The organism is Paraburkholderia oxyphila NBRC 105797, from assembly GCF_000685075.1.
GTDB lineage: Bacteria > Pseudomonadota > Gammaproteobacteria > Burkholderiales > Burkholderiaceae > Paraburkholderia > Paraburkholderia oxyphila.
The window spans coordinates 1-57,671 of the sequence record NZ_BAYD01000051.1 but is presented as its reverse complement, the minus strand read 5'-3'; the positions used below and the strand labels follow the sequence as shown (position 1 = coordinate 57,671).

At 64.6% G+C, this 57,671-nt stretch carries 48 protein-coding genes (1 of these 48 running past the window's edge); 18 read left to right on the top strand and 30 right to left on the bottom strand.

Annotated elements, in window-relative coordinates; translation table 11 throughout:
- Positions 1-70, top strand: partial view of an MFS transporter gene (locus BO1_RS27890; RefSeq protein WP_028220372.1) — the 3' end only. 1,265 nt of this gene lie to the left of the window's left edge; the window shows 70 of its 1,335 coding nt (coding positions 1,266-1,335); its start codon lies beyond the left edge, outside the window; its stop codon occupies positions 68-70.
- 134 nt (positions 71-204) lie between these two features.
- Here the strand turns inward: BO1_RS27890 and BO1_RS27885 are convergent, their stop codons facing one another.
- The 5 genes from BO1_RS27885 to BO1_RS27865 form a co-directional block, all read right to left on the bottom strand.
- A complete protein-coding gene (locus BO1_RS27885; RefSeq protein ID WP_028220371.1) occupies positions 205-2,025 on the bottom strand; it encodes a chloride channel protein in 1,821 nt (606 codons plus the stop codon).
- 127 nt (positions 2,026-2,152) lie between these two features.
- Positions 2,153-2,872 (bottom strand): L-fuculose-phosphate aldolase, encoded by a 720-nt coding sequence (locus tag BO1_RS27880; protein ID WP_084688226.1) that lies wholly within the window; start codon positions 2,870-2,872, stop codon positions 2,153-2,155.
- On the bottom strand, positions 2,869-3,945 hold the full coding sequence (gene mtnA, locus BO1_RS27875) for an S-methyl-5-thioribose-1-phosphate isomerase (protein WP_028220369.1): 1,077 nt from the start codon (positions 3,943-3,945) through the stop codon (positions 2,869-2,871). The genes BO1_RS27880 and mtnA overlap by 4 nt, the downstream gene beginning before the upstream one ends.
- A 94-nt stretch (positions 3,946-4,039) precedes the next feature.
- Entirely contained in the window at positions 4,040-5,305 is a 1,266-nt protein-coding gene (gene mtnK / locus BO1_RS27870) for an S-methyl-5-thioribose kinase (RefSeq protein WP_028220368.1), read from the bottom strand.
- Between the two features lie 323 nt (positions 5,306-5,628).
- Positions 5,629-9,201, bottom strand: a complete 3,573-nt coding sequence (locus BO1_RS27865; RefSeq protein WP_028220367.1) for an indolepyruvate ferredoxin oxidoreductase family protein — start codon at positions 9,199-9,201, stop codon at positions 5,629-5,631.
- Between the two features lie 99 nt (positions 9,202-9,300).
- Between BO1_RS27865 and BO1_RS27860 the strand changes: the two genes are divergently transcribed.
- Complete coding sequence (locus tag BO1_RS27860; RefSeq protein ID WP_028220366.1) at positions 9,301-10,206, top strand: LysR family transcriptional regulator; 906 nt, start codon at positions 9,301-9,303, stop codon at positions 10,204-10,206.
- A gap of 32 nt (positions 10,207-10,238) precedes the next feature.
- On the opposite strand, the gene BO1_RS27855 is transcribed toward BO1_RS27860, so the two are convergent.
- From BO1_RS27855 to BO1_RS27830, 6 genes are all read right to left on the bottom strand, one after another.
- The gene (locus tag BO1_RS27855) at positions 10,239-11,681 is read right to left on the bottom strand and encodes an MFS transporter (RefSeq protein WP_028220365.1); all 1,443 of its coding nucleotides are present in this window, start codon (positions 11,679-11,681) and stop codon (positions 10,239-10,241) included.
- A 50-nt stretch (positions 11,682-11,731) separates the two neighbouring features.
- Positions 11,732-13,720 (bottom strand): aconitase family protein, encoded by a 1,989-nt coding sequence (locus BO1_RS27850; protein WP_028220364.1) that lies wholly within the window; start codon positions 13,718-13,720, stop codon positions 11,732-11,734.
- Between the two features lie 93 nt (positions 13,721-13,813).
- Positions 13,814-14,707: a LysR family transcriptional regulator gene (locus tag BO1_RS27845; protein WP_028220363.1), complete on the bottom strand. Its 894-nt coding sequence runs from the start codon at positions 14,705-14,707 to the stop codon at positions 13,814-13,816.
- A 56-nt stretch (positions 14,708-14,763) separates the two neighbouring features.
- The gene (locus BO1_RS27840) at positions 14,764-15,012 is read right to left on the bottom strand and encodes a hypothetical protein (RefSeq protein ID WP_028220362.1); all 249 of its coding nucleotides are present in this window, start codon (positions 15,010-15,012) and stop codon (positions 14,764-14,766) included.
- A 117-nt stretch (positions 15,013-15,129) separates the two neighbouring features.
- Complete coding sequence (locus BO1_RS60310) at positions 15,130-15,294, bottom strand: hypothetical protein (protein WP_167338397.1); 165 nt, start codon at positions 15,292-15,294, stop codon at positions 15,130-15,132.
- A 117-nt stretch (positions 15,295-15,411) separates the two neighbouring features.
- Positions 15,412-15,609 carry a hypothetical protein gene (locus tag BO1_RS27830; protein ID WP_028220360.1) on the bottom strand — a complete coding sequence of 66 codons (198 nt, stop codon included), beginning with the start codon at positions 15,607-15,609 and terminating at the stop codon, positions 15,412-15,414.
- Between the two features lie 1,065 nt (positions 15,610-16,674).
- Between BO1_RS27830 and BO1_RS27825 the strand changes: the two genes are divergently transcribed.
- The gene (locus BO1_RS27825) at positions 16,675-17,829 is read left to right on the top strand and encodes a branched-chain amino acid ABC transporter substrate-binding protein (protein ID WP_043286798.1); all 1,155 of its coding nucleotides are present in this window, start codon (positions 16,675-16,677) and stop codon (positions 17,827-17,829) included.
- 101 nt (positions 17,830-17,930) lie between these two features.
- Here BO1_RS27825 and BO1_RS27820 read toward each other — a convergent pair whose 3' ends face one another.
- The 5 genes from BO1_RS27820 to BO1_RS52990 all read right to left on the bottom strand — a co-directional run bounded on the left by BO1_RS27820 (position 17,931) and on the right by BO1_RS52990 (position 22,844).
- On the bottom strand, positions 17,931-19,250 hold the full coding sequence (locus BO1_RS27820; protein ID WP_043286795.1) for an MFS transporter: 1,320 nt from the start codon (positions 19,248-19,250) through the stop codon (positions 17,931-17,933).
- 31 nt (positions 19,251-19,281) lie between these two features.
- Positions 19,282-20,289: a fumarylacetoacetate hydrolase family protein gene (locus tag BO1_RS27815; RefSeq protein WP_028220357.1), complete on the bottom strand. Its 1,008-nt coding sequence runs from the start codon at positions 20,287-20,289 to the stop codon at positions 19,282-19,284.
- Positions 20,286-20,813, bottom strand: a complete 528-nt coding sequence (locus BO1_RS27810; RefSeq protein ID WP_043286822.1) for a VOC family protein — start codon at positions 20,811-20,813, stop codon at positions 20,286-20,288. The genes BO1_RS27815 and BO1_RS27810 overlap by 4 nt, the downstream gene beginning before the upstream one ends.
- 112 nt (positions 20,814-20,925) lie before the next feature.
- Positions 20,926-21,129, bottom strand: coding sequence for a hypothetical protein (locus BO1_RS57975; protein ID WP_084688229.1), 204 nt, complete (start codon positions 21,127-21,129; stop codon positions 20,926-20,928).
- Complete coding sequence (locus tag BO1_RS52990; RefSeq protein WP_043286793.1) at positions 21,117-22,844, bottom strand: FAD-dependent monooxygenase; 1,728 nt, start codon at positions 22,842-22,844, stop codon at positions 21,117-21,119. The genes BO1_RS57975 and BO1_RS52990 overlap by 13 nt, the downstream gene beginning before the upstream one ends.
- A gap of 139 nt (positions 22,845-22,983) precedes the next feature.
- Here BO1_RS52990 and BO1_RS52985 point away from each other — a divergent pair, with 139 nt between their 5' ends.
- The 3 genes from BO1_RS52985 (at position 22,984) to BO1_RS27790 (ending at position 27,349) form a co-directional block, all read left to right on the top strand.
- On the top strand, positions 22,984-23,802 hold the full coding sequence (locus tag BO1_RS52985) for a response regulator transcription factor (protein WP_052409615.1): 819 nt from the start codon (positions 22,984-22,986) through the stop codon (positions 23,800-23,802).
- A gap of 402 nt (positions 23,803-24,204) precedes the next feature.
- A complete protein-coding gene (locus BO1_RS27795) occupies positions 24,205-26,268 on the top strand; it encodes a hypothetical protein (protein WP_028220355.1) in 2,064 nt (687 codons plus the stop codon).
- A gap of 142 nt (positions 26,269-26,410) precedes the next feature.
- Positions 26,411-27,349: a hypothetical protein gene (locus tag BO1_RS27790; RefSeq protein ID WP_028220354.1), complete on the top strand. Its 939-nt coding sequence runs from the start codon at positions 26,411-26,413 to the stop codon at positions 27,347-27,349.
- Between the two features lie 225 nt (positions 27,350-27,574).
- Here BO1_RS27790 and BO1_RS27780 read toward each other — a convergent pair whose 3' ends face one another.
- Positions 27,575-29,749 carry a serine/threonine-protein kinase gene (locus BO1_RS27780; RefSeq protein ID WP_028220353.1) on the bottom strand — a complete coding sequence of 725 codons (2,175 nt, stop codon included), beginning with the start codon at positions 29,747-29,749 and terminating at the stop codon, positions 27,575-27,577.
- Positions 29,750-30,195: 446 nt separating this feature from the next.
- Here BO1_RS27780 and BO1_RS27775 point away from each other — a divergent pair, with 446 nt between their 5' ends.
- The 3 genes from BO1_RS27775 to BO1_RS57970 all read left to right on the top strand — a co-directional run bounded on the left by BO1_RS27775 (position 30,196) and on the right by BO1_RS57970 (position 31,213).
- On the top strand, positions 30,196-30,465 hold the full coding sequence (locus BO1_RS27775; protein WP_028220352.1) for a hypothetical protein: 270 nt from the start codon (positions 30,196-30,198) through the stop codon (positions 30,463-30,465).
- 82 nt (positions 30,466-30,547) lie between these two features.
- Positions 30,548-30,820: a hypothetical protein gene (locus BO1_RS27770; protein WP_028220351.1), complete on the top strand. Its 273-nt coding sequence runs from the start codon at positions 30,548-30,550 to the stop codon at positions 30,818-30,820.
- 177 nt (positions 30,821-30,997) lie between these two features.
- A complete protein-coding gene (locus BO1_RS57970; protein WP_043286790.1) occupies positions 30,998-31,213 on the top strand; it encodes a hypothetical protein in 216 nt (71 codons plus the stop codon).
- 65 nt (positions 31,214-31,278) lie between these two features.
- On the opposite strand, the gene BO1_RS27760 is transcribed toward BO1_RS57970, so the two are convergent.
- Both BO1_RS27760 and BO1_RS27755 read right to left on the bottom strand, forming a co-directional pair.
- Positions 31,279-31,524: a hypothetical protein gene (locus BO1_RS27760; RefSeq protein ID WP_028220350.1), complete on the bottom strand. Its 246-nt coding sequence runs from the start codon at positions 31,522-31,524 to the stop codon at positions 31,279-31,281.
- 46 nt (positions 31,525-31,570) lie between these two features.
- Complete coding sequence (locus tag BO1_RS27755) at positions 31,571-32,101, bottom strand: lecithin retinol acyltransferase family protein (protein ID WP_028220349.1); 531 nt, start codon at positions 32,099-32,101, stop codon at positions 31,571-31,573.
- 464 nt (positions 32,102-32,565) lie between these two features.
- Between BO1_RS27755 and BO1_RS27750 the strand changes: the two genes are divergently transcribed.
- The gene (locus BO1_RS27750; RefSeq protein ID WP_028220348.1) at positions 32,566-32,853 is read left to right on the top strand and encodes a hypothetical protein; all 288 of its coding nucleotides are present in this window, start codon (positions 32,566-32,568) and stop codon (positions 32,851-32,853) included.
- A gap of 60 nt (positions 32,854-32,913) precedes the next feature.
- Complete coding sequence (locus tag BO1_RS27745) at positions 32,914-33,708, top strand: PP2C family protein-serine/threonine phosphatase (RefSeq protein ID WP_028220347.1); 795 nt, start codon at positions 32,914-32,916, stop codon at positions 33,706-33,708.
- Between the two features lie 8 nt (positions 33,709-33,716).
- Here BO1_RS27745 and BO1_RS27740 read toward each other — a convergent pair whose 3' ends face one another.
- From BO1_RS27740 to BO1_RS27705, 8 genes are all read right to left on the bottom strand, one after another.
- The gene (locus BO1_RS27740) at positions 33,717-35,045 is read right to left on the bottom strand and encodes a sigma-54 interaction domain-containing protein (protein ID WP_028220346.1); all 1,329 of its coding nucleotides are present in this window, start codon (positions 35,043-35,045) and stop codon (positions 33,717-33,719) included.
- Positions 35,042-38,113: a peptidase domain-containing ABC transporter gene (locus BO1_RS27735; RefSeq protein WP_028220345.1), complete on the bottom strand. Its 3,072-nt coding sequence runs from the start codon at positions 38,111-38,113 to the stop codon at positions 35,042-35,044. The genes BO1_RS27740 and BO1_RS27735 overlap by 4 nt, the downstream gene beginning before the upstream one ends.
- Before the next feature lie 18 nt (positions 38,114-38,131).
- Positions 38,132-38,884 carry a peptidylprolyl isomerase gene (locus tag BO1_RS27730; RefSeq protein ID WP_028220344.1) on the bottom strand — a complete coding sequence of 251 codons (753 nt, stop codon included), beginning with the start codon at positions 38,882-38,884 and terminating at the stop codon, positions 38,132-38,134.
- A gap of 43 nt (positions 38,885-38,927) precedes the next feature.
- On the bottom strand, positions 38,928-40,313 hold the full coding sequence (locus BO1_RS27725) for an HlyD family efflux transporter periplasmic adaptor subunit (RefSeq protein WP_028220343.1): 1,386 nt from the start codon (positions 40,311-40,313) through the stop codon (positions 38,928-38,930).
- Positions 40,314-40,329: 16 nt separating this feature from the next.
- On the bottom strand, positions 40,330-42,261 hold the full coding sequence (locus tag BO1_RS52975; RefSeq protein ID WP_245643914.1) for an FHA domain-containing protein: 1,932 nt from the start codon (positions 42,259-42,261) through the stop codon (positions 40,330-40,332).
- Positions 42,262-42,375: 114 nt separating this feature from the next.
- Positions 42,376-43,812 (bottom strand): efflux transporter outer membrane subunit, encoded by a 1,437-nt coding sequence (locus tag BO1_RS52970; protein ID WP_043286811.1) that lies wholly within the window; start codon positions 43,810-43,812, stop codon positions 42,376-42,378.
- Positions 43,813-43,977: 165 nt separating this feature from the next.
- The gene (locus BO1_RS27710) at positions 43,978-44,253 is read right to left on the bottom strand and encodes a hypothetical protein (protein WP_028220342.1); all 276 of its coding nucleotides are present in this window, start codon (positions 44,251-44,253) and stop codon (positions 43,978-43,980) included.
- A 215-nt stretch (positions 44,254-44,468) separates the two neighbouring features.
- Positions 44,469-44,867: a hypothetical protein gene (locus tag BO1_RS27705; protein WP_028220341.1), complete on the bottom strand. Its 399-nt coding sequence runs from the start codon at positions 44,865-44,867 to the stop codon at positions 44,469-44,471.
- 25 nt (positions 44,868-44,892) lie between these two features.
- On the opposite strand from BO1_RS27705, the gene BO1_RS27700 reads away from it, so the two are divergent.
- The 3 genes from BO1_RS27700 (at position 44,893) to BO1_RS60305 (ending at position 48,034) form a co-directional block, all read left to right on the top strand.
- Complete coding sequence (locus BO1_RS27700) at positions 44,893-45,399, top strand: ATP-grasp domain-containing protein (RefSeq protein WP_028220340.1); 507 nt, start codon at positions 44,893-44,895, stop codon at positions 45,397-45,399.
- A gap of 142 nt (positions 45,400-45,541) precedes the next feature.
- Complete coding sequence (locus BO1_RS27695) at positions 45,542-46,540, top strand: porin family protein (protein WP_028220339.1); 999 nt, start codon at positions 45,542-45,544, stop codon at positions 46,538-46,540.
- A 381-nt stretch (positions 46,541-46,921) separates the two neighbouring features.
- Entirely contained in the window at positions 46,922-48,034 is a 1,113-nt protein-coding gene (locus BO1_RS60305; RefSeq protein ID WP_245643913.1) for a dipeptidase, read from the top strand.
- A gap of 94 nt (positions 48,035-48,128) precedes the next feature.
- Here BO1_RS60305 and BO1_RS27685 read toward each other — a convergent pair whose 3' ends face one another.
- A complete protein-coding gene (locus tag BO1_RS27685) occupies positions 48,129-48,578 on the bottom strand; it encodes a DUF4399 domain-containing protein (RefSeq protein WP_084688223.1) in 450 nt (149 codons plus the stop codon).
- 49 nt (positions 48,579-48,627) lie between these two features.
- Complete coding sequence (locus BO1_RS27680) at positions 48,628-49,053, bottom strand: DUF4399 domain-containing protein (RefSeq protein WP_028220336.1); 426 nt, start codon at positions 49,051-49,053, stop codon at positions 48,628-48,630.
- 313 nt (positions 49,054-49,366) lie between these two features.
- Between BO1_RS27680 and BO1_RS27670 the strand changes: the two genes are divergently transcribed.
- The 4 genes from BO1_RS27670 to BO1_RS27655 all read left to right on the top strand — a co-directional run bounded on the left by BO1_RS27670 (position 49,367) and on the right by BO1_RS27655 (position 56,760).
- The gene (locus BO1_RS27670; protein WP_084688222.1) at positions 49,367-50,680 is read left to right on the top strand and encodes a formylglycine-generating enzyme family protein; all 1,314 of its coding nucleotides are present in this window, start codon (positions 49,367-49,369) and stop codon (positions 50,678-50,680) included.
- A 316-nt stretch (positions 50,681-50,996) separates the two neighbouring features.
- The gene (locus BO1_RS27665; RefSeq protein WP_156992421.1) at positions 50,997-53,138 is read left to right on the top strand and encodes a penicillin-binding protein 1A; all 2,142 of its coding nucleotides are present in this window, start codon (positions 50,997-50,999) and stop codon (positions 53,136-53,138) included.
- A 479-nt stretch (positions 53,139-53,617) separates the two neighbouring features.
- Complete coding sequence (gene hutH, locus BO1_RS27660; protein WP_043286783.1) at positions 53,618-55,180, top strand: histidine ammonia-lyase; 1,563 nt, start codon at positions 53,618-53,620, stop codon at positions 55,178-55,180.
- A 182-nt stretch (positions 55,181-55,362) separates the two neighbouring features.
- Entirely contained in the window at positions 55,363-56,760 is a 1,398-nt protein-coding gene (locus BO1_RS27655) for an amino acid permease (RefSeq protein ID WP_043286779.1), read from the top strand.
- 95 nt (positions 56,761-56,855) lie between these two features.
- Here BO1_RS27655 and BO1_RS27650 read toward each other — a convergent pair whose 3' ends face one another.
- On the bottom strand, positions 56,856-57,365 hold the full coding sequence (locus BO1_RS27650) for a hypothetical protein (RefSeq protein WP_043286776.1): 510 nt from the start codon (positions 57,363-57,365) through the stop codon (positions 56,856-56,858).
- Between the last annotated feature and the right edge of the window lie 306 nt (positions 57,366-57,671).

Below are 57,671 nucleotides of genomic sequence, written 5' to 3'. Positions count from 1 at the left end.
GCTGTTGTGCACCGTCCCCGCGCCACGAAGCGAAGCGAGGCAGGCAGCGCCACAAGCAGCCGTCAAATGAGGCCGTCTGAGGCGTAATTCATACGGTCAATTATTCCCGGGCAGGATCGGGCGCGGTCGAGCCGGGCAAGCGTGCACCCCACAGCGCAGGGCACGGCAACACGATGGCCCGCCTGCCCGCTCCCCAATTGGCGTTCATCGGCCCACATCGGCGTGCTCGTCGGGTCCGTCCTGGCGCTTGAGGGTGGGTGCGAAAAGGGTGCTGCGAGGAATCCAGACCTGGCGGAACTGCTCGAGCTCGCGCTCCTCCGCGAAGACCTGCATCGACGGCTTGACGAGATCGTGCCGCGAGACCACGCCGAGCAGGCGCAGGGTCTTTTCATCGTCCACGACAGGCACGCGCTCGAGGCCTGAGATAGCGAGCCGCGCCGCCACGTTCCTGCACGTCTCGCCAGGCAAGGCGATCTCGGGCCGGGTCTTCGCGAAAGCCGAGCCGATCGGCATCCCGGCTTTGCCGAGTGGAATCGGGTCGAGCAGCGCGCGGTCCACCATGCCCAGCAGCACGCCATCCCTCAGCACCGGATAGGCACGAAACTTCTGGTCCTTGCCGAAATAGTCGTTCAACACGCTGGTGATCGTTGTGTCCGCATCGATCGTCACGACCGTACGCGTCATGACCTCCTCCACATAATGGCGCTCGAGCGGATCGATGCTGTATTCGCGGAAAATATGATAACCGCGCCGGGCGATCTTCTCGGTCAGGATCGAGCGGCGCATGAACATGACAGTGAAGCCGTAGGCCACGGCGGCGGCCGCGAGCAGCGGCAGCAAGGCATTGACATCGTCGGTCAGCTCGAAGGCGAATACCGCGGCCATCACGGGCGCGCGCATCATGCCGCCGAGCGCGGCCGCCATGAAGACGAGCGGCCACAGCGCAGGGTCGCCGCCGGGCATGTACGGGCCGACGATTGCGCCCACGCCCGCGCCCATCATCAGCAACGGCGCGAGCACGCCGCCCGAAGTCCCCGAGGCCAGCGCGATGACCCAGATGATGGCCTTGACGACCACGATGCCAATCACGACGTGCAAGACGAGGTGGTTCTGCAGCAGGTCGCCGATCACGTCGTAGCCCACCCCGAGCGTGCGCGGCTGGAAATAGCCGCCGATGCCCACGGCAATGGCGCCCAGCGCGGGCCACCACATCCAGTGAATGGGGAGCTTGCCGAACAGGTCCTCCACCTTATAGAGCGAGGTGGACAGGCCCCACGACAACGCGCCGGCAATCAGCCCGGCAATGGCCGCCGCCACGATGCCGATCGGGCCGATGGGCAACGTCTGCAGCGGAAACAGCGGGCCGCTGCCGAGAAACAGCGGCCGCGTGAAGCCCGCCACGACGCAGGCGATGGCCACCGGCAGCAGGCTGCGGGGACGCAGCTCGAACAGCAGCAGCTCGATGGCGAGCAGCACGGCGGCCACGGGCGTGCCGAACACGGCGGTCATGCCGGCCACGGCGCCCGCCACCAGCAGCGCCTTTCTTTCGGCGCTCGAGAGATGGAAGAACTGCGCGATGAGCGAGCCGATCGCGCCGCCCGTCATGATGATCGGACCTTCGGCCCCGAACGGCCCGCCGCTGCCAATGGCGATGGCCGAGGCGAGCGGCTTGAGCACGGCCACCTTCGGCGACATCTTGCTCTTGCCGAACAGAATCGCCTCGATGGCTTCGGGAATGCCGTGGCCGCGAATCTGCTCCGAGCCGAAGCGCGCGATCAGGCCCACCAGCAGCCCGCCAATCACGGGGGCGGCCACCACGAGCCAGCCGAGCGTGTTCTGGGCCGGAGAATGATTCGCCGTGGAGAGCGTCTGGAAGAAAAACAGGTTCGTGAAGAAGCGGATGAGGTGCAGCAGAAAGTCCGCGGCGACGGTGCTCAGTGCGCCGCCCACGGCAGCGATGGCGCTGATGCGCAGAAGCCGGACATCGGTTGCGAAATCGCCCTTGTGCTCGCTGTGCTCGCTCATGATCCCCCCTGGCGGGCACCGGGTGGTCGGCGGTGCTCACGCGACATTTATATCACAACGTGATGCAACGAGCCGGATTCATCCGCTGAATTCACCGGCCGTCAATGCGCGCTCGTCACCCCGCCGCTCACTTGCGCGGGCCGTAGCCCTTGAACTTCTCGATGACTTCGTCCATCTGCGCGTCCGACAACAGCGGCGGCTCGCCAATCTGGCACGCGAGCAGATATTGCTTCGCCAGCACCTCGACCTCGTTGGCGAGCCACAGCGCCCGCTCCAGATCGCGCCCCAGCGCGATGACACCGTGATGCGCGAGCAGGCAGGCGAGCCGCTCGTGCAGCGCTTCGAGCGCGTGATCCGAGAGCGCCTGACTGCCGAAGGTCGCGTAAGGCGCGCAGCGAATGGAGTTTCCGCCGGCCGCGGCCACCATGTAGTGATGTGCGGGAATGCCGCGGCCGTGGATTGCAAGCGCCGTCGCCGCATTCGAATGCGTATGGACGACAGCGTTCACGTCGGGCCGCGCATGCAGGATGTCGCGATGAAAGCGCCACTCCGAAGAAGGACGCCGCGCCTCGAAGAGCGGGTCGTCCTCGCGCACGTCGAGCGGCATCCAGACGATGCGCTCGCGCGTGAGCGCCGCGCATGGCACGCCGCTCGGTGTAATCAGGAGTCCGTCATGCCAGCGCGCGCTCACGTTGCCCGAGGTGCCCTGATTGATGCCGAGGCGCTCCATGTCGCGCGCGGTATCGACGATCTGCTGCCGCAGCCCGGCCTCGGCGCGGGCATCGCGTGCGCGCGCCGCGGTCTCACCCGCGCGGCGCTCTGCGCCCTCTCCACTCGCGCCGCTCATACGGCCGCTCCCGCGGCGAACAGCGCCGCCAGATTGTCTTCGAACGGCGCGCGCACGATACCCAACTCCGTCACGATGCCCGTGACGAGCGCGTGCGGCGTCACGTCGAAGGCCGGATTGCGCACCTTGATGCCCTCGGGTGCGGTGCGCCGGCCCGCGAACTGCGCGACCTCGTCGGCGCCGCGCTCCTCGATCACGATGTCCGCGCCGCGCGCGGTGCGCAGATCGAGCGTGGACGATGGGCACGCCACGTAGAACGGGATGCAGAAATGCTTCGCCGCGATCGCCACGCCGAGCGTGCCGATCTTGTTCGCGACGTCGCCGTTCGCGGCCACGCGGTCGGTGCCCACGATCACGAGATCGATGAGCCCCTGCGCCATGAGCGTGGGCGCCATGCTGTCCGTGATCAGCGTGACGTCGAGCCCGGCCTGCTGCAGCTCGTATGCCGTCAGCCGCGCGCCTTGCAGGAGCGGCCGCGTCTCGTCGGCATAGACACGAAACGGCACGCCATCGCGATGCGCGCAATAAAGCGGTGCGGTAGCGGTGCCGATGCCCGTTGTCGCGAGCGCGCCAGCGTTGCAGTGCGTGAGCACGCCGCTGCCCGCCTTGATCAGCGCACGTCCGTGTTCGCCGATCCTCGCGCATAGTTCGACATCCTCACGATGAATGCGCGTTGCCTCGGCCACCAGTGCCTCGTAGATCTCCGCACCCGTGCGGGCCCCGATGCCACGCGCGTGCGCGAGCATGCGCTCGAGCGCCCAGCGCAAATTCACCGCCGTCGGCCGCGCGCTGTCCAGATGCGCGGCGTGCTGCTCGAGGCGCGCGAGGAATGCGTCGCGCGGCGCCTGCCGCTCGGGCTGCATCGCCACGCACAGCCCATAGGCCGCTGCGACGCCAATCGCCGGCGCGCCGCGCACGCGCAGCTCGTGTATCGCACGCCAGACCGCCTCGACGCTATCGGTCGCCTCGATCACGCACTCGAGCGGCAGGCGCGTCTGGTCGAGCAGATAAAGGGTCTCGTCGCGCCACTCGAGAGTGGGCGGAAGATTCGATGTGTGCGGCTGCAACGCCATACGTTCTCCGTGAATGCCGGTACGCCGGACCATGCCGCATGTGCGGCGAATTGTTCGTGCCTGTCTCGTGATCGTGTCGTTCACGCCGGCCGGCTCACGCTTCCACCGGTTGCGCGAGCACCTGAGCCGCCAGCGCCGTGACAGCCCCGATCGAAGCCAGTTCGCGCCGCTGCACGAGCAGCGCCTCGGCAAGCCGCAGGCAGCGCACTTCCACTAGTGCGCGCACGGTTTCGTCCTTGATGCCGGTGATCTCCGCGACCTTCGCCATGCCGACGATGCGACGGATCATCTTGCAGCCCGCGAAGCCGAGCGTGTCCGCCAGCAGCCGCCGCACGAAGTCTTCGCGAAACGCCTCGGCGGCGCGCGTGTCGGCCGGGCCCCCGATATACGCGCGGCCCGTCTCACGCTCGTGCATGCGCCACAGCCCCGCGAACTTCTCCGCAAAGCCGTGCCATACCTGCGCGACCTGCTCGAGCAGCCAGCGCTGATAGACGGCGGGATCACGGCCCGCCACGCGGTCGTGCCAGTCTCGCGCATAGCAGGCCAGCAGCAGGTTCGCGATGAACGCGCCCGGGTCGAATCCCATCGGCCCATAGAACGCGAACTCGGGATCGATCACATAGGTCTCGCGCTCGTTCGCCATGATCGAGCCCGTATGCAGATCGCCGTGCACGAGCGTTTCCGCATGGTTCATGAAGGCCCACTTCATCTCGCCCACGGCGCGGCGCAGCGGCTCGTGCGTGCGCAGCCGCTCGACCGCCGCGGCCGGCAGCGCAGGACTATACACGTTCGAAGGGTCGTCTTCGAACGGAAACGTGAAGACGAGATCCTCGGTGATCCGGCACAACTCGCTGTTGATGTCGCCGCCCACGGCCGCCTTCTTCGCGTCGGGCGCGAGATACAGGTCGGAGCCATGAAACAGCGTGCGCGCGAGAAACGTGGAGACGTGATCGGCCAGATGCGGATAGACGATGCCGTCGATGAGCCCCTGGCGCAGCACGCGATGCGAGTCGAGACGCTGCATCACGATGAGGAACTTCTCGCTGTCGGCGTGATAGACGCGCGGCACATGCTGCGGGCACAGCGCGCCGAAGCGGCGCAACGCGGCCACTTCACGCTCCATGCGCTCGCGCGGCAAGGGCCAGCCCTCGCCCACGAGCCGCAGGAACGGCGGCGCCTGCTTGACGACCACGCTGCGCTGCGGGTCGCGCGCGCTGCTCACGTAATAGACATAGTTCAAGTTGCCGTCGCCCACTTCGACGACCTGCAATTCGCTGTCGTCGCCTAGCCGTGCGTGGACGGCTGGAATACCCCTCAGGTATGCCGCCAGTTCGGAAGAGCTGAAAGCCTCGAAGCGCATGGGTTTTCCTGTGCGGAAAGGGGACGCTGGGAATGGGGTCGCCTGGGCTTGAGCGCTCGCTCGCGCGAGCGTTGCCAAAAGCCAATGCTGGATGCGCCCGCTCATCGACTGATCGACGCCCAGACGCATGGGCTCCCTGGGTAGCCGCGTTGGGTATCAACCGCGTTGGGCGTCAATTTACATCAGACGTCTGATGTTAACGACCAATGGTTTTCCCTTGAAGGCGGGGCCACATCGAGGATTTTCAATCTGTCCCTCTCGCCGGCGGAACGTCTTGCGGCGAGAGGGACATCGCACGGCGTATGCGTGCTGCTTACACAACCTTAGGCGCTGGCGGCCATGCGCACCGGCGAGCGGTACGCGCGCAGCAGTTGCTCGCGCTTGCTGGCCGCGGCCCGGACGTTGTTCTCCTTGACGTGGCCGAAACCGCGAATGTCGTCGGGAATGCCTGCCAGCTTGAGCGCCGTGGGGAGGCGATCGGCATCGAGCGTCGCGCAGAACTCGTCGACGAGCGCGACGTAGTCGGCAATCAACTGGCGCTCGCCGCGCCGCTCGGCCGTGCGGCCGAACACGTCCAGCGCCGTGCCGCGCAGTCCCTTCATGCGGGCGAGCGCACGCAGAGCCGGGAGCACCCAGGGACCGAACCGGCGCTTCTGCATGTGGCCTTGTTCATCGCGTTTTGCGAGCAACGGCGGCGCGAGGTAGAAGCTCAGCTTGTAATCGCGGCCCGGTTCGCCCTCGAACTGCTCGCGCAGCTTCGCGAGGTAGGCGGGATCGGCGTACAGGCGGGCGACTTCGTACTCGTCCTTGTAGGCCATGAGCTTCGCGAGATTCACGGCGACCGAGCGCGTGAGCGGCAGCTTCGCATTGCTGGTGGCCAGCATTTCCTTCTCGCGGATACGGTCGATCACGCCGCGATAGCGTTGCGCATAGGCCGCGTTCTGGTACGCGGTCAACAAGGCTTCGCGCGAGGCGATCACGGCGTCGAGCGACTCGGGCATGCGCATCACGATCGCCTGTGCCGCCGGCTTGGCGTGCGCCTTCACAGCGGCATCGCCGTGCTGCGCCACATGACGGCCCCAGTTGAACGCGAGGCGATTCTTCTCGACCGCCACGCCGTTCAGCTCGATCGCCCGCAGCAGGCTCGTGAGCTGCAGCGGCAGCCAGCCCTTCTGCCATGCAAAGCCCAGCAGCAGCGGGTTGCTGTAAATCGTGTCGCCGAGCAGCGTCAGCGCGAGCGCGTTGGCGTCGATAAACTCGCAGCCGTCGCCGATGCTATCGCGCAGGCCCGCTTCCGTTTGCGCGCCGGGGAACGCCCATTTCGGATTTCGCACGAAGTCCGCAGTGGGCGTCGCGCCGCTATTGACCGCGGCCACCGTCACGCCGTGCTGCGTACGCGAGAGCACGTCGTTCGATGCCGTCACCACCACGTCGCAGCCGATCACGAGGCGCGCCTCGCCCGTGGCGATGCGCGTTGCATGCAGCGCGCTGGGCGCGGATGCGATCTGCACGTGGCTGAGCACGGCGCCGCCCTTCTGCGCGAGGCCCGCCATGTCGAGCACGGTCACGCCCTTGCGCTCGATATGCGCGGCCATGCCGATCAGCCCGCCGATGGTCACCACACCCGTGCCGCCCACGCCCGTGACGAGAATGCCATAGGGGCGAGCGAGCGCAGGCAGCGTGGGCGCCGGCAGCGCGTCGAAATCGGGCGCGGCGGCACTACGTGCGGCCTGCGGCTTGCGCAGTTGCGCGCCTTCGGCCGTCACGAAGCTCGGGCAAAAGCCCTTCACGCACGAGAAGTCCTTGTTGCACGACGACTGATTGATCTTGCGCTTGGTGCCGAGCGGCGTCTCGAGCGGCTCGACGGACAGGCAGTTCGACTGCACCGAGCAGTCGCCGCAGCCTTCGCAGACCGCGTCGTTGATGAAGGCGCGGCGTGCCGGATCGGGATAGGTGCCGCGCTTGCGGCGGCGGCGCTTCTCGGTGGCGCAGGTCTGGTCGTAGACCAGCACGGTCGTGCCGGGCACTTCACGCAGCATGCGCTGCACGGCGTCCAGCTCGTCGCGGTGATGAATCTTCACGTCCGTGGGCAGCACGACGCGCGAATCGTATTTCTCCGGCTCGTCCGTGACGATGACGATGCGCTTCGCACCTTCGGCGTGAACCTGATGCACGATCTGCGGCACGGTCAGCACGCCGTCGATAGGCTGCCCGCCCGTCATCGCGACGGCATCGTTATAAAGAATCTTGTACGTGATGTTGGCATTCGCCGCGATAGCCGCGCGAATGGCCAGCAATCCGGAATGGAAATAGGTGCCGTCGCCGAGATTCGCGAAAACGTGCTTGTCGCCGGCGAAGTGCATCTGCCCGATCCACGTCACGCCCTCGCCGCCCATCTGGCTGAAGGTCTCGGTCTTGCGGTCCATCCAGATCGACATGTAGTGGCAGCCAATGCCCGCGAGCGCGCGCGAGCCCTCGGGCACGTTGGTCGAGGTATTGTGCGGGCAGCCCGAGCAGAACCACGGCTTGCGCTCGACGCTCACCTGGGGCTTCGCCGCCTCGCGCTCCTTGGCCTCGATGATCGCGACGCGCGCAAGCATGCGAGCGCGCACGTCTTCAGGCAGGTCCGCGCGGGCGAGGCGCCGCGCGATGGCCTTGGCGATCAGCGCGGGCGATAGCTCGTAATGCGCGGGCAACAGCCAGCTGCCGCGCGGCACCGACCATTCGCCGCCTTCGTTGTCGCGTTCGTCGAACTTGCCGTAGATCTTGGGGCGCACGTCCTCGCGCCAGTTGTACAGCTCTTCCTTCAACGCGTATTCGAGGATCTGGCGCTTTTCCTCGACCACGAGGATCTCTTCCAGGCCAGTCGCGAACGCGCGTGCGTCCTGCGCATCGAGCGGCCACACGCAGCCCACCTTCATGACGCGCAAGCCGATCTGCGCACACGTTGCGTCGTCGAGGCCGAGGTCGCTGAGCGCCTGGCGCACGTCGAGATAGGCCTTGCCCGCCGTCATGATGCCAAAGCGCGGCGCCGGCGAATCGATCACCACGCGGTTGAGCTTGTTGGCGCGCACGTAGGCGAGCGCCGCATACCATTTCTCGTCCAGCAGGCGGGCTTCCTGCACGAGCGGCGTGTCGGGCCAGCGGATATTTAGGCCGCCCGCCGGCATCGCGTAGTCGTCCGGCGTGACGATCTCCACGCGCTCGGGATCGAGGTCGATCGACGCCGTGGATTCGATCACGTCGGTCACGCACTTCATGGCCACCCAGAGGCCCGAGTAGCGGCTCATTGCCCAGCCGTGCAGACCGTAGTCGATGTACTCCTGCACGTTGGAGGGATACAGCACCGGAATGCCCGCCGCGATGAACGCGTGCTCGGACTGATGCGCGACCGTGGACGACTTCGCCGCGTGATCGTCGCCCGCGAGCACGAGCACGCCGCCGTGGGCGGCGCTGCCGGCCGAATTCGCGTGCTTGAACACGTCGCCGGTGCGGTCGACGCCGGGCCCCTTGCCGTACCACATGCCGAATACGCCGTCGCGCGTCGCGCCCGGCCACAGATTGACCTGCTGCGAGCCCCAGACGGCGGTGGCCGCGAGATCCTCGTTCACGCCCGGCTGGAACACGATGTCGTTCTCGTGCAGATGCTTCTTGGCTTTCCACAGCGACTGATCGAGCGCACCCAGCGGCGAGCCGCGATAGCCGGAAATGAAGCCGGCGGTGTTCAGGCCCGCCTTGCGGTCGCGTGCCTTCTGCAGCATCGGCAAGCGCACCAGCGCCTGGGTGCCGCTGATATAAACACGCCCGCGTTCGAGCGTGTACTTGTCGTCGAGCGAAACCGGGGTGGCCGGCGTATCGGTCGTCATATCGTATGCAACGGGGTCGCGCGCATTCATGGGGTATGTCTCCGCTGGATAATCGTTTTCCGGCGAGTATAGAAAGCCGTATTCGTATCGTAAAATCACAAATAGGCAACTCTGATATGCGAAAAACAGATGGCATTCGATCTCACGCTGCGGCAGCTCCGCTACTTCGTGGCGGCGGCGCAAACGGGCCAGTTCTCGATGGCGGCGGCCAACGAGCATGTCTCTCAATCGGCCATCACCAACGCCGTGCTCGCGCTCGAAAGCGGGCTCGACACGCGCCTGTTCGAACGCCTGCCGCATGGCGTCGTGCTCACGCCGGACGGCCAGGATTTTTATAATCACGCCCGCCGCGTGCTGGACGCCGCGCGTGATGCGGTGCACAAACCGCCATTCCGGGCGCACGACATGCGCGGGACGGTGCGCATTGCCGCGACCTATACGGTGCTCGGTTATTTCCTGCCCGAATTGCTCGCGCGCTTTCGCGCGACCTACCCGTTCGTGGATTTCGACCTGCAGGACCGCGAGCGCCCCGATATCGAAAAAGCGGTCCTGAACGGCGAGGTGGAGATAGGCGTGGTGCTGCTATCGAACGTCGAGCGCCTGAGCCGCTTCGGCAGCCACGTGCTCAACCGCTCGCGGCGGCAGTTGTGGGTGGCACCCACGCATCCGCTCGCGCGCATCGACGCGCCGTCGCTCAAGGACATCGCCGCGCATCCCTACATTCTGATTACAGTCGATGAGGCCGAGCAGTCGACGCTGCGCTACTGGAAGAAGAAAAGCGTGAAGCCGAATATCGCGTTCCGCACCTCGTCGATGGAAGCGTTGCGCGGGCTCGTCGCGCATGGCTTTGGCGTGACGGTGCTCTCGGACATGGTGTTCCGGCCGTGGTCGCTAGAAGGCAAGCGTATCGAGGCGCGGCCCGTGCTCGATGCGATTCCGCATATGGAGGCCGGCATGATCTGGCAGAAGGACGCGCAGATGAGCGGGCCTGCAGCGGCGTTGCAGCAGTTTCTGATTCATGCGTGCGGGGCGTGAGATGCTGCCGGGAATCCGCAGAAGTTGCGAAACTAATGCGAAATGCTTTCGAGCGATTGACCGAGCGTGCGCGGGCCCATGAGGCCGATCGCGACGATAACGAGCGCCATTGCGCCGGCAATGAAAACGAACACGCCCGTCACACCGAATTCCTTGAGCATGAACGCGATCACGAACGAGCTGAATACGGCCGAGAGGCGGCTCCAGGAATAGACGAATCCCACGGCTCGCGCACGGATCGCGGTTGGGAAAAGCTCCTGCTGATACGTGTGGTAGGTAAACGAAATAATGTTGCCGGCTAGCGTGAGCAGCACGCCGAGCGTCACGATCGCAACCGCCGATGCGACCTGACTGAAGAGCAGCCCGCTGACGATATTCACCGCCGCCATGAAGACGATCACATGCTTGCGCTCGAAGCGGTCCGCGATCCAGTAGCCGAGCAGCGGCCCGAGTGGCGCGGCAAGACCGATCACGGTGGTGTAAAGCAGGCTCGAGGTGACCGTGATGCCCTGCTTGACGAGCAGCGTCGGCACCCAGTTCGCAAAACCAAAGAAGCCGATGGTCTGAAAAATGTGAAAGACCACGAGCATGATGGTCCGTTTGCGATAAGGCGGCTTCCACATGTCGGCGAACCCTGCCTCGTGCGCCACCGGCTCGGCGCGGCCGGGCACGGGCAAGGGCTTGCCGTACTGGCGCGCGACCTCGCCTTCGAGACGGCTGAGGACGGCGTCGGCCTCCTCCAGGCGGTCCTTGCCTGCCAGCCAGCGCGGGCTCTCGGGCAGATTGCGCCGGAAATACCAAACGAACAGCGCGCTCACGCCGCCCAGCAGCACGACCCATCGCCAGCCGTCGACCCCGTACGGCGTGCGCGGCACCAGCAGATACGAGAGATATGCCACCACGGGCACGGCCGAAAAGCCGATCGTCTGGCAAACCGCGAAGGCCCGCCCGCGCAGGTGCCTCGGTGCGAGTTCGGAAAGGTAGGTGCCGATCGTCACCAGCTCGACGCCAATACCCATGCCCGACACGAAGCGCCAGAAGTTCAGGCCGCCCGCCGTGTCCTGGAAGGCCATCACGGTATTGGCCGCCACATACCAGAGCAAAGACCACGTGAAGATGACCCGGCGGCCGAAGCGGTCGGCGAGAAAACCGCATGCAATCGTGCCGAGAAAAAGGCCGCCGAAGAGCGCCGCAATGAAGCTCGCCACGCCCGAGGTGCCGAACAGGCCCGTCGTCGTGGCCGTGAGGATGCCGCCCTTCACGAGCCCCGGCGCCACGTAGCCCGTGAACAGCAGGTCATAAAGCTCGAAAAAGAATCCGAGACTCAGCAGCAGGATCAGCTTCCATATCGCGCGGGTCGCGGGCAGCCGGTCGAGCCGCGCGGAAATCGCGCCCTTGCTGGCGTCCATAACGGCGTCGGCTGGCGTCGCCAGGTCGGTGGCGCGCAGATGCGCAGCGCCCTCCAGAATGGCCATGCTTGTCTCCTGATTCGTTGTTTGAATGAATCGTCGCGCTCAACCGGCCGTTAGCCCGTCTGCCGGCATGAGCGCGTGGCTTGCCGGTACTGATCCTGCAACTCGGCGAACGACGCGATCCGCCCGGCCAGCGCGCTCGCCGCCACGGTCGGCGGACTCGCGAGCCATACCTGGCCCGGACCCGAGCGGCCCGGAAAGTTGCGGTTGATGGCGCTGATCGTCACCTCGCTCGCCGCCGTGGACGCGCCCGGTCCACAATTGGCGCAAGCGCCGCACGAGGGTTGCAGGAGAATGGCGCCAGCCTCATCGAACGCTTTCAGGTAGCCGCGCCGTTCGCAGTAGTCGCGCACCTCCGAGGTACCGAACTGCAGATAGAGCTTGACGCCCGCGGGCACGCGCAGGCCACGCGCGGCTGCCCATGCCAGCACCTCGTGATAGTGATCGAAGTCTTCGCGCTTGCCCGCCGTGCAAGAGCCGCCGTAGGCAATGTCAACATGCGGGCGCTCGGCGAGATCGCGCAGCGCAATGCCGTTTCCCGGGTCTCCGGGTGCAGCGAGCATCGGCGAAATCGCCGCGCAGTCGATGCTCAGGACTTCTGCGTATTGCGCCCCTTCGTCACTGCACATCCACGGTTCGATTTCGAAGTCGATGCCCCGGCGTTCCTTGAGGAACCTGACGGTTTCCGCGTCGGGCGCGACAATGCCGGTGAACCCGCCCAGCTCAGCGGTCATGTTCGTGAGCGTCGCGCGCTCGTCGGTCGTCAGTTGCGAGATCGCGGCGCCGGCGAACTCGAACACCTTGCCCACGCCGAGGCCCGAGCGGATCCGCGGGTCGGCGAGAAGGTGCAGCGCGAGGTCCTTCGCCGTCACACCCGCCGCGATCTTGCCGTTGAACTCGACGCGCAACGTTTGCGGCACGGTCATGCGCACGGCGCCGGTCACGAAGGCGTTGGCCATGTCCGTGGTGCCCACGCCGAACGCCACGCAGCCGAGCGCGCCGCTATGTGGCGTGTGCGAATCGGTGCCCACGATCAGCTGGCCCGGCAACGCATAGCGCTCGGCCATCATCGCGTGCGAGATCCCTTCCGAACCTTCGCTAGAGGCCCCCTCGGCTTCGCTCAAATAGCCGTGATTCCTCACACCGTATTCGCGCGCGAACTGACGATGCGCCGCGGAAAGCTCCCGCACATCGGGCAGCAGGCCGTTTCGCACGTGCAACTCGCTCTTGTGCGCATACGAAAGATGATCCTCGAACGCGAGTATCGTCGCGCGGTCGTGCAGTGCGAGCGGCCGCCCGAACGTGGCATGGAGCATATGCGCCGCCATGCCCGTGTAGTACTCGTGGATGAAGCGCCAGTCTGCACGTACGAAGGCACCGGCGCCAGGCACCAGCGTCTCGCCGGTACCCCCGGTTTGCAGCGCGTGGCGTTCAAGAATCTTCTGCACGAGCGTGCGCGGTGCGCTGTCGACTGCCTCCCGTACGCAACGGATCTGCCGCATCGCTCGCGCGCCGTAGCGCAGCAATCCGCCACTACGCAGGATCTCGGCCGCGAGACTGTCGCGCGAGGCGACGAGCTCGTCGATCTCGATGGGCTCGCCGCGCCGGATGCGTGCGATCAGCCCGAAATCCGTCGACGTGAACAGGCCGAGATTGTCGGCGTTCTGTCGATAGATGCGCTCGAAGCTCTTCGCGATCACGAGGCGGATGCCCGCCCGGTATTCCGCCAGCGGACTATGCTCGCGCGACGAGCCCTTGCCATAGCGGTTGCCCGCGACCGTCACGCAAAAGCCGCCGGCGTGCACGGCATCCATGCCGACCGGATTGCGATTGCCGACCCGCAAGCCGAGATAGGGCACCCGCCCCAGCCGGTCGTCGAAGCGCGTGAGCACGCTCATCGGCGTAATCTCGTCCGTCGATACGTCGTCTCTCAACGCGTGCGGCGGTACGTCCGCGAGGTCCGCGCCTTTGAGCTGCTGCTCGATCGCGTCCGCATCCGTGCAAAGAAACAGTATCCGGCCGCTCAAATCCAGGGTTGCCATCCGATCTCTCCTTGAGCGGAAATCTAGACGGCGGCCCTCTCTGTGCAAAGTGCTCGATCGGCAATGGGGGCATCGCGGATCGCGATGCCAGGGTCAGGCCTGGGTGCGTGTCAACGCGTCAATGAGCGCCTGAACGGCCCTGAGACGGGACGACTTTCTGAGCGCGTGCACGTGCAGGCTGCGGCTCATGGCCCACGCTTCGTCGAGCGGCTTGCGCACGAAGCCGCTCGATCCGGCAAAGGCGGACGCGGCGCTGGCGGGCACGATGCCGATGCCGAGCCCCGCCTCGACCATGCGGCATTGCGCGTCGAAGCTGTTCACGGTGACGGCGAGTTTGAGCGGCACGCGCATGGCGTCGGCGCGCTCCTTCACCACCTGGTCGAGCGAGCCGCCGGCCTGCAGCGCGACGAGCGGAAAGCGCAGTACGTCGTGGAACGTGGGCGCGGCCATCGAGACCAGTTCATGATCGGGCGGCAGCACGACCATCAGCGGATCGTCGGCGAAGTGCCACGATTCGAGCCCCGCGGGCGTCTTGCCGCAAGCCGATACGCCAACGTCCGCGCGATCCTCCATGCACGCGCGCACGACCTCGTCGCTGATCTGCTCCGTCAATTCGATCTGCACGAGCGGGCAAACGGCCTGAAATGCCTTGAGCCGCTCGGGCAGGAAGCCGACAATCGCGGAGGCGTTGGCGTAGAGGCGCACGACGCCTGCGATCTGGCCGCTGACCGACTGCACCTCGCGTGCGAAAGACTGCAACTGGTCATGCAAAGCGGTCGCGCGCGTGTACGCCTGGCGGCCCGCTTCGGTCAGCTCGACGCCGCCATGGGAACGGATGAGCAACGGCATGCCCACCGCGCTCTCCAGGTCCGCGATGCGGCGGCTGAGTGCCGAAGGCGCGATGTGATTGCGGCTGGCCGCGCGCGCAATGGAGCCCTCACGCACCACGGAGATGAAGAGTTCCAGGCTGTACGGATCGATTCTCATGACAGAAACTGTGCCAAACCCGACAGCCGCAATAGTAGCGACCGCTCAGCCGATCGTCACGAGCCCGCTGCGCATCGGCGCGAGTCTTTGAGCCGCTCCAGGCGGCCGAGCAGCTCTTTGGCCTGCTTCTGCACATGCGTGGACAGCATGGGCATGGCCAGGATCGCCCGGACTCTCGCGTGCCAATAGTCGAGGTTGGCCATCGGGCCGGTTTCAGGAATGCGCGCGCCCGCAGCCGACTGCTCCAGATGGCTGAGGACATGGCAAATGTGCGCCAGATCCTTTTCGGCGAAATCGTAGCTCACAAAAGATCCCCGTCGTCGGTCTCGGGATGAGACGTCTTGTTGGCGCAAGCGTGCTTGTGGCACGGACGCCACTCGAACAACAAAGCCGCCGTGTTTCGGCTTGACGCTTCGCGATCCTCAATGTTTTGCGCGGACCCACCGGCACCAATCGTGATGATCGAGATTGCGCAGCAGATCGGCACGCCGCCGCTCTCGGCGATGGTGATGAATGGAAATTGCCGCAACGACAAGGACGATCGGCACAATCGCCGCAACCGCCATGTTCAGCCACGCCTGGTCCATATCAGCCTCCCTGGATCCCCCCACAAGCGCCGGCCTCTCGCACGGGCCAGCACATACCCTGGATATAAATTCGACTCCTGGACGTTGTCCGTTACCTGGCGCACACCCGGCGCGTGTCTAGCGTACGCGGGACACCGCGCGCAGCAGCGCGTCGCCGCGCGGCGTCACGCGCGCAAGCGCAACGCCCGATTCCGGCGGCTCGATGTCGATCAGTTGAAGCTCGCGCAACGCGCCAAGCTCGATGCGGTCCGGCTCGATCCAGTCGGGCGCATTCTTCACCAGCATCAAGGTAGCAAGCTCGTGTGGACTCAACATGTCAATACCTCCCATCGGGGAAGCCAAAATCAGAATGGGGGTTCGCATGCAGCGGCGGCTGCATGTCAGCACTGTCGACAGAGCGCAACGAGGCGCGACGGACGTTGGCTATCCAGGCAGTACGCAACGCCCTGAACAGGGGCGCCGTCGTCTTTGCGGAGCTGGAGCCGCTGCAGACGCAGCGGAGCCGGTCAAGGCGAGCACAGCGGCCGCGTTGAATTCCGGCGTAGTGGCAAATGATTTTCTTTCAGGAACATTCATGCATCGTCTCCCGTTTCGCACCAGCAGCCTGGCCGTTGCCACGGCGGCCAATAGTCGGCGTCGCGGCAGCCGGAAAGCGCTGCCGCCAGCACACCAACGCGCTGGTCAATTTAGAGACTTCATTCTAACTTTGTTAAATCTGTCGCGTTCAGGCCTCCGGTCCAGGAGTTTCCCCAATTCATGCCGGCCGCCCACTCGTGGTCGAAACAGGCCGGGCAAGGACCGGAACGCCTCCCGGCCAGGCCGCCGTTGCGAACCCATGGCCTCACGCCCAGGCCCAGCAAGAACCGCAATTTTCCGGCTTGGACTGGCGCGGAATTGAGCAGCTTCGTCGTTCAAGTATCCGCGGACCCAGGCCGAAGAACGGCCCGGACACTGTGTGCTTGCCGCCACCCTCCGCCTGGATCGCAAGGACCAACGACGCATTGTCGAGTTTAATTTTGATGTGCTTATAAATTTTTTCTGTAGCGGGCGGCGTTTAAATTTCGTGCCTTGATCCGGTCGATTTGCTCCTTGACGGAGGCGCGGTCCTTCTCAGTTTCGGCAAGCAAGCATTCGTTCAGGATTACCGGTGAGCGCGCCGCTGCGTATCGGCAATCCGCATTGTCATGCGCATGTGCGCAGCCACGCGCACTATGCCGATTTCTGCATCGGCACTGTTTATTTTCGACAAGACCCGGCAACCCCCGGATTCGTATATTGCTTGCAGCCGACCGGAAAACGGAACGCGAGGAGACATGTGCCCGCAAGACCACCAGGGCGGCAGGCACCCGCACGATTCATCATCGAGGAGCACCCAAAACAATGAAGTTCCATCGCACAGTCATTTCCGCAGCATGCATCCTGGGTTTTACCCTGGCAGGCGCACCCTGCTCCTTTGCATCGTCGCCGGTCGAAGTGAAGATCGGCTTCGCCGCGCCGCTCACGGGCGGCCAGGCCCACTACGGTGCCGATTTCCGCAGCGGCGTGGAGTTGGCGATCGACGACATGAATGCTACGAACCCGGTGATCGGCGGCAAGCCCGTGCGTTTCGTCCTTGACGGCCAGGACGACCAGGCCGACCCGCGCACCGGCACGACGGTCGCGCAAAAGCTCGTGGACGACGGCGTGGCCGCCGTCATCGGCCACTACAACTCGGGCACCAGCATCCCGGCCGCGCCCATCTACGCGAAGGCGGGCATCCCTGAAATTGCCATGGCCACGGCGCCCACCTATACGCGGCTCGGCCTGCCCACCACGTTCCGCCTGCTCACTTCGGATACCCAACTAGGCAGCGTGCTGGGCGAGTACGCGGTGAAGGGTCTCAAGTTCAAGCGCCTTGCAATCGTCGACGACCGCACCGCCTACGGACAGGGCGTGGCCGAAGAGTTCGCCAAGGCCGCGAAGGCGGCGGGCGCCACCGTGGTGGACCAGGAATATACGACCGACAAGGCCGTGGACTTCCGCTCGATTCTCACGAAGATCAAGGCGGCCAACGTCGATGCGGTGTTCTACGGCGGCGCCGATACCCAGGCCGCGCCCATGCTCAAACAGATGCGCTCGCTGGCGATCAAGGCGGCGCTGATCGGCCCGGACATGGTGCAGTCCGATAACCTGATCAAGATTGCGGGTGAGGCAGCCGAAGGCACGCTGGCCGCATCCGAGGGTAGCCCGCTCGAAAAAATGCCGGGCGGCAAGGCCTTTTCCGACCACTACACGAAGCGTTTTAACCGCCCGGTGGAACTGTACGCGCCTTATGCCTACGACGGCACGATGGCCGTGTTCAACGCGATGAAGGCGGCGAACTCGACCGACCCGCACGTCTTCCTCTCGGCGCTGAAGGCCACGAACATGAAGGGCGTGACCACCAGCGAACTCTCGTACGACCAGTATGGCGACCTGAAGTATGGCGGCGTGACGGTGTACAAGGTCGCGGGCGGCAAGTGGGTGCCGCTGCAGACCGTGGGCACGAAGGACTAACGCACGGGAAAACCGCGCGCGCCCGCGAAGCGTGCTTCGCGGGCCGCCCTGCTCTCGCCATCCGGGCCGCCCCGTTGAAACCGCAGTGGTCCAGGGAACGCTCAGGCGACGCTGCGCGCGGCGCTGCCGATACGTCGGCCTGAATAGACGAGCACCGCAACGCCACCGGCTATCAGCAACGCGGCAAGAACGTAGAGCCCCGCATCGAGTCGGCCCGTGGTCGTTTTGATCCAGCCAATCAGCGCGGGGCTGAAGAAGCTGCCGAGTTGGCCGAGACTGCTGATCAATGCGATTCCGCCCGCTGCGCCGGAACCGGAGAGATGGTCTTGAGGCATGGACCAGAAGATCGGTAGCGCAGCGAACGTCAACCCCACCGCGATGCTGAGGAACAGCAAGGCCGAATACAGTCCGCTTCCGTACAAGCCAACGAGACAGAGCGCAAACCCGCCGCCAATGGCGCACACGGCGTAGTGACAAAATCGTTCGCGACGTTTATCCGAGTGGCGCGAGATGGCGACAATCCCGATAGCCCCAATCCCATAAGGGATGGCGCTCAACAAGCCGGTGTCAAAGACACTGTGGATGCCGGCGCCGTGAATGATGGTGGGCAGCCAGAAGCTGATGGCCATCGTTCCACAAGTCAGCGTGAAATAGACCGCCGAAAACAGATACACCATCGGATTGCGCAACGCAGCGCCAATCGACCCCGATGCGAGCGCTTCCTTGGACGCGAGATCCACGTCCAGATCTCGCTGGACGCGTTGCTTCTCCGCTTCGGTCAGCCATCCCGCGTGCTGCGGGCTGTCAACAAGGAAGAGTCGCACGACGACGCCCATGAGGATCGCGGGCAATCCTTCGAGAATGAACATCCACTGCCAGCCTGCGAGGCCATGCACGCCTGCCGCATACTGCATGATGGCGCCCGAAACGATGCCGCCCGTGACGCCCGCGACGGCAACCGCCACGAATAGCCAGGCGGTGACCGATGCCCTGCGTGAAGCGGGAAACCAGTAAGTCAAGTAAAGAACGATCCCGGGGAAGAATCCTGCCTCGAACACGCCGAGCAGGAACCGCATCACATAAAGCATCCATGGGGTCGTCACTAACGCCATGCACGACGAAACCACGCCCCAGCCAATCATGATCCGCATGAAAGTGCGCCGCGCGCCAATACGTTCGAGCAGCAGGTTGCTGGGCACTTCGCACAGGAAGTAGCCCAGGAAGAACACGCCCGCGCCGAGCCCGTACACCGCGTCGCTGAAGCCAAGGTCGGCCTTCATCTGCAACTGCGCGAAGCCGATGTTGATACGGTCAAGGAAAGCGATCACGAATCCCACGAAGACAAACGGCACGATGCGCCGGCCGATTTTCTGGTAAAGCGCGGCCAGATCGCGATCATTTCCTGCTGTAGCTGAAGTCATACTCGTCTCCACTATGCGACGCGATATCACGTCATGTATTCATTACCGTCTGGTCGATTGCGCCGAATACCGAGCGGCCGTCGTCGGTCAAGACTTCCATGCGAATCCGGTCACCGTGTTGCAGATACCGCTGCTGCGCTTCGTCTGGCCAGCCTGAGAGGGCTTGGCGTACCCGGGCTTCGGTCACGCAGGCGCTGCCTGTCGATGGGTCCGCATTGCTGATCGTCCCCGCACCCACGATCGTCCCAGCGCATAGCGCGCGCGTCCTGGTTAGATGCGCAATGATCTGCGCGAAATTGAATACCGTTTCCTCACCCGCGTTTGGCGTGCCGAATACCTCGCCGTTGAGCTCGACTCTCACCGGAAGATGCAACATCGCGTCGCGCCACGCGTGGCCAAGCGCGGCGGGCGTGACGGCGACCGGAGCGAAGCTGCTTGCCGGCTTGCTTTGGTAGAAGCCAAATCCGCGAGCGAGCTCACCCGGGATGAGTCCACGCAGCGACACGTCATTCACAAGAACAACCAACGCGATAGCGTTGCGGGCTTGTTCGAGTGTGGCGCCCAGGGGCACGTCGGTGGTGACGACCGCGATCTCCGCCTCGAAGTCGATCCCGTGCGCCGCGCTGAGCCCCACGATTGGCGCCGTACCGGCGAGCATGACATCCGAGCCGCCCTGATACACGAGCGGCTCGGTCTCGTATCGATCCGGAATGGGTTCCCGGCGCCATTGATACATGAGCCGCGCGTGGTTCCTGTACACCGAGGCATCGGCCCATTGATACGCGCGCGGCAAGGGAGCGAGCGCCGCCGCCGGATCGAACGGCTCGCACGATGCCCACCCGCAGGCGTCCAAACGCTGGCAGCAAGCCTCCAGTCGAGGCGCGGTAGTTGACCAGTTGTCGAGCGCCTCTTGCAGGGTTCTGGCAATGCGAGGCACCGGCATGCAGCGCCGATAGCTGGACGAGACGATAACCAGCTCGCCGTCACGGCTGCCGTCTTGCCGCGTTGCGAGTCGAAGCGCGGGGGATAGCGTGCTCATGCGCCCTCCTTCCCGGCCGCGCGGCGCGTGGCGGATTCAACGGCCCATTGCGCAAGCTGCGCATGGGCATGCCGCGCGAAATCGCTCACGACAGCCGCAGGAGCCACTTCAGTTGTCAGCTCCAGACGCAATCCGTTGGGGTCGAAGAAGTAGATCGACTCGATATAGCCATCGTGATCCGTGATACCGAGCACTTCAATGCCGTGCTCCAACAAGCGGGCTTTCATGGCGTCCAGCTTTTCGCGATTGTCCACTCTCAGCGCGATGTGATTGACCCATGCCGGCGTGTTTGCACTGGGCGCAGCGCTTTGACCATCGCCAAGATCGAAAAAGGCGATATGGGATCCATCGGACATGCGAAAGAAGATATGCACGTACGGGCAGTATTCCCCGGTGCTCGGCACATGGTCTTTTTTGATCACGTGAACGAGCGGAAGACCGAGGATGTCTTCGTAAAAGCGGCGGGTTTCCTCGGCGTCGCGGCAGCGCCACGCAAAGTGATGAAGACCCAGGATCGTGCCCATCGGCACGGGCGCTGCATGGCCTGCAGCGGGGCTTGCGATTGCATTGTTCATGGTGAAAATCAACAGGTTGAAGTTTCGCAATGGCTAAAGGAGGCGCCGCCGCGCTCGCTTCTCAGGCCGACAGCGACGGTGCCGGCAGGCTACGCAGCGCCGCGTCTATGGCGGCTTCGCAGGCTTGCGCGTCGCCGAGCTGTTCGAAGAGCAGCAGCGCCAGTCTCGCGAGAAAGAGCGACTCGCTCTCTCTGCCCGCGGCGCTGACGGCACGGGCGCAATGCGTGTAGACGCGATCTCTCGAACGGCTATTCAGTTCAGGCATGCTTCCTCCATGACATCGAGTTTCGTGCCGCAGGCGCGGGAGATGGCCACGCGCACGCTTTGCCCGGACGGCCGATGCCATCGGGCGGCCACATGACCGTCGGGGCGGACCAGGTAGACCGAGCCTTCCCCTGCGCCATATGCCCGGGCGATGCGCGCCATCGCCTCGGCCGAAACGAGGACGTCGTGCTCGCCCCCGGTAACGCCGACACTCCGAATCTGAACCGGCACCGCAAGAGTCGCCAGCGCCTGGGCCAGCGACTGCTGACAATCCAGCGAAAGCCCGAACCCGAGCACGGTAAAACCGGGAGCCTGAAACACGTCGCTCAGAAACCGCCCATGCGCGTCGAGCGCGACATCAATGGCGACGCTTCCCGGTGCGGGTCCCGATTCGAAGCCATCGCCATCGGGCGTGAGCGTCGAGTTCGTGTAGGCGACCGCCTCGGTTTGCCGGGGATTGACCAGGCTCGCAATCGCGGGATGCTCATGAGCCAGCGATAAACAGGCTTCGCGCATCAGGTCGAAGCCGCGCGAAGGGGGCGACATGAACTCGGTGCTGCGCATCGCACTGGCCGCATTCTCGTGAAAGGCCTCGATCCGTTCGGCGCTGTAGCTGTCGAGCAGTCCTTCGTCCACGCCATTCGACAGGACCAACGCCAGCTTCCAGGCGAGATTGTCGGCATCGTCGAATCCCGAGTTGAGCCCGCGCACGCCGAAAATCGGCATCGCGTGCGCGGCGTTTCCGGCGAACAGAATCCGGCCATGCCGGTATGCATCGAGCGTCATGGCACCTGCGCGATAGACCGAGGTCCAGACAGGCTTCCAGGGCAGATGGCCTTCGCCGATCGCATCGAGGTGGGTCTGCACAAACGTGTGGACACGCGCGGGCGTGAGTGCGTCTTCGGCACAATCCCCGGGCCGCAACTGATAGTCGATGCGCCAGATATTGTCCGGCTGGCGATGCATGAGGATGGTCGATCCGCGCCACCACGGCGGATCGAACCACGCGCGCCGCTCTGCCGGCGCACCGCTGGCCAGTTCGATATCGATGATCACGTACCGCCCTTCGTAGGCCGTGCCCGCCAGTTCGAGGCCCAGTGTCTTGCGGACCATGCTCTGGCCGCCATCGCATGCGACCAGCCAGCTCGCGCCGGAGCGATAGCGGCCGTGGGGCGTCTCGATCTCGATTGCGACGCCGCTGTCGGTGGCCGATACGCCACTCACGCGCGCGCCCCAGCGTACGTCGACTGTGCCTGGACTGGCCGCGTTGACTCGTGCGATGGCCTCAAGCAAGTAGTGTTCGATGTAGTACTGCTGCAAGTTGATCATCGGCGGGAACTTCTCCGATGGCTCATCCGGCATCTCGAAGCGGAAGACCTCATGCTCGCGATAGAAGCTGCGGCCCCGGCTCCACCTCAGGCCTTTCGCCAGAAAATCATCGACCGCGCCCAGTCGCTCGACGACCTGCAAGCTGCGGCGAGAGATGCAGGCCGCCCGGCTGCCCTCGCAGACAGAATCGTCCGCCTCGATCACGACGGATCGCACCCCGAATCGTGCCAGGCCCAGCGCGGTTGCAAGCCCGACGGGGCCGCCGCCCACGATGACAACATCGTGTCTTTGCGGCTCGACGCCGTTTGCCAGCGCCGGAAGGCAGGCGGAAAATCGCCGGTACTCAAAAGGACCGATGCGGTCAAGCCTGCCGCGCGCGTCGCTCATGGGTTTGTCTCCTTCATTGATTGCGCTTCACGCAGCGTGTAACGTGCGTGATCGAAGCGCCGACAACGTTATTGTTCAGTGAACCGGCCACCGACGTTGTCATAGGTTCTTATGACGTATAAACCCTGATGAGGAACGAGTGAGATACTGGAGAATCCAATCCCGTCGCGACGACATTGCCCTGCCGTTCGTGACGAAGGTCATCGCCGGCATCGGAACCGAGGACCTCGCGCAATACATCCTGGAAGCGGTGCAGCCGCTGGTCCCCGCGAGTCACTGCACGTTATTCGCACTGCAATCCACCGGGCGCGTTTCGGCGTTGTCGACGGCCAGCGCGCACGGCGCAGTCGCTTCGATTACGGCCGTCGAGTACTACCGCAATCGCTTCGACTTGCTCGATAACAACATGACGTGGCTCTCGCGCAAGCGCGTACCGGCACGCTCGCAACTCTGGATGAGCCATCAGTTTGCCGAGGACGTGAGCGACCAGCGCTATCGCGACTTGTGCTACACGAAGCCCGGCATCAGGGAGCGGGTATCCGTGCTGCTGCTGGACCGGGATGGCTTCCGCGCCGCAATCAGCCTTTATCGGAACCTCTCGTTCGATCTGTTCTCTGAAGAGGACTTCGAAACAATTACGCGTTGCGCGCCGGTCCTGCACGAAGCCGTGCTCGCACACGTCAGAAAGACCGCGCGCCGAGCCGTGAGCGATGCGCTGCATCACCGGATACTCACGAACCTCGCGCATCGTGAGCGCCAGGTGATCTCCTGGCTGCTCGCGGGAAAGACATCGAGAGAGACGGCCGCTTTGCTGGAGCTATCCGAAAACACGGTGCTCACGTACCGGTACCGGGCGTTCGCCAAGCTGGGCATCCGCTCGCAGCGCGATCTGCTGACGACGCTCGACCAGCTTCCCGCCAACTTGAGTCCCGCGAGGAAGAAGCAACAAGGTTCGTAGATGTTCAGAAACGTAAGCGCCTATGCAAAGCATACCAGGAGCCGGTTTTCAACCTCCCCAATCGAAGCTTGTACCATTCCTCGTAACAATCCAATACTGGTGAGCGACAGCCAGCGCTGCCGTGTTAAAAGCGCTAAACACGCTTGCATACCTCAAAGATCAAAAAGATTCGGTTAGCCAACATTTCAACGCTTGCCCGATTCAATGAATTAAAAATCGGCTCGACAAAACGGCCGGCGGCAAGCGGGCATTCGTCAAACATTGAATTCTGGAATGGGTGACACGTTTCATTACGTCGCCAGGGCATGCTTTCGCCGGTTCGGGGCCTTTTTCCACAGCCCGATTCTGGCGGCGCATGGTTTCAACGTCACAAAACGTTCTCTTCGATCACGGGGCCTCATCATGGAACTCCTTCTTGAGCGCGACAAAGCCGCGGATGCACCGCACCTTGGGCGCAGCGTGCTGCTTGCGCCCAACCGGCACGTCAATCTTGCCCAGGCCGGTCACCCGCTCGTCAAGATCGCGCCACGCACGCGTCTTGGCTCAGTGGCGCTCCAGCTCGCCGTGCAGCAGTCGATCGCGACGATCCAGATCATTGCCACCAGCACGTACGTCAACGCATTGACGGCGCTGGCACCGCCCGTCATCACGTTTCGAGCGCCGCCTCCCGGCACGAAGATTCCCGTGGACAGTCTCCAGACGGCCTATCAGCAGTTCACGCAGCAGCTCGCCGTGCTGCAGGGCCAGGCCGCGAACTGGATCAGTACGTCGAGCAGCGGTGGCGGTGCCAGCATCTTCTCCAACCTCATTTCGGTTGCGAGCACGATTTCGAATCTCAACGCAACCGTGCAAGCCGATTTCATCGTGCTGGCGAATCTGCAGCCGGGCAGCCCCGCGTGGCAACAACAGCTGCAGCAGACCAAGGCACTCGTCGGCGCAGAATTGACGCCGCTGCAGAGCATCGGCACGCAAATCCAGTCGCTCAGCGGCAGCCTGAACACGGCAGCCACCACGCTCATCTCGGCCTCCACCACGGGCGTGCTCTATCAGCTTCAACAGGCCTATCAGAGCGAGATCAACGCCCTGAATGCCGATATTGCCAATTGCAACAGCACGATCAGCTCCGACAACAGCAAGATCATCGGTCTTGGTTTCGCGGCCGGCTCGGCCATCGTGGTCGGCATCATCGGCCTTGCGAACTTCTGGAATCCGGTCGGCTGGATCCTGATGGCGGGCGGCGCGGCGGGCGCCTATTTCGCCATCGCGGAGATCACCGCGCTCAAAGGGCAGATTGCGCAGTTGAAAGCGCAAATCCAGAACGATATCAACTGGGAAAACGCGGACGAGCTTGCCGCCCAGTCCGTTGCAGCGTTTTCGCAAAGTGCCCAAGGCGTGGCGAGCATGAATTCGCAGGCGCAACAGGAACTCAACACGCTGCTCCAGCTTTGCCAGACCCTGGGCGACGACATCACCGCCGCGCTCTCGGACCTGAACCAGGACAGCCTCAACGAAGCGCTGAGCGAATGGAATGACATCGTCTCGCAGGCGGGCTTCCTCGCCGGCATCACCGCGTATATCTGGCCCAGCTCGATCATGCTCGTGAACCCGACGAATCTGGCGGCTGCGGGCAACAACGCGTGGCTGGTCAGCAATTCGGGTACGACCTACGGTTTTGCGTCCGGCGGCACGATCTGGTCCACGCTGCCCGGCTACAGCTTTTCGGTGGCCGCCGCGGGAGGCGTGGTGGCGGGCATAGACGGCGCGCCGCTCAACGGCTCGCAACTTCAGCCCAACAGTTACGGACAGAGCTTCTTTGCCAAGCTGTTCAATGCCGGGCAGAACACGTGGACCCCGATCTCGACGTTCCCGGTTGCCCAGGTGGCGACGGACGGCACCTCCGTCTGGGCCATCAGTCAGGTGACGTCGGACCGTCAGGCTTACGTGTACAGCGGCTCGGGCACGAACTGGAGCGCGGTCGGCTCGATGCCGAATAGCGATGCGCCCGCCGCCATCGCAGGCGCCAACGGCACGCTGTTTGCCATCGCCAACAATGGCGGCGGCCTGTGGACCCGCGCGGAGGGCGCGTGGCAGCAGATCGGCACGGCAACATGGAGCAGCCTCGTTGCGAACGGCAGCAAGGTCGGCCTGACCGACACGTCGGGCAATGCGTGGTTCATGGACACCGCGAACGGCAATGCGCTGACCGCGATGATGACGGGCGTGAGCGCGCTCGCTCAGGCACCGCAGGGGGACCAGTATGTCACCGACGGCAGCCTCAACCTCTGGCACGTCGCGCTCCCGCAGGGCGGCAACAGCCCGGTCTGCACGCAACTGAAGAGCGGCATCGTGGGGGTGAGCGTGAGCGACGGCGGCACGGTCTATGCCATCGACAATACCGGCGCCGCCTGGGTGCTCACGAGCCTTGCCAACAACACCTGGCAGCAGTTGCCCGCCTTGCCTGGCTGAACCTCGTGGCCGAGCCTCGCCACTGAAGCTCGCAACTCAAGCTCGCGGCTGCGCCCCGCCAGGCGAGCAACGTCAACGGCCGGACCGCGAGGTCCGGCCCGTTCTTCCTTGTTTCCGAACATCACTTGATCAGGTATCCGAAATGGCCAATTCGATTCCCTCGCTGCCGGTCGTGAGTCTTCTCAACGCGTTCATGACAATCCAGGGCTATCTGCGTTCCGCCACGACAGCCGTGTTACCCCCCGTCATCGCCCAGAATCCGCAATACGCCACGCTCGTCACGCGGTATTCCGACTGGCAGCAAGACCTGTGGGCCGAGTTCTGGGAGGGACTGATGTCCAACCTCACCGGCGATAGCACGTCCATCTCCAGTCTGTTCCAGGACGGCATCGACGAAGAGAGCGTCATGCACGACGTTCTCTACGACGACGACATTCCCGACGTGGTGGCCCTGTGCGATTCCGTCGCCAATCTGGTGACCGAGGGGCAGCCGCTGCTCGTGCAGCTCGAGAGCATTGCCAAATCCATCCAGAACGCGGACGCGAAGCAAGTCGCTCAACTGACCCAACTGGCGGATCAACTGAATTCGCAATTCGATCAACAGGAGGACAAGCTCACCCAGGATGCCATCGATTCAGGCGTGGATCTCATCGCGGTTGCCGTGGACGTCGCGCTCGCGGTCGGAACGGAAGGCGAGGATATCGATCCCCTCGTGAAGGGCGTCATCAAGATCGGCGAGGACGCCGTGGACGAGCTCGAACTGACCGACGCCATCAACACGACGCTGAGCCAACTGGAATCGGCATGGGCGCAACTCGACCAGGCCACTGCCGATCTGGCCCAGGTCACCTTGACCTGCAACCAGATCCGCACGGTCACGAAGGCCGCCTCGACTACGCTGGACGCCTTGCAAAGCCTCGCGGCGGACTGGTCCGTCGTCGCTGGCGTGACGAACGTCGGCGAGGACGAATGGGCGAACGGCGGCAGCGCCGCGTTAAAGGAATGGGCCGCACGCGTGGCCCGGCTTTCGTTCAGCTACGCGACACAGTCCATCAGCGTACCGGCAACGGGCCGCGCCTGAAGCGCGGCTTGCCCTGCTGCCTCCCAGCCGGTCTTCAGGCACCGCCCTCGCGCTCGAAGACCGACACGAGGCGCAGTACGCTCCAGGCGAGCGTGGCGATCGCGGCCAGCGCGAGCTCGGTCAGCATGCCGGCCGCGCCGTGCGGTGATCGCGCGGGGCCACGCGCTGGAGGCGACGTCGGCAGGTTGCGCGGGCGGGCTCGCTTCCTGTCAACGAGCCCCTGGATCATTCGTTGCGCGCGTGCGTCGTGATCTGCACGAAATCGGCGGCAATGTGTCCGGTGCCGTAACGCGCTTCGATCTGCTTCAACTTCTGATCGACTGCCGCGAGGTACGCCGCGCGCGGCTCCGAAGGCGGCCGGATGCTGTCGAACAACGGCGCGGGAGTGATCAGCAGTACGATCATTTCGGTGCCGAACGGTTTATCGATAATCCAGTCGCCCGCACTGCCGATCGTGGCCGAAAAACCCGCCGGCGCCTGGTTGTCGCGCTCGTGGTTGCTCGGCACGAGATGCACGACGCTGCCATCGAGCGCGTAATAGTCGACGTTGACGTACGACTCGTAGTGCGGCGTGGTGATGTCGACGACAAGCGGGCTGCCTTGTGTCAGGTGCGCGTCGGGTGGCCGCGTATGGATCGTCGCCCCGGCTCCGCCCTGATGATTCGCGCGCCAGTATGGCGCGAACGCATTGACGACCTCGCAGTTATGGCTTTCCACGGCGCTCACGTCGAGTTTCGCGCCCTGTCCACCGGGCGATTGCGCGAGCGCGCCATGCATGCGCGCGATGCCATCCCCCGCGTTGGCAAAGCCGCTGACCTGCAGCGCGTGCTCCGGCAGCGACGCTGCAAGTGCCGAGCACGGAATGCGCGCGAGCGTGGAGTTCAGCGTGGCGACGGATGCCGCGCTTGGCACAGCGGCAACGACAGACGGTGCCGACGCCGGTGCGCTTGCGGCGCTCGCTGCGCTTGCAGCAGGCACATGCACATTTGCAACGACAGAGGCGGAGGTTACCCCGCGCACGGGCGCGGCCGGTGCGCTCGGGGTGGACGCCGGACCGCCTGACTGCGCAACCGTATTCGTCGCACTAGCCGGGGCCACGGCGGCGGTGGAAGCGCTTACACCTCGCGGCTCCTCGTTCCCGGACAGCACGCGGTAGCCCAGCCAGAGTCCCCCGGCAAGCACCACGGCACCCGCGCCCATGATCCCGATCCGCGCGGCGGGAAACGCCGGCGCATGCGCAAGCACGCCCATGCCTTCGAGAAACTGCGTGACGCTCGCCGTGCGCGACGCGCGATCAAACGAGAGCGCGGCGCTCAAGGTGCGCCATTGAGTGCGATCGAGCCCTTGCGGCCGTTCGGCGTGCATCTTCTCGCTGCGCGCCTGCGGCGCCGACTTGCGGTTGAACGGATGCTTGCCCGTCAGCAGCTCGTAGGTCACGCAGGCGAGTGCATAGACGTCGTCGCGCGGGTCCGCCTCCCGATGCTCGAACATCTCGGGGCTCGCATAGGCGGGCGTGATGCCGCCGAGCGTGGCGGGATCGAACACGGTGACATCGGAATCTTCTTCGGGCCGCTGAAAGACCCGGGCAATGCCGAAGTCGATCACCTTGACGTCCCCGCCATCGGTGAGAAAGACGTTGGCGGGCTTGAAGTCGCAATGCACGAAGCCGCGCTCGTGCGCATAGGCCAGCGCCTGCCCCATGCCAGCGATAATCGTACGGGCCTGCTCGAAGGGCATGCCGGCGAATCCCGGTGCGCGCAGCAGCTTGCTGAGCGGCTTGCCGGACAAATACTCCATGGTCAGATAGACGAGCGGTCCATCGCGATCGAAGTCGTACACCGTGACGATGTTCCGGTGCGCGAGCGTCTGCGCCTTGCGCGCCTCGCGCTGCAGCGCGATCAGCGAAGTCGGCTGGCCGCGAAACTGGACATTGAGCACCTTGATCGCGATGTGCGGCTTGCGGTCGGACGCTTCGAGCTTGCGCAGATCGAGCGCCTTGTAGACGGTGCCCATGCCGCCCACGCCGAGACATTCCTCGAGCACGAAGCGGCCGTTGAGCGTGTCGCCTATCCCCTTGATGTGCTCCCCGTGCTCCGCTTCGCCGGGCGCGGCAAGCGCGCGCCCGCCCGACGGCGCATGGCCGCCCGAGGGGGTCTCCTGGATGCGGGTTTCGTCGCCGCTGGTCGTGGTGGTGCCCTGAAAGTGTTCGATGCGCCGCAGGACTTCCGTGTAGTCGGCATCGGGGAGCGGATGGACGGTCTGCGTCGCATCCACGGCTTCGCGCAGGCGGGCGCAGTTCGCTACGTCGAACGCAAGCGCGCGATCGATTTCGGCGAAAAACGCCTCGCGTGACAGCGTCCCGCTCTGGAAGGTCTGGATCAGCTGCGTAAGGCTCATCATTCGTATGCCTTCAACTCAGCTTGAATGTGCGCTCGCCGCGACGAGCGCCAACGTGCGCGCGAAGCCCTTCGCGACCTGTATGAGGTGAGATTAGTCTGCCGCAACGCACAGTGCAATCGGTGCCTGAGCTAGATCGCGGCTCGCGTGGCTTTAATGCAGCGAGATGCAGCCGGGTCCCGCATCGCGTGCGCCGCCTGTTGCCGCCCACCCAACGCCCGTGCAGCGCGCTGTTGGGCGCACACCATCAGCACTCCGGCGCGCGAACCGGGCCGCACGGCGGGCCGGCGCACCACGCAGCGGCGCCAACCCCCGTCATACAAGGCGCCACGCATCGTACCGCCTGGTTTCCGCGTGGCTGGCACACCCTGTGCATTAAGAGAAGCGAGCCCGCAACACATTGCAGCTCGATCGCCCACTACCCTGTATTGCCCTTCTGGAGAACTGTCATGAGCAAGCTGATGATCGCAGACCTGAGCGTCGCCCAAGAACTCGACCGCCGTGAAATGAGCGCCGTGCGCGGCGGCAACCTTGGCCTGCTGCCCTTCTACTACCCGACCCCGAGCGTGAAGGTCGACACGACCAACTTCACCGCTTCGCAACTGATCGGCCAGTCCAACGACATCGTCAACGAAACGGGCAACGACGTCGCTTTCGCCACGAACATCCACTCCACGGTCAACCCGGTGCAGACGGCCAAGAACACGATCAACTTCTGATCGCCCCACTGGCGGGGCGAGCGCAACACGCTCAATCGTCGTGCCGCCCCTGTCTCGTTTCATCCACTTCTGGAGGCTTATCATGTCTTCTATCGTTATCCGCGAGCTGGCCCCCGGGACGGAACTCGACCGCCGCGCCATGTCAGCCTTGCGCGGCGGCTCCAGCAACACGGTCTCCGGTATCGGATCGATCGCCAACATCAACGTGTCGCCGACTGTCGAGCAAAACATCGAACAGATTCAGGTGGTCAACGTCAACGCGCTCAATAACATCGGTTACATCGGCGCGGGCTTCGGGCCGCTGAATCTCAAAGTCAGTCCCTCGCAATATGCGAACGCCGGTGTGACGTTTTAACCGCCGCCCCACCCCGACGACGCAGACGGTGCCCTACGGCGCCGTCTGCGTCGTCGCATGCGCCGGGCGTCAACTATAGTGAAGGCAAGGCGCCGAACGCTCGTCATCACGGTGCGGCACCGCCCTTGCGCCGGCGTGCTGCCTTCTCCCTTCGAATCCGCTCGCATGGAGCAGACCATGGGTACTCTCGTCATCAAGGATCTTCCGGAAAGCGTGGATCTGGACAGGCAGGCGATGGCCGCGATCGCCGGCGGCTCGAGGATCGGCTCGCATCAGACGATGCTCGCGCCGCGGCCGTTCACCGGACTGCGTGTGGCAGTCGCGGACCCGCAAACGCCGCGAGGGCTGGCGACCGTCATAGCGGCGCCGCCCCGCCCCACATTGCTACGCTGATTTCCCGCTCTGTTTGCCGCGCGTCGATACGCCGATGCGCGCCGGCGTGTCATGCGCAAGACGCGTCACGCGCCGGCGCGCGTCGTCATGGCCGGGCGACTGGCCGCCGGCGGAAACACGCACCACGATCCATCGCCGTGACGGAAGAAGAAGATTGCAATCGTGCGCGCGGGATGCACCGCCTCCACGCACACGTAGCGCAGCCGGTTTTCCTGCATGCGGCTGAAGCACACCACATGAGCCGGCACACCTGCATTGGGCGCCAGCCATTTGTCGACGAGCAGGCGCAGCGACGATCCGGTGGCATTCATGACGGTCTCCGAAACAACGGGTGGCGGCAATGGCTGAACGTGACGCTCACGCGGCCTGCAGCGCGAACGCGGCGCGCTGCGCCTGGGCACGGCGCGCCCGCACCAGCGCGCGAATGGCGCGAAGGGCGGCAAGCGGATGACCGAGGCACGTGCGGACCTGTTCGCTGCGGCCCTTGCCGTCCACGCACCATGTGCAGAAGTGCTCGCAGTTGTTGGTCAGCAGGCGATAGCGGTCTTCGCCGAGACGGCAGCGCGCACGCGCGACGGCTTCGCGGCCCGCGTAGGTAGCGAACGGATGCGCGACGACTTCGACTTCATGACCGGCCGCGAAGCGCTCGAGCGAGACTTCTTCGATCGGGCCACGGTGCAGCGACGTGCACAGACCGGCGTAGTGAATGACCCGGCCCGCGCCGACATAGATACCGTGATGGCTGTAGCCCGCGCGACGCGAGACCAGATGGGCGCCAAGCGGCAGTTCAGCCGCGGCCAGCCCTGCCTTTTGCGCGATCGAACGGGCGGCGGCGCACGGTGTCGTGTCTGCGCTGCGAGTGTTCGTCGGTTGAAGGTCGGGGCTCATGGCGAGGTCCATCTGGTGGTTTGCTGGCGAAAGGTTTGCCGGTTGCCAACTACCCTGCATCAGCCATGCCAGACGCGCCGACGACGGCTGCACAAGGCCTGGCGGGATATCGCGCACAACCGTAGCCCCGGCGTGTTCGCCGCTGACCAACGGATTGACCTCATGGATGTCGGCGGCAAGCCACCAGATTGGCTTCGAACCGGGAACGATGGAAGACGCCCCATGTGTCGGAGTACTCACGACGGCGGACGCGGCTTGTGTTGGGATGCACCCGACCATTGCGCAACGAGGCCGCGAGGCACTAGCATGCGGAGAACGCGTCCCCGTCCCGAGGCGTCTTGCGGGGCAAGGCTCGCCGCGAAAAGACGAGCGATTCTGGGTGCCCGCGGCGCACTGGCATGGCGCTTGCAAGGTAGGGGTGCCGAGCCGCGCGCTTGCGGCCACTCTCTCGATGGAGACCCGTCATGACCTCGCTCACGATCACCGACCTTCACCTGCAGCGCGATATCGACCCCAGGGCCATGTCGTTCATACGAGGCGCAGGGGCGCCGTGGGTGTTCGGCTGGATTCAGCCCTATGAACCCGCGCAAGCGTCGGCTGGCCCCGTCATCAATCTCTACCAGACCAACAACACGTTCTACGCGAATCAGGTGGTCAATCAGTACCAGATGCTCGACGTGACCAACTCCGCGGCCAATTCGAACGTGCTGGTGGGTGTGGGCCAGAACGGCAAAAATAATGGCCTTGCGTAGGGCCTGAGATTAGCGGGGATAGCGGGGGTAGCGGGGAGACAGGCCCTGGCCTTCGGAGGCATGATCGTGACAACCGCACTGCATTGGAGTTCGGCATCGCGCACCGACGTAGGCCGCGTGCGGGCGCTCAATGAGGATGCGTGTCTCGATCTGCCCCAGCAGGGCTTGTGGGCCGTGGCCGACGGCATGGGCGGCCACACAGCGGGAGACCTGGCCAGTGCGATGATCGTGCGCTCGCTCAGCGCACTGGCCACCCTTGCCGCGGCGGGTTCACTGGCGAGCACACAAGGGGCAGCGCGCGGCGCGCTGCAGACGGTGAACCAGCAGCTGCGCGAAGAAGCGGCGCGACGCGGCGTGCGCATGATCGGCAGCACCGTTGCCGTGCTGATGGCGAGCGGGCGCGAGTGCAGCTGGCTGTGGGCAGGTGACAGCCGCATCTATCTCTATCGCGACGCGCGGCTCGAACCGCTCACGACCGACCACAGCCACGTAGCGGCGCTCCAGGCGCAGGGCCACCTCAGCGCCGAAGCGGCGCGCCACCATCCATCGCAGCATCTGATCACGCGGGCCGTGGGTGCATCGGATTGGCTCGAGCTCGACGAAGGCCGCATTGCCGTGCGCGACGGCGACCGCTTCCTGCTTTGCAGCGACGGCCTGAGCAACGAATTGGAGGCGCCCGAGATGGCACGCACGCTCGAGGACGCCGACTGCCAGCTCGCGGCCGACACGCTGGTCGATATGGCCTTGCAGGCGGGCGGACGCGACAACATCACCGCCGTGGTCATCCGCGTCGAAGACCCCGACGCCGGGGATCATACGCTGCTCAATCCCGCCCTGCCCACCACGCGGCAGTGAACCCGCGCTCAGGATTCCTTCTCGCGATCCGGCTTCTCCGCGTGGCGAAAATCCTTCGAGCGGATGCCGTGCTTCTTGAGCAGCATCTGCAGATGCGAGCGGTTCATGTCACAGCGGCGCGCAAGCTCCGCTACCGTGCCGCCAGTCTCCTGCAAACCGCGCTCGAGAAACGCGCGCTCGGCTTCATCGCTCGCGGCGCGCTTGGCGTCGCTGAGCGAGAGCGGCGCACCCGACATTTCGGACTCCACCAGACGCAGCGCCGCCGCAGCCGGGCCGGGGCGGATGTCGTCGGGCAGATGCTCGATATCGGCGGTGTCGCCGGCAAGGCACGACAGCCGATAGACGAGGTTGCGCAGCTCGCGGATATTGCCAGGGTACGCATACGTCAGCAGGAAATCGCGCAGCTTGGGCGTGAGCTTCACGGGCCGGCGCTTGAGCTGGCCGGCCGCCTCGTCGCCGAAATACGCAATCAGCAGGGGAATCTCGTCGCGGCGCTCGCGCAGCGCGGGCAGCGTGACATGAATGACGCTGAGCCGGTAGAAGAGATCCTCGCGAAACTGCCCTTGGGCCGCGAGTTCGCGCAGGTTCCGGTTGGTCGCGGCCACGATGCGCGTGTCCACCGCAATCGGCTCGTCCGAGCCCACGCGCTGGATCTCGTGCGATTCGAGCACGCGCAGCAGCTTCACCTGCCCTTGCAGCGGCAGCTCGCCGATTTCGTCGAGAAAGATCGTGCCCGTGTGCGCGCTCTCGAACTTGCCCTTGCGATCGCTCGATGCACCCGTGAACGCCCCTCGGCGATGGCCGAACAGTTCCGATTCGAGCAGGTTGTCCGGAATCGCGCCGCAGTTGACTGAGATATAGGGCCGCTCGGAACGCGCGCCGTTGGCGTGGATGACCTTCGCCATCAGCTCCTTGCCGGTGCCGCTTTCGCCGTCGATCAGCACGGGCAGGTCGGTGGGCGCCGCTTTTTCCGCAATTTCGAGCGCCGCCAGCAGCTTCGGGTTGTCGCCGAAGATGCCTTCGAAAATGAAGCTGCGCTCGATGAGCGCCTCGCGCCGCCGGTGCGCGGAGGGCGTGAGCGCCTCGGGCTTGTCCTCCGCATCGGGCGCGTCGTGTGAATCGTGGGTATCGGCCGCCGCCTCGACGAAGCGCTCCTTGCGCGAGAGCTGCATGACTTCGTCGCGCAGCGCGTTCGACTGGTTCAGGAGCTTCTCGATCTCCGCGCGTTCGAGGCGCGGCGCCCAGCGCAGCGTGGAGCGCAGGATCTCGATCTTTTCGAGCAGCCCGGCATAGGAGACCACCGAGCTGCCGAATCCGTGCGGGTCGAAGAGCTTCATGACGCACCCAGTTGCTTCTGGACGAGCTGGTAATACATGCCCTTGCGCGCGATGAGCTCCTCGTGCCGCCCCTGCTCGACAATGGCGCCCTCGTAGAGCACGAGGATCTTGTCGGCCTGCATGATGGTGCTGAGCCGGTGCGCGATGATGAGCGCCGTGCGGCCCTGGAGTATGTCGTGCATGTTCGAGAGGATGTTGCTCTCGGACTGCGTGTCGAGCGATGAGGTGGCTTCATCGAACACGAGCAGGCGCGGGTCGTGATAAAGCGCGCGCGCGATGCAAAGGCGCTGGATCTGCCCGCCCGAGAGGCCCATGCCGCGCTCACCCACCACCTGCTCGTAGCCGAGCGGCATTTTGGCGATGAATGCGTGCGCGTCGGCCATGCGCGCCACCTCCTCCATGCGGCGCCAATCCGGGCTCGCATCGCCGCAGGCGATGTTCTCCGCGATCGTGCCCGAGAACACGAGATTGGTCTGCATCACATAGCCCACCTGGGCGCGAAAGTAGGCGTGGTCGATCGCGCTCATGTCGTAGCCGTCCACGTTGATCTTGCCTTCCGTGGGCGCATAGAAGCCCACCAGCAGCTTGGCGAGCGTGGTCTTGCCGGAGCCGCTGCGCCCGACGATCGCCACCATCTGGCCCCGGCCAATCGAAAAGCTGATGTTCTCCAGCACATAGGGCGTTTCGTTGCCGCCATAGCGGAAATACACGCTGTCGAACTCGATGTCGCCCTGCACATCGGGCAGCAGCACGCGCGACGCGAGATCGGCGGGCTTCTGCTCGGGCTCGATGTCGAGCACGTCGCCCAGGCGCTCCATGGCCACCGCCGCGTCGTTCATGAGGCTCCAGAGCCCGACGAGGCCCATGAGCGGCGCGAGCACGCTGCCCATGAACGCATTGAAAGCGATCAACTGCCCGATGCTCAGCTCCTGATTGAGCACGAGCGTGGCCCCCGCCCAGAGAATCACGATCGTGGTGGCGGCATTGAGCAACTGGCTGCCGAGGCCCACGAGAATGTTGAACGCCTGCGCGCGGTACTGCACTTCGAGCGACTTCGCGTACTTGCGCTCCCACTTCAGCCGCACCGCCCTTTCGATGCCCATGCCCTTCACCGTCTCCACGCCGCCCAGCGTCTCCATCAGCATCGAGCGCGCGTCCGTCGAGGCGGCGAACACCTCGCGCGCATAGCGCTTGATTTTCGGCGTCGCAATGGCGGTCAGCGCCATGATGGGGACGACGAAAGCAATCAGCAGCAGCGTGAGCTTCACGTTGTAGAGAAACATGAACGTGAAGTAGATGAAAATCATCAGCAGATTGAGTGCCGTGGTGACCGTCGATTCCGTGAGGAACGCGCGAATCGTCTGGTTCTCCTGGAAGCGCGCGAAGATATCGCCGGTCTTGCGGCGCGCGAAGAACGAGAACGGCAGCGACATCGTGTGCTTGAAGAACTGCGACATCATCGCGAAGTCGAGACTGCGCACCATGAAATTCGACAGGTGCGCGCGTATCGTCACCATCAACTGCGTGAACACGTGCGAGATGATCAGTCCCACGATCAACAGATGCAGCAGGCTCACGTTCTGGTGCACGATCACGCTGTCGAGGATGGTCTGGATGATGAGCGGGGGCACCACGCCCAGCATCTGTATCACGAAGGTGGCGAGGAACAGGTGCGCGAGGATCTTCCGGTACGGCAGCAGATAGCCGATGAAACGCACCCACGGCGAGCGCGTCGCCGCCTGCGCGCCGGTGGTCTCGCCCGCGCTGAACAACAGGCAGGTGCCGTTCCAGCCGCGCTCGAACGCTTCCACGCTCAGCTTGCGAAAACCCAGCGCCGGGTCGGCCACCCTCACCCACTGCTTCGACACGCCGTACACGACGATATAGTGGTAGCCCTCCCAGTGCGCGATGAAGGGCAGCTCGAAGCCTTGCAGCGCCTCGTAGGTGCACTGCACGCCGCGCGCCGTGAAGCCGAGCGACTCGCCGGTGCGCGCGAGGCTGTCGAGCGTCGCGCCCTGCGTGGTCACGTTGGCGAGATCGCGCAGCTTGCCGAGCGTCATCGCAATGCCGTAGTGGCGGCAGATCATCGCGAGGCAGGCCGCGCCGCAATCCATCTCCTCGGCCTGCTCGACCAGCACGAAGCGCTTGATCACGCGCTCGTTGAATTTCGCGTCCGCGCCGCTGTCGACGGCGAGCGGCCGGCTGCGGCGCTCGGCCAGCTTCTTCTGCCGCTGCAACTCGCGCTCGGTGAAGCGAATGCGCTCCTCCAGCACCTCGCGCAATTTCGCGTTGCGCTCGAGCATGAAGTGGACCGTCTTCTCGGGAATCACGAGAAGCCGGACATCGGTGAGCGCGGTCACCGTGGCGAGCTGGTCCTGGCGCAGCAGGCACGCGCGTTCTCCGAAGATCTCGCCCGCGCCCAGCTTCGCCAGCGCGTAGGCGTTGCCGTCTTCCTCCCGTGTGATGCTGACTTCGCCCTGGCGCACGACATAGAGCCGCGTATCGCCGCCCGCGCCCTGGCGCACGATCTCCTTGCCCGCGCTCACGCGCTTGACGCCGACGCTCGACACGTACTCCTCGAGCTCGGCGCGCGAGAGCTTGCCGCGCAGGTCGAACAGGCGCGTGACGAAGCCGCCGGCGGAGCTGATCGCCACGTAGCTCGTCACGAACGATTGCGCGCCCGCGTTCGCGAGCAGCAACGGCTCGAGCACCGCGCGCGGTATGCAGAGCACCTCGGTCTTCGCGGACGCGCGCACCGAAACTTCGTGCCAGTAGTCGCGCAGCATCGCGATTTCGGCGAATACCTCGCGCTCCTTGCGCACGCCGAGGCTCGTCTCCTTGCCGCGCTCCTCCGCAATCAGCCGCACCGAGCCCGAGCGGATCACGTAGAGTCCGGCCGCCGCTTCGCCGTGCTTGCAGACCGTGTCGCCGAACGCGTAGCTGCGCACCTGAACCTGCGCCGCAAGGCGATCGAGCTCTTCGCGCGAAAACAGCGAGAGCGGCTCGACCGATGCGAGGAAATCCGTGAGCGTCGGTGCGCTGGCCGGTGCGGGCGCCTGGGTGTCCATATGCGGGCCTGGGCGCACTCAGTGCGCGTCGATGATGTGTTCTTGAGCGCGCTCGGCCAGCCACTCTTCGCGCAGGAGCCGTCTTACCTCGGACGAAACGTCCGCATCGAGCGTTGCCGGGTGCTTCGCGCTCACGCAGAAGATTTCGAAGAACGAGCCATCGGGCGCGGGGAACGGGCCGAGCAGATCGCCCACCTGTGCGTTGAACACCTTCGCCTCGATATCCGTTTTCAACGAGCCGCGCAGCACCTTGCCGATCACGCCGCCCCGCTCGCTCGTATCGGCAATCGAGTGCTCGCGCGCCATCTCGCCGAATGCCTCCGGTTCATCCTCGAGGATCGACATCACCTCTCGCGCCTTGCCTTCGGAATCCACCACGATATGGCTCACCTCGATGCTGTCGAACTTCGGCGAGTTGAGCTTGAAATAACTCTCGACCGCCTCGTCGTTGCAGATCCGGTCGAAGGTCTTTTCCTGGTAGAGCGTGTCAGTGATAAAGCTCTCGAATTCGTCGAGGCTGATGCCGAAGACGTCGAGATAGCGGTTCATGTCCGCCGCGCGATGCAGGCCCCGCACACGGCGGAACTGGTCGGCGCGCTGCTGGACTTCGTCAGGGCTCACCTGCACGCCCATCTTCTTCGCCGCGATGACCGTGAGCCGGTCGCGCACCTGCTGCTCGACCAGGCTCTCGAACTGCCCCGTGAGCTTCAGCACGCGGATGAAATCCTCGGTGCCGATGGTCTCGTCGTCGATACGCACGATTGCCGTCATGTCGTTCCCCTGATGACTGCGTTCTGGATACGGTGTTCTGGATTCAGCCTGCGATCTGCCGGAACGGGTCCAGCGCAAAATCGATCAGACGCCGCTCGCGCACGACGATCTCGGCCGTCGCCGTCATGCCGTAGCGCAGCGGATACGTCGTGCCGGCGATCGAGAAATAATCGCGCGCGAGGCGCACGCGCCCTTCGTAGACCGGCTCGCGGGTCTGCGCCTGCGGCTTGGTGGTGGGCGAAATGTATTCGAGCGTGCCGTCCACCACGCCATAGCGCTGGTAGGGAAACGCGTTGAACTTCAGCTTGACGGGCAGGCCTTCGTGCAGGAACGCGCGGTCTTGCTCGGCAATGGCCACTTTCACGACCGGCCGCGCATTGGCCGGCGCAATGCCGCCGAGCGGCGTGTTCGCCTGGATCTTGTCGCCGGGCTGGGTGGTCGTCACGTCCGTGATCACGCCCGAGACGGGCGCGAGCACGAGCAGGAAATTGTCCTTGTCGATGTTCTCGAAGCGGATGCGCGCCGCGGCGTCGGCGGCAAGGCGCGCCGTCTGGACCTGCAGCCGCAGCTTGTCCTCCGTATTGGCGATCTCGCGCTCGGTCGCGTCGTATTCGATGCGCAGGCTCGTGAGCTGCTCGGCGCTGCCTTCGAGCTGCGCCTTCGCCTGCGAGAATTCGTGACTGGTCTGCGCCTGCAGTTCGGCGAGGCGCGCCTGGGCGATCCGCAAGTTGTTGTCCGCCTGCAAATAGGCGCTGCGCTTCTCCTCGACCTGGCTTTGCGCAATCCCGCCGCCGCCAGGCAGCGCAAACAGGCGCTCGTACTTGTCCTGCTCTTCCTTCGCGAGGTCGCGCACGTGGCGCGCGTTGTCGATATTGGCGCGCGCCTCGTCAAGCTGGGCGTTCTCGGCCTGCGCAAGCTTGCTCGTGCCCTCCGTCACCCGGTTCTCGTGCTGATGCGCCTCGACGTCGATCTGCGCCTTGAGGGCATCGGCCTTGCGCTCCATGAGCGCCTTCTTCTCGGGGAACTCCTTCCATTCGCGCTCGGCGTCGTCCAGCTTCAGGCGCGCATCGAGCGCGTTGGTCGCCGCCTGGATCGCACCGCGCGCGTTGATGCGGCCAATCACGTCGTCCTTCTCGACCGGCTGGCCTTCGGCGATATAGATGTCGACGAGCTCGCCATCCACGGGCGCGTAAATGCGGCGGACCTCGGACTCGGGCGCGAGCGTACCCTGCGCGCTCACGATCACGTCCGCGCGGCCGACCAGCGACCACGCCAGGCCGCAGACCACGAGCGCGACCATCGCGATCACCGTCGCCTCGATGAGGCGCCATGGCCGCGCGGTCAGGATCGCGACGCCTTCCACGCTGTGCTCGTCCAGCGCCTCGCCAAGCGGCCGTGGCGGCTCGGCCGCTGGATGCGCTGCGCGCACGCGCGCGCGCAAGCGCTCAATGAGACGGGAGAGCTTCACCGTGGTCTCCTGCCGCTGCGAGCTTTTCGAGCGCACCTGCATGGGCCGCGAATTGCGGCGTGGCGAAATGAGTCGCGCCAAGGCGGTCGTGCACCGCCTGCAGATGGCCCGCGTGCGCCTCGCTGTCGATCTGCTGATACGTGTCGAGGTCGGCGCGCACGGCGTCGAGACCGGCAAGCCGCGGATAGCGCTGCCCATAGTCGGTCAGCGTCGCGGCGAGCGTGTCGAGACGGTCGCTATCGAGCGCCTTGTCGATCTCCGCCTTGATCCGGTCGAGCGCCGCCACGTAGACCGAATCGTCGCTTTGCAGCTTGCGCAGGTGGCTCAGCGCATCGGCATACACGGCGGCAAACGCCGGCACTTCGGCCGAAATCCGGTCGAGCGCGCGCTGATGCTCGCCGGGGTCGTCGTTCCAGCGGCTCGTCAGCGCGCGGATGGGCGCTTCGTCGCGATAGATGCGGATGGGCGCTTCAGGACCGCCGCGTCCGAGCACGAACGACTGCAGCGCCCCCATCCAGTCGATGTTGTCCACGAGCGGCGCTGCATCGGCATTGTGACGCGCGAGCGTGCGCATCTCCTGCACGATGGCCTGCGCGCGATCGAACGCGTGCGCATTGATGGCGTCGATCCACGCCGGCACCTTCGCCTTGATCAGCGCTTCTGTCCCCATGGCGCGCCAGGCGCCGTCGTCGGGCTGGCGTGCGAGGTATTGATCGGCCTTCAGCGCCGCGCTTTCATATTGGCCGCTCGCCAGCAAGGCCTGCATGTCGCGTTGCGGCGCGCCCTGGAACACCATCGCCGCGACCAGCACGACGAGCGCGGCAATCACGCCCGCGCCCCACCCTGCGAGCCGGCGCATGTTGATGCGCCCGCTGCCGCCCAGCGCCTCGCTCAACTCGCTGAGAAAGGTTTCGACGCGTCCGCGCTTGCGCCTCGCGTCCTGCGCGGCTTCGCCGGCGCGGCCTGGCGCATCGGCATCGGGGTTGATCTCGTCGTCCTGTGCCGGGGCCGGCGGTGTGCAGAAAATATCGAGGAACGAATGGGCCGTGCCGACGAACGTCGTGCGCTCGGGGTCCGCTGCGAGGGCGGCCGCATCGGGCCGGCGTGTCGCGGTGGCGGTGGCCTCGCTGGCGCACGCGCTTTCGAGGCCGACGCGGTAGACGAAGTGGTCGCCACCGAATGCGAGCCGCTGCCCGTCTTCGAGACGCACGGCCTGTTCGTCGAGACGGCGCCAATCGAGGAAGGTGCCGTTGGTGCTGCCGAGGTCTTCGACATAGACGGCGTCGTCCTCGGCATAGATATGCGCATGGCGTCGCGACAGGTAGTTCACCTGATGCGGGTAGGCCTCGCGATACTGGGCGAAGGTCTCGTCCGCCTTGCTCACAAGAAACGGAAAGCTCGTGACGACGATCTGCTGCAAGCCCAGATCGCCGCGCTCGGGCGTGAGCGTCACCACCGCCAGGCGCACCGCCTCGCGCGCCGCACGCGGCGCGAAGCCGACGCGGAACGAGAGCGCGCCGGCAAAGCACAGCTCATCGCCATCGTTGAGGACATGGGGTTTCTGGGCGACTTCGATGCCGTTGACAGCCGTGCCGTTCTTGCTGCCGAGGTCGGCCACATAGGCGGCGCGGCCTTCGCGGAAGATGCGCGCATGACGGCGCGAAAGGTCCACGACGAACTCGGGACGCGCCGACGCAAACGGCGGCAGCGTTCGCCCCACCGCGAACAGATCCTTGTCGATGCGGATCTCGCCCAGCTCCGGATGCGATATCGGACGCAGCACGATATCGAACGTCCGGTCGAGCGAAGTCTCTTTCTCGGCAATCGAAGCGGCGTCAGGCACCATGATTGCGCCAACGATCAGCAGTTGTCCGCCAGACTGCGCGCAGCGCGAGCACTGCGCGCGCACGGACTGTCCTTGTGAAGCCGCGCGCCTTGCACTTGGCGATCGGGGTGTTAGAAAAGTGTAGGCGACGGATCGTGGGAATCAAACAACCGGCGTGGCCCGCCGGGATGCGCGGGCTCACCGCGCGGGGGCTGCGGGCGCAGCGGAGTCGGATGCCACGTTGGCGACTTCGACGTCGGTCCACCCGCCGCCCATGGCCTTGTAAAGCGTGACGGTGTCGCTCAGGATCTGCTCGTGATTGGCGAGCAGGGACAGCTCCGCGGAAGCGAGCGAACGTTCGGACTCCAGTACTTCCAGCTGCGAGACGAGCCCTTCCTTCAACTGCGCCTCGACCTGCGCCGCGACGGTGCGCAGACGCTCGTTCTGCTCCAGCAGCTCGACACGCTGCTTCTTGTGCGCGTCGAGGTTCACGAGCGCGTTCTCGACCTCTTCGAAGGCCGTGAAGACGGCCTGGCGATACTGCTCTTCGGCAACCTTGCTCTGCGCCTCGGTCGTCTTGATGTGGGCATGCACACCGGGATCGAGCATCGGCAGGTCGATGCTCGGCATGAAGCTCAGCGTGAACACCTTGAAGAGGTCGGAGAGCGAGAACGCGGCCGTGCCGGCGCGGCCCGTGAGACTGATGGTCGGCAGTTGCGCGAGCCGCGCGGACCCGACTTCATCATACGATTCGAGAATGCGGAATTGCGCGGCCACCACATCGGGGCGGCGGCCGAGCAGCTGGGCGGGCAGCCCCATGGGCACGTCGGGGAACTTCACGCGCTGGCGCAACTGACCCACCGGCATCTTGAACTCGCCCGCCGGCACGCCGATCAGCGTAGCCAGCGCATTTTCGGCCGTATCGCGCTCGCGGTGCAGCTCGAGCAGCTCATTGGCGAGCCCATTGATCTCGGCGCTCTGGCGCAGGACCTCGGTCTTGGGCGCAACACCGTTTGCGTACATCTGCTGGTAGATCGTGAGGATCTGCTTGTTCTTGTCGAGCGTCTGTTGCTCCTCCTTGATCTGATCGTCGAACTGGAGGATCTGGAAATACGTGGTCGCCACATTGGCCACGAGCGTGAGCCAGCCTGCGCGCCAGTCGGCCTCGCTCGCATGGAATTCGGCCTTCTGGGCCTGCACGCTCTTCTCGACCTTGCCCCAGATATCGATGTCCCAGTTCACCTCCGTGGCCACATCGTAGGTCTTCGTGAGGCCGATACCCGTGCTCTTTTCATAGTCGATGCCGGCGCCCGCATCGACCGTGGGCAGCTCGCCGGCCTGCGCTTCGCCGATCTGCGCGCTGGCCACGCCAATGCGCGCCGCCAGAATCTTGATATCGACGTTGGCCGAGATGGCCTTGTCGATCAGCGTGTTCAGGTAGGGGTCGTCGAATGCCTTCCACCATTGCGGGTCGACGGTCGCGGCCGCTGAAACGGCACCGTGCGTGTGCGCCCAGGTTTCCTTGGCCGGCATGTCCGGGCGGCGGTAGGCGGGCGTGCTGAGGTCGGTGCAGCCGCACAGCAACGCGGCGCACAATCCCGCTGCGCCGGCAACGCGCGCCAGCAAGCCCGGCATGCCGATATGGGCATTGGTGTGCGACGGCGTGATCGATGGCGAAAGAGCGGTGTTCACGATCGACTCCTTGAGCGGAACGCGACGATGGGGGTGTGGGGGATGGAGAGACGGGGGAACCTGGGAAGCGCCGTGGAGGCGCTGGAGCCTCCACGGTTTGCCGCGCGCTCAGTAGTAGTTGATCGTGTTCTTGGCGGTTTGAACGGGGTTGACCGTCGAGCGGATGTTCGAGGCGAAAGCGACGTCGTTGCCCGTTTCGTTCACGATGTCGTTGGACTGGCCGATCAATTGCGAAGCGTTGAAGGTGGTCGAGGCGATGTTCACGCTCGGGGTCGGGTAGTAGAAGGGCATCAGGCCGCCCAGCGTGCCGCCGCGCACGGCGCTCATTTCACGGCGGTCGAGTTCGTGGGCGACGCTCAGGTCTGCGATCGTCAGCTTGGTCATGGTCGTTCTCCAGATGGGTGTTGCCGGGATGTTGGTGGTTGAGCTGCAGTTTTGCGGGCTCGGTTGCATAGAGGCACGAGGCGTGCCAGTCGTGCGGCCGACTGCCTGCGAAGCAGCGCATCGCACGCTGGACAAGGACTTTGCTGGAGCTTGCCGTGCGCGCCGCACCTGAACCGGCTCATGCGCGCGACCAGGCCTGATGGGCGAAGACCAACTCAATACGCGAATTGTGTTGGCGTCGCGCAGACATCGGCTGGCAGGGCGCTGATCGAGTAGCTGGAAATTCTGATTTCCGGAGTTTGCCGGCGCGCCCGGCGCTCTTCAGCCGACGCCTGGCCGGCCGGATCACGGCCAATATGAGGGTCGCCGGCCAACCCGACTGAAAGCTCATGAAAGCCGCCAGAAACGCACGTCGGGTGATTTGATGCCCGGTTGTCCCTCATCTCGCCGCCTTGAAACGCGCTGCGTGTTGGTACCGGCATGCGCTCAGGATTCATCCGGACCTTGCCATCGCCCATCAAAACCTGGCCGCAGCGCTCGAACGCGAGGGGCTGCGTGAGGAGGCTTGCGCTCATCGCGAACACGATTACGCCGACGAAGCCGAGGACGCGCAACTGCCGCCTTATGACCTGGTGTTCAATGGAATCGGCGACCCCGACGTCGCAACGCCGCTTGCTGCGCGCCTCGCCTGCTTTGCCGCACGAGCAGTCCGGTCTCGCGTTCCCGCTATTGATGCGCCCGCTCGCGACCCACGGTGGCGAGGGCCTCGAACTGCATACGTCGCTTGCGTCATTGTGGTCTGCGCTCGTCGACCTCGAAGCACCGTGTTACCTCACCGCCTGCCACGACTTTCGAAGCGCCGACGGCTACTACCGCAAATACCGGATCATCTACGTCAACGGCGAGCCTTACCCCTACCATCTCGCCATCTCGAGCCACTGGATGGTCCACTACTTTTCGGCCGGTATGGAGCTCACCGCCGACGGGCAGGGGCTCGTGCTTGAAACCAACGCCACCATGCTTGCGCATCGCGAACCACGGTTCGGTCCATTGGCGCACAAGAACCCGTATATCGACCAGATAATCGCGGCCTTCGAGCGCATGCTCCAGGCACGCACTCATAGCCGCCCTGTTCAGACCATCTAGCACAAGCGTCCGCGCATCGGGATAGACAACCGTGCGCGAGCAACTTCGCACGCGAAATCGCACGCAGCCGGAAGCCATTGTAGACTTGCTCGAACGCGCTGGATGTTGCCCCGTTATTTCATTGAATTACGGAAGACAAGTTATGGAAAAAAAGCAATGCCGGCTTGCTCGCATGTCGAGGTGGGTCGCGGCATTGGGCAGCGTCGTGTTCGTCAGCACGGCCCATGCGCAAGAGTTGACTGTGCTCGGGGGATGGCTGCGTGCGGATCGGCCTGGAGAGTCCGCTTACTCGTGGGGCTTCACTTATCTGCAGGCGCTCGATGAACACAACGCACTGAGCTACTCCTGGATCAACGAAGGCCACGTTCAGGACAATCATCGTGATGGCTTCGCGTTGCAATACTGGCGGCGTGCCGCGTTTTTTGACCGGCGGCTCTCGCTTGCCGCAGGGGTGGGTGCCTACAGCTATTTCGACACGGAGTCCTCCGTCGACGACAAGCCCTATATCGACAGCCATGGCCTGGCGGCGATCTTCAGTCTGTCGGCAACCTGGTTTGCCGACGACCGGCTGTTCTATCAGATACGCCTGAATGAGATCCTCGCGCCACGCAGCTACAACACGTTCAGCGCCATGTTCGGCATTGGTTACGAGCTCGATAAACCGAACACGCGCGGCTCGCTCTCGGGCGGCACCAGCGACAGCGTGTCCAGTGGCAACCAGATTACCGCCATGGCCGGCACGACAGAAGTCAACAGCCTGCGCTCACCGGGCGCGTTCGCGTATGGCTTCGAGTATCGGCATGGCTTTGGACGATATTTCGACGGCACTATCAGCTGGATCGATGAAGGACATACGCAGCTCAACACCCGCTCCGGTGCGGCAGCACAGGTGTGGTTGCGCCGTAGTTTCTTCAACGACAAACTGAGTCTGGGAGTGGGTGTGGGCCCCTACTATGCGACCGATACGCATCGTATCAAGGATGGCACAGACACCAGTGGCCGCGTCTCGGTCTTGCTGACGATGTCGGCTGCATATAACCTCACCCGACACTGGTACGTACGCGCGTCGTGGAATCGTGTGATGACGAGCTACGACAAGGACAGCGATATCTATCTTGGGGGCTTCGGCTATCGCTTCTAGAGGGTGTCAGGCCTCACCACGACAATGCCAACCGAGACCCATTCCGATCCATCGCAGTCCATATGGACCGCGATCCGCAGCGACGGCGTGAATGGGTTGCACGACGCCGTAGTGGATATCTCCGGGTGGATCATTCCACTGGAGACGACAGGCGCAGAAGCCGACTATTTTATTCTTGCCGCGGATGAACCCTGTTGCGGCGGCTGTGTGCCACGCGACCCTTTTCGTTGCATTGAGGTCGTGACACGCGTGCCTGTCGTGCCCCGGTGCGAATCCGTGCGACTGCGCGGCCGTCTGATAAGGTTGATCGACGATCCGGCAGGTTGGCGCTATCGGCTCGAAGCGGCGCAGCCCGCGGGTTCATCCGTGGCGGTATCCGCAATGAGCCGTCGCGCATTCCTCGCCTCGGGAGCCGCACTGGGTCTTGCCGCGTGTACGCCCGGACGCTTTGCACGCTATGCCGACGCGTCTGACGAACCGGGGCCGGGCCACGGCGAGCCCCCGCTATGGCGCGCCTCCGCAGGAGCGCTCACGCTCGACATGCACAGTCACGCCGGCCATGTGATCGTCTCGCGTAATCCGGCAGTCGGCGAGCGTCGACCGCTGACGTCGGTGAGTGCGCCAATGCGCGCAGGCGGAATGAATGCGATCTGCCTCGCCATCGTCACAGACACCGTCGTGACGCGTGTATCAGCCGACCGAAAACGCTTCGAGGCATGGCGCACGCCGCAGCCTGGCGAGCTTTACCGGCTCGGCCAGGTAGAGTTCGCGCGCGCGAAGACATTGGTTGAGCACGAGCAACTCGAGATCGTGACGCGTGCCGGCATGCTCGCCGCAGTTGACGGCCAAAGGCCGTGCGTGATTATCGCGGCCGAAGGCGCGGATTTTCTCGAGGGTCGACTGGAGCGCGTCGACGAGGCCTACGCGCTCCATCAGTTGCGGCATCTTCAGTTGACGCATTACCGTGTCAACGAGCTCGGTGACATCCAGACAGAGGCGCCGGTTCACGGCGGGCTCACCGATTTCGGCGCCGACGTCGTGCGCCGCTGCAACACGCTCGGGATTGTCGTGGACGTCGCGCACGGCACCTATGATCTCGTCAAGCGAGCGGCGTCCACGACGACGAAGCCACTGGTGCTCTCGCACACGGCGCTCGCGGGACACCCGGGCCCGCGCAGCCGCCTCATCACGGCCGATCATGCGCGCGCCGTGGCGGCAACGGGCGGCGTGATCGGCGTGTGGCCCAGTTCAGGAACCTTCCACGACCTCGATGCGATGGCGCACGGATTCAGGCGCATGGTGGATGTCGTGGGCGTCGAACACGTGGGACTCGGCACGGACATGTACGGTTTCATCTCGCCGCCGGTATTTCGCAGCTATGAACAGTTGCCGGCTCTTGGCGCGGCGCTGCTTGCAGCCGGCTTCTCACAGCAGGAATCCGAACAGCTGCTGGGCGGCAACTATCGACGCGTGCTCGAGGCAACGCTCGCCTGAGCGCACCGTTCGCGAATGCGCGGCCGGATGGATTTCCGGCTCGGACGCGGTGCTGGCCGACAGCGCGCGAAGGTAAGCGCCTTGTTCGTATGGATCACTTAACGTAAATAGTAATCTTCTTCGAATACACAGGTGGATCATGTGGAATATGGTGAGCATCCCCCATCAGCAACTGCAACGTATGCTTACCTGGCGGCAACTGAATCATCGTTTCGGTTTCCCCGGCGCCGAAATGCAGATGATTCCGATCGGACGGAATAGGCTGATCCATCGGCGGCAAATCCGTATCGATCAGCAAATGATGATGCCCGGTGTTTTTGAACTCGACATCCTTGGGCGCCACGCCCATATATCGCAACCCGAACCAGACACGAAACGGCTTGCCAGCCGGCATCACCTGCCCGTTATTGGGCCAGCCGATATAAACGATCGCCCGGGGATCCGCCGGCGTAGTGCCCGCATGCGCGACACCTCCCACAAGCAGCGCGGGACTCCCCACAAAAGCCAGCACAAACACGAAAACAAACACAAAAAACCGGTTCATGGCATGCACTCCCGCTACTGACTGAAAACAGCCGCGAAGCAATACCGCGCTACTTGACCGTAATCGTGATCTTCTTCGAATAAACCGGCGGATCATGCGGCACGTGGTTGTAATCGCCCATCAGCAACTGCAGCGTATGCTTGCCCGGCGGCAGCTCGATACGCGCCTCCGTTTCACCCGCCCCGAAATGAAGATGATTGCGATCGGACGGAATCGGCTGGTCGAGCGGCGGTAGATCCGTGTCGATGAGTAGATGATGATGGCCCGTGTTCGCCCGGTTCACGCCCTTCGGGCAAATCCCCATGTTGCGCAGTCCCATGCGCACCCAGAACTTGCCGCTGGGAATCGTCGCGCCGTCCGGCGGCCAGATGATGTATTCCTCGGCTCCCGGTGGCGACGGCGTGCGCTGGGCCCACGCGAGTCGCGGCATCAGGACGGCCGCTGCCAGGGCCAGCAAGGTTTCTCTTCTTCGCATCTCGTTGCTCCTTCTTCGGCAGTCGGCACGCGGCGTTGCGGTTCGGTGCGTGTTGTACAGCTTAGGTCGAATTCACCACGATGCACATAAATCGAAGCGTGCCCGCCTCGTTCGTCTCATGTGCGTCATTCGCCTCATGCATCGCCGAACGCGTGCTATTTTGTAGTTGTGTGCGAACAATGCTTGCGCCCGTGACCGGCAGCGTCTGTAACGCCCGCATCGTGCCAGCACGGCCGGGCAGCTCGCCCTCGGCATTCAAAATCGATGGCTCCTGGGCGGCGCCTCCGGGCGTCGCCTGCCAGGGAGAACAAACATGTGGCGGCTATTGTTGCCTGTGTGCCTGCTGGCCTCGCTCAGCCCGACCTCGGCGATCCCCTCGCCCCTGCCCCCGGCGCAAGCCGCTTCGGCTTGCGCAAGCGCGTCGCCGCCCAAGGATCTGCATCCGCATTTCAAGGACACGCGCGCCACCGCCGCGCTCGATTTGCATCTGGCCCAGCGTCATGATGGCTTTGTCATCCTGCGTGTCGGCCTGATGCCGAAAGACACCTCGGAAGAATACGAAATCACGTTCTGGAATTCGATCAAGGACAGCCAATACCCGAGCGATTACGAGGCATACCTGAAGGCCTATCCAAACGGGCGCTTCGCGCCGCTCGCCCAGGCGCGCCTTGCACGCCTGCGCGCCGCTGCACCGAAACCAACCTCCGCGCCCGCAGCGCCAGTGGCACACGCGGCGAGCAACGCGGCACCCGCCGCCCCTGCGCCTGTCCCCGCGCCTGCCCCGCAAGCGAAAACGCCGCCTCCTCCCGCCACGCCGCCGGCTGCGCAGACCAAGGCCGCGCCTGCTGTTGCAACGCCCGCTCAAACGGCAGTTCCCGCGAAGGTCAATATCGCCACGACCAAGCCGGGGCCGCACGATATTCAGGACTGCCCCACTTGTCCGCTCCTGATTCCGGTGACGCCCGGCAACTTCATGATGGGCAACGACACCGACGATCCATCCGAAAAGCCCGTGCATCGCGTGTCGATCGGCCATAGCTACGCACTGTCGAAGTATGCGGTGACCGTGGCGCAGTGGAACGCCTGCGCCAATGCGGGTGCGTGCCCACGCTTGTCGAGCGAGAGCAACTCCGCACCGAACGCACCCGTGCGCGATCTGAGCTGGGACGACGCGCAGCAATACGTGAAGTGGCTCTCGAAGGTCAGCGGAAAACCGTACCGTCTGCCCACCGAGGCGGAATGGGAGTACGCCGCGCGCGGCGGCACCGCCACGCGCTACTGGTGGGGCAACGAGATGCGCAAGGGAACGGCGAACTGCAAGGACTGCGGCCCGCCATGGCGCGTCGAGGCACCCGACGACGTCGGCTCGTTTCCGGCCAATCCCTACGGCTTCTACGACATGGCCGGCGGAGTCTGGGAATGGGTCAGCGACTGCTGGCACAACTCGTACAAGAACGCCCCCGACGACGGGCGCACCTGGGACGAACCCAACTGCCAGACGCGCGTCATCCGTGGCGGCTCGTGGCGCGACGGCGCGGGCTATATGCTGAGCGCCACGCGCTTCAAGTACGACAGCAGCGTGCGCTACAACGCCAATGGTTTTCGCGTGGCGCGGGATATGCAATAGCGCGGCTCGGGTTGCGGGTGTCGTTCAAGCAGGTCCGATTCATGCAGGCACACGCGGGCCTGCTTACTGCCCTCGCCGCTGCGAGTCCGAATCTCCGGCAGATGATCAGGCACCCAATCCGGGCCAGAAATTCGAAACAAGTGTAATCAACTGTTAGCGGTAAACGCGCAGGCCCGTTTTGACGCTGGGGACGCGCTGGCACTTTGGTACGATCGCGCCTTTCGTCCACTGCACCGCCAACGTGAACCGCCCGTCCGTAACGCATTTTCGTGAGCTTTGCGCTCGAGGGCTCGCCCGTCTGCGCACGGTTGCGGCGATGACCGGCGCGAAGGCCCGCGGCGTGAGCGGCGCTGCGTGGCACGGGCTTCGACATCCGACGCGTCGCGGTCTCATGCTCACGCTGGCTGCGGTGCCGGCGCTATTTCTCGTCTATGTCCTTGCACTCATCCCGTTCACGCCGCGCGTGAGCGACATCCGCAAGGCCCGTGTCGACCGCCCCGCGCTGGTCGTCTCCGCCGACGGCAAACTGCTCGCCGAGTTCAAGCCCGTCAATCGCGAGTGGGTGCCGCTCAACCAGATTTCGCCCTACGTGGTGCAGGCGTTGATCGCCACCGAGGACCACCGGTTCTACGAGCATCATGGCATCGACCCCGAGCGTCTCGCGTCGGCGGCCTTCCACACGTTTTCGGGCACGCGCCAGGGCGGCTCCACCATCACGCAGCAGCTCGCGCGCAATCTGTACCCCGACGAGGTAGGCCGCGCGCCCACGCTCACGCGCAAGCTCAAGGAGGCCATCACCGCCCTCAAGATCGAATACGTCTACAGCAAGGGCGAGATCCTCGAGACCTATCTGAATACGGTGCCGTTCCTCTACAACGCCTACGGCGTCGAGATGGCCGCGCGCACGTACTTCGGCAAGCCCGCGGCGCAGCTCGACATTCTCGAAAGCGCAACGCTGGTGGGCATGCTCAAGGCCAATAGCGCCTACAACCCGGTGCTCAATCCGGAGCGGGCGCTCGAGCGCCGCAATACGGTGCTCGCCCAGATGGTGAAGTTCGGCAAGCTCAAGCCGGACGAGTTTGCCTGGCTTAAAAGCCAGCCCACCCACATCGATTTCGAGCCCCAAACGGAGCCGGTGGGCGCCGCTCCGCATTTCGCGGCGCAATTGCGCCGATGGCTGATCACCTGGGCGGACCGCAACGGCTACAACATCTATTCGGACGGCCTCGTCGTGCGCACGACCATCGATTCGCGGCTACAGGCGATGGCGACCCAGGCCGTTGCCTGGCAAACCGGCCAGCTGCAACGGATAGCCAGGGATGCATGGAACGAGAGAACGGGCTGCTGGCCCGGCAATGACCTGTTCCAGTCATTCATCAGGCAGACACCCGAGTACCGCGCGGCGCGCGATGCGGGCCTCACGGATCCGGCCGCCGTGAGAAAACTGGCGATGGACGGCGCGTTCGTCGACGCCCTCTGCCGCAGCAAGACGCAAATCCAGGCGGGCTTCATCGCACTCGACCCGCGCAACGGAGACATCAAGGCATGGGTCGGCAGCCGCGATTTCCACGACGAGCCGTTCGATCACGTGCAGCAGGCGCGGCGTCAGCCCGGCTCGACCTTCAAGGCCTTTGTCTACGGCGCGGCCTTCGCGGACGGCGCGCAACCGGGCGACACGATCGTCGATCGCAACGTGACCATTGCGCTCAAGGGCAACGCGGTGTGGCGGCCGACCGACGCCGAGCCGCCTACCGGCCGGCCGATGACGCTGCGCGACGCGCTCGCCTATTCGCGCAACCGCGTGACGGCCCAGCTCATGCAGCGCGAAGGCCCCGCAAAGGTCGCCGATCTGGCGCGCAAGATGGGCGTGCGCGAAAGCCCGCTCGATGCGGTGCCATCGCTCGCGCTGGGCACGAGTCCGGTCACGCTCAAGGAGATGGTCTCGGCGTATTGCACGATCGCGAACCACGGCGCCTATATCGAGCCGCGCATGGTGACGCGCATCGAGGATCGCGACGGCAACGTGCTCGCCGAATTTCCGGCGGCTCAACCGGAACGGGCGCTGCCGCCGGGCGCGGCGCTCAAGCTCATCGACGCGATGCGCGACGTGGTCAACCACGGCACCGGCACCGAGATCAGGACGCGCTTCGGGATTCGCGCCGATGTGGCCGGCAAGACGGGCACGACGCAGGACAACACCGATAGCTGGTTCATCCTGATGCATCCGCAACTGGTTGCGGGCGCATGGGTGGGCTTCGACGATGCCCGCGTCACGCTGCGCAACGACTACTGGGGTGAAGGGGCGCACAGCGCGTTGCCGATGGTGGGCGCGTTCTATGACATGGCGCTGCGCGCGAGGGTGATCGATGCGCGTGCGCAACTCGCGCCGAAGAGCACTCCGCCTGCTGCAAGCCATCCTCGAACGACGCACCACCGGTTCCTGTTCTGGCGATTCTGATTTGCGCGCTGCGTGGAGGCGCATTGGGATTCCAGCGCCTGGCGTGTGCGGAGTAAAGCGTGATCGTTCAGTGGTCAGTGGCTGGCACGATTTTCACACTCAGGAAACTCACGTTTCCCTCGTGAGCAAAAATATCCGCCCTGGCTCCTTCTCCTGCCGTCGCCTTCACCCCTCAAAGACGAACCAGACGGTGGGAATTTGAAGATCCGTATGACAAATCTGTCCGATGCAGACAAGCAGCGCGTACGCGCTTTCACGCCCCACCCGCGCTTCTGCTCCAACCGCTCCCCATTTTATATTGAATAGACAACTTTCGGCGAACTTACGCCGCGTGGACCGCCGCCCCACGCCCGTAGTTCCGTTTATACCGCCTATGCGTAAACCCTGATATCTGCAAAGTTGTCTATACAATATGCTCCAACCATCGCGGCCATCCCCGGACCGCTTTTGCTTTCAATTTCTTTCAGTGGAGGAAGTCCGTGACTTCGCATCGCCAGGATACTCAACGGGTTACGGAGCTGTGCATCACCCCCGGCACGCTCACGCTCGCACAACTTCGCAGCGTGCATCAGAACCCCGTGCGGCTCACGCTCGACCCCAGCGCCTACGTGGCCATCGACCGCAGCGTGGCCTGCGTCGAACAGATCATCGCGGAAGACCGCACCGCCTACGGCATCAACACCGGCTTCGGCCTGCTCGCATCGACGCGCATCGCGCGCGACGACCTCGAAAACCTGCAGCGCTCGCTGGTGCTTTCGCACGCAGCAGGTGTGGGCGAGGCGCTCGATGACGCGCTCGTGCGCCTCATCATGGTGCTCAAGATCAACAGCCTTGCGCGCGGCCTCTCAGGCATCCGCGGCAAGGTCATCAACGCGCTCATCGCGCTCTTGAACGCCGAGGTGTATCCGCACATTCCGGTGAAGGGCTCCGTGGGCGCCTCGGGTGACCTCGCGCCGCTCGCGCACATGTCGCTCGTGCTGCTGGGCGAAGGCAAGGCACGCCACGACGGCCGCTGGATGTCGGCGCGCGACGCGCTGAAGATCGCCGGCCTCGAGCCGCTCAGCCTCGCTGCGAAGGAAGGCCTCGCGCTGCTGAACGGCACACAAGCCTCGACCGCCTACGCGCTCAAGGGCCTGTTTCTCGCCGAAGACCTCTACGCCGCAGCGAGCGTGTGCGGTGCGCTGAGCGTGGAATCCATGCTCGGCTCGCGCGCGCCGTTCGATCCGCGCATTCACGCCGCGCGCGGCCAGCGCGGCCAGATCGACGCCGCCGCCGTGTATCGTCATCTGCTCGGCGCATCGAGCCAGGTGGGCCAGTCGCACGAGAACTGCGAAAAGGTCCAGGACCCGTATTCGCTGCGCTGCCAGCCGCAGGTCATGGGCGCCTGCCTCACGCAGATCCGTAACGCCGCCGAAGTGCTGGAAGTGGAGTCCAACGCCGTCTCGGACAACCCGCTCGTGTTCCCCGAAGAAGGCGACGTCATCTCGGGCGGCAACTTCCACGCGGAACCCGTTGCGATGGCGGCGGACAATCTCGCGCTCGCGATTGCGGAAATCGGCTCGCTCAGCGAACGCCGCATCTCGCTGATGATGGACAAGCACATGTCGCAGCTGCCCGCGTTCCTCGTGGCGAACGGCGGCGTGAACTCGGGCTTCATGATCGCGCAGGTCACGGCCGCGGCGCTCGCCTCGGACAATAAGGCGCTCGCCCACCCCGCCAGCGTCGACAGCCTGCCGACCTCGGCGAACCAGGAAGACCACGTGTCGATGGCGCCCAACGCCGGCCGCCGCCTCTGGGAAATGGCCGACAACGTCAAGGGCGTGATCGCGATCGAATGGCTTGGCGCCTGCCAGGGCCTCGACTTCCGCGAAGGCCTGAAGACCACCGACGCGCTGGAAACCGCACGCCACATCCTGCGCGAAGTCGTGCCGTTCTATGAGAAGGACCGCTTCTTCGCACCGGACATCGAGGCAGCGAGCGCGTTGATCGCCAAGCGCCATCTGAACGCGCTGCTGCCGGCTGCAGTCCTGCCGAGCCTGTAATACCCGCAACATCCGCACTACCTGCAATTTGCATCACCGGCCTTGAGCGTCATCCAGCATCGCCTGGCAACAGCGCGCGACGCTCAACGGCCGCATGAAAGAGAAGACGAAACGTGCCGGCAGAGTGCAACGGGGCCACAAGCCGCCGCTGCTGTCTGCCGGACCGTTCAAGGAAAGAGACATTGGAAGAAAATCTGCAGCGTAACCTCGGAGCCCGCCACATCCGGTTCCTCGCGATCGGCTCCGCCATCGGCACTGGCCTGTTCTATGGATCCGCATCGGCGATCCAGCTGGCCGGACCGGCAGTCGTCCTCGCGTACATCCTGGGTGGCGCGGCAGTCTACATGGTCATGCGCGCTTTGGGCGAGATGTCCGTGCGCAATCCGATTTCGGGCTCCTTCAGCCGCTACGCCGGCGACTACCTCGGCCCGCTCGCCGGCTTCCTCACCGGCTGGACCTATATCCTCGAAATGATCATCGTCGGCCTCGCGGACGTGACGGCCTTCGGCATCTACATGGCCTTCTGGTTTCCGCACGTGCCGCAGTGGATCTGGGTGCTGGCCATCGTGCTGCTGATCTGCGGGCTCAATCTGTGCAACGTGAAGATCTTCGGCGAGATGGAATTCTGGCTCGCGCTCGCGAAGATTCTCGCCATCGGCGCGATGATCATCGGCGGCGCCGCCATTCTCGTGCTGGGCATCAGCATGAATGGCGAGCAGGCACACGGGCTCTCGAATCTCTGGACCCATGGCGGCTTCGCACCCCATGGCGTGGGCGGCCTCGTCGCCTCGCTCGCGGTGGTGATGTTCGCGTATGGCGGAGTCGAGATCATCGGTATCACGAGCGGCGAAGCGAAGAATCCCGAAGTGGTCCTGCCACGCGCGATCAACGCGGTGCCCGTGCGTATCCTGCTGTTCTACGTGCTCACGATGATCGTGCTGATGGCCGTGTTCCCGTGGACCAGGATCGACGGCCAGGGCAGCCCGTTCGTGCAGATCTTCTCGGGACTCGGGATCAAGTCGGCGGCAACGATTCTCAACGTGGTGGTGATTTCGGCTGCGGTTTCCGCGATCAATAGCGACATCTTCGGCGCCTGCCGCATGATGTACGGCATGGCCGCGCAAGGCCAGGCTCCGCGCGTGTTCACGATCACGTCGCGTGCCGGTGCGCCCTGGGTGACGGTGCTCGTGATGGGCGTGGCGCTGCTCGGCGGCGTGCTGCTCAACTACCTGATTCCGGACCAGATCTTCCTGGTCATCGCGTCGATCGCGACGTTCGCCACGGTCTGGGTCTGGCTGATGATCCTGCTTTCGCAGGTGGCCATGCGCTGGCGTCTGTCCAGCGACGAAGTGCGCGCGCTGAAATTCAAGGTGCCGCTGTGGCCCGTCGGCCCCGCTGTCGCTATCGCGTTCATGTTGTGCGTGATCGGCGTGCTGGGCTACGAGAAAGATACGCGCATTGCCCTATACGTCGGCATCGGCTGGATCGCGGTGATGACGGTGGGCTGGTGGGTGAGCAGCAAGCTCAACGGCAACGCTGACATTGCTGAGGAAAAACGCGAGATGGCGAAGCAGAGCTGACGCGTTATTACGCACTGCTGTGCTCTGCAACGCGCCCCGTATCCGGCATGGCTGGATACGGGGCGCGTTTTTTTGCATTACGTTCGTGCGCTGGCTCAGGCCGTGCGTGCGCCGGAAAGCGTCCTGTCAATCAGGTCGCCCGGTCTCGTATTCAACGTGACGAGCAACGTTGCGCCGCCTGCTTTCTCAACGGCGCCCAGGAGTCTTGTTCTGCTGGTTTTCTCAATGACTATACAGCCGTCGCTGCCCTTTTCGCCTGGGCCGTGAATTTCGAATGGGACCTTTTTGAATTCGCGGCATCCGGCAAACTGCGCGTCAAGGAACTGTGGGGTTATTACAGCGGCAGGGTCCCATGCATCACCCTGGTATTCACTTGGCCGCTCGATTCGATATAGACCGGGAGGTATGGCGCCTCCGCGAATGCCCTTCTTGTCATTGGTTGCCCGAAAGGGCGAGTAGGAATCGAAAGAGCGCTCGCCTTTTCCATCGATCCGACCGCGTCCACCCCCGCTCACACCGCGAACGCAGAAGGAGATTTTTGCGACCTCTCCGACTATCAGCTCGGACCATATGTAATAGACCAAATCAAAGTGCCTGGCATCCATCGCGATCTCCGTCATGCGTGGTCGGACTGTCGACGAGACTTGAAGGGCATCGGAGTCAGCATGGCACGCTGTCTGCGCCAAGGGAACCGGAAATGTTCGGTACCGAACGGAGTTTCGTTCCCGAGTCGGCCCGCATCCGCAGATGCGTTTGATTGACGGATCAAGCAGATGGACGCGAAACGGCTGTGTGCACGAATGCGGTCGTTGCAACGGCAGGCGTCCGAGCGGCAGTTCAGGGGGGCTTAGGCTACTGGCGTGCTGCACACTCCCGAGACGAATGTGGAGCTTAGTTGTGAGTCGGGATAC

What these genes read in the sequence shown, in the direction of transcription:
- BO1_RS27860 (WP_028220366.1), top strand. Translation starts at nt 9,301, where the DNA reads ATGGCATTCGATCTCACGCTGCGGCAGCTCCGCTACTTCGTGGCGGCG.
- BO1_RS27865 (WP_028220367.1), bottom strand. Translation starts at nt 9,201, where the DNA reads ATGAATGCGCGCGACCCCGTTGCATACGATATGACGACCGATACGCCG.
- BO1_RS27790 (WP_028220354.1), top strand. Translation starts at nt 26,411, where the DNA reads ATGGCCAATTCGATTCCCTCGCTGCCGGTCGTGAGTCTTCTCAACGCG.
- BO1_RS27670 (WP_084688222.1), top strand. Translation starts at nt 49,367, where the DNA reads ATGTGGCGGCTATTGTTGCCTGTGTGCCTGCTGGCCTCGCTCAGCCCG.
- BO1_RS27830 (WP_028220360.1), bottom strand. Translation starts at nt 15,609, where the DNA reads ATGTTGAGTCCACACGAGCTTGCTACCTTGATGCTGGTGAAGAATGCG.
- BO1_RS52990 (WP_043286793.1), bottom strand. Translation starts at nt 22,844, where the DNA reads ATGAGCGACGCGCGCGGCAGGCTTGACCGCATCGGTCCTTTTGAGTAC.
- BO1_RS27740 (WP_028220346.1), bottom strand. Translation starts at nt 35,045, where the DNA reads ATGAAGCTCTTCGACCCGCACGGATTCGGCAGCTCGGTGGTCTCCTAT.
- mtnA (WP_028220369.1), bottom strand. Translation starts at nt 3,945, where the DNA reads ATGGCGTTGCAGCCGCACACATCGAATCTTCCGCCCACTCTCGAGTGG.
- BO1_RS27825 (WP_043286798.1), top strand. Translation starts at nt 16,675, where the DNA reads ATGAAGTTCCATCGCACAGTCATTTCCGCAGCATGCATCCTGGGTTTT.
- BO1_RS27730 (WP_028220344.1), bottom strand. Translation starts at nt 38,884, where the DNA reads ATGACGGCAATCGTGCGTATCGACGACGAGACCATCGGCACCGAGGAT.
- BO1_RS60305 (WP_245643913.1), top strand. Translation starts at nt 46,922, where the DNA reads ATGAGCCGTCGCGCATTCCTCGCCTCGGGAGCCGCACTGGGTCTTGCC.
- BO1_RS27695 (WP_028220339.1), top strand. Translation starts at nt 45,542, where the DNA reads ATGGAAAAAAAGCAATGCCGGCTTGCTCGCATGTCGAGGTGGGTCGCG.
- BO1_RS27750 (WP_028220348.1), top strand. Translation starts at nt 32,566, where the DNA reads ATGACCTCGCTCACGATCACCGACCTTCACCTGCAGCGCGATATCGAC.
- BO1_RS27665 (WP_156992421.1), top strand. Translation starts at nt 50,997, where the DNA reads ATGACCGGCGCGAAGGCCCGCGGCGTGAGCGGCGCTGCGTGGCACGGG.
- BO1_RS27885 (WP_028220371.1), bottom strand. Translation starts at nt 2,025, where the DNA reads ATGAGCGAGCACAGCGAGCACAAGGGCGATTTCGCAACCGATGTCCGG.
- BO1_RS27775 (WP_028220352.1), top strand. Translation starts at nt 30,196, where the DNA reads ATGAGCAAGCTGATGATCGCAGACCTGAGCGTCGCCCAAGAACTCGAC.
- BO1_RS60310 (WP_167338397.1), bottom strand. Translation starts at nt 15,294, where the DNA reads ATGGACCAGGCGTGGCTGAACATGGCGGTTGCGGCGATTGTGCCGATC.
- BO1_RS27650 (WP_043286776.1), bottom strand. Translation starts at nt 57,365, where the DNA reads ATGGATGCCAGGCACTTTGATTTGGTCTATTACATATGGTCCGAGCTG.
- BO1_RS27735 (WP_028220345.1), bottom strand. Translation starts at nt 38,113, where the DNA reads ATGGACACCCAGGCGCCCGCACCGGCCAGCGCACCGACGCTCACGGAT.
- BO1_RS27760 (WP_028220350.1), bottom strand. Translation starts at nt 31,524, where the DNA reads ATGAATGCCACCGGATCGTCGCTGCGCCTGCTCGTCGACAAATGGCTG.
- BO1_RS27780 (WP_028220353.1), bottom strand. Translation starts at nt 29,749, where the DNA reads ATGATGAGCCTTACGCAGCTGATCCAGACCTTCCAGAGCGGGACGCTG.
- BO1_RS27880 (WP_084688226.1), bottom strand. Translation starts at nt 2,872, where the DNA reads ATGAGCGGCGCGAGTGGAGAGGGCGCAGAGCGCCGCGCGGGTGAGACC.
- BO1_RS27815 (WP_028220357.1), bottom strand. Translation starts at nt 20,289, where the DNA reads ATGAGCACGCTATCCCCCGCGCTTCGACTCGCAACGCGGCAAGACGGC.
- BO1_RS57970 (WP_043286790.1), top strand. Translation starts at nt 30,998, where the DNA reads ATGGGTACTCTCGTCATCAAGGATCTTCCGGAAAGCGTGGATCTGGAC.
- BO1_RS27770 (WP_028220351.1), top strand. Translation starts at nt 30,548, where the DNA reads ATGTCTTCTATCGTTATCCGCGAGCTGGCCCCCGGGACGGAACTCGAC.
- BO1_RS27700 (WP_028220340.1), top strand. Translation starts at nt 44,893, where the DNA reads ATGGAATCGGCGACCCCGACGTCGCAACGCCGCTTGCTGCGCGCCTCG.
- BO1_RS27845 (WP_028220363.1), bottom strand. Translation starts at nt 14,707, where the DNA reads ATGAGAATCGATCCGTACAGCCTGGAACTCTTCATCTCCGTGGTGCGT.
- BO1_RS27810 (WP_043286822.1), bottom strand. Translation starts at nt 20,813, where the DNA reads ATGGGCACGATCCTGGGTCTTCATCACTTTGCGTGGCGCTGCCGCGAC.
- BO1_RS27855 (WP_028220365.1), bottom strand. Translation starts at nt 11,681, where the DNA reads ATGGCCATTCTGGAGGGCGCTGCGCATCTGCGCGCCACCGACCTGGCG.
- BO1_RS27745 (WP_028220347.1), top strand. Translation starts at nt 32,914, where the DNA reads ATGATCGTGACAACCGCACTGCATTGGAGTTCGGCATCGCGCACCGAC.
- BO1_RS57975 (WP_084688229.1), bottom strand. Translation starts at nt 21,129, where the DNA reads ATGCCTGAACTGAATAGCCGTTCGAGAGATCGCGTCTACACGCATTGC.
- mtnK (WP_028220368.1), bottom strand. Translation starts at nt 5,305, where the DNA reads ATGCGCTTCGAGGCTTTCAGCTCTTCCGAACTGGCGGCATACCTGAGG.
- BO1_RS27850 (WP_028220364.1), bottom strand. Translation starts at nt 13,720, where the DNA reads ATGGCAACCCTGGATTTGAGCGGCCGGATACTGTTTCTTTGCACGGAT.
- BO1_RS27710 (WP_028220342.1), bottom strand. Translation starts at nt 44,253, where the DNA reads ATGACCAAGCTGACGATCGCAGACCTGAGCGTCGCCCACGAACTCGAC.
- BO1_RS27680 (WP_028220336.1), bottom strand. Translation starts at nt 49,053, where the DNA reads ATGCGAAGAAGAGAAACCTTGCTGGCCCTGGCAGCGGCCGTCCTGATG.
- BO1_RS27795 (WP_028220355.1), top strand. Translation starts at nt 24,205, where the DNA reads ATGGAACTCCTTCTTGAGCGCGACAAAGCCGCGGATGCACCGCACCTT.
- BO1_RS27755 (WP_028220349.1), bottom strand. Translation starts at nt 32,101, where the DNA reads ATGAGCCCCGACCTTCAACCGACGAACACTCGCAGCGCAGACACGACA.
- BO1_RS27685 (WP_084688223.1), bottom strand. Translation starts at nt 48,578, where the DNA reads ATGAACCGGTTTTTTGTGTTTGTTTTCGTGTTTGTGCTGGCTTTTGTG.
- BO1_RS27820 (WP_043286795.1), bottom strand. Translation starts at nt 19,250, where the DNA reads ATGACTTCAGCTACAGCAGGAAATGATCGCGATCTGGCCGCGCTTTAC.
- BO1_RS52970 (WP_043286811.1), bottom strand. Translation starts at nt 43,812, where the DNA reads ATGCCGGGCTTGCTGGCGCGCGTTGCCGGCGCAGCGGGATTGTGCGCC.